At 39.2% G+C, this 49,606-nt stretch carries 48 protein-coding genes, 20 tRNA genes, 1 rRNA gene, 1 pseudogene and 1 riboswitch (1 of these 71 cut by a window edge); of the genes and pseudogenes, 20 read left to right on the forward strand and 50 right to left on the reverse strand.

Annotation, left to right across the window (positions count from 1 at the left end):
* Both MHB42_RS14320 and MHB42_RS14325 read right to left on the reverse strand, forming a co-directional pair.
* On the reverse strand, nucleotides 1-26 hold the beginning of the coding sequence (locus MHB42_RS14320; RefSeq protein ID WP_340807018.1) for an ArsR/SmtB family transcription factor. 322 nt of this gene lie to the left of the window's left edge; the window shows 26 of its 348 coding nt (coding positions 1-26); it begins with the start codon at nucleotides 24-26; the stop codon falls past the left edge of the window.
* A gap of 130 nt (nucleotides 27-156) precedes the next feature.
* Entirely contained in the window at nucleotides 157-1,335 is a 1,179-nt protein-coding gene (locus MHB42_RS14325) for an MDR family MFS transporter (protein ID WP_340807019.1), read from the reverse strand.
* 181 nt (nucleotides 1,336-1,516) lie between these two features.
* On the opposite strand from MHB42_RS14325, the gene MHB42_RS14330 reads away from it, so the two are divergent.
* Both MHB42_RS14330 and MHB42_RS14335 read left to right on the forward strand, forming a co-directional pair.
* Complete coding sequence (locus MHB42_RS14330) at nucleotides 1,517-2,473, forward strand: TIGR01212 family radical SAM protein (RefSeq protein WP_340807020.1); 957 nt, start codon at nucleotides 1,517-1,519, stop codon at nucleotides 2,471-2,473.
* A complete protein-coding gene (locus tag MHB42_RS14335) occupies nucleotides 2,470-3,060 on the forward strand; it encodes a class I SAM-dependent methyltransferase (RefSeq protein ID WP_340807021.1) in 591 nt (196 codons plus the stop codon). The genes MHB42_RS14330 and MHB42_RS14335 overlap by 4 nt, the downstream gene beginning before the upstream one ends.
* 80 nt (nucleotides 3,061-3,140) lie before the next feature.
* On the opposite strand, the gene MHB42_RS14340 is transcribed toward MHB42_RS14335, so the two are convergent.
* A complete protein-coding gene (locus tag MHB42_RS14340) occupies nucleotides 3,141-4,679 on the reverse strand; it encodes an alanine/glycine:cation symporter family protein (protein ID WP_340807023.1) in 1,539 nt (512 codons plus the stop codon).
* Nucleotides 4,680-4,819: 140 nt separating this feature from the next.
* Nucleotides 4,820-5,626 carry an alpha/beta hydrolase gene (locus MHB42_RS14345; RefSeq protein WP_340807024.1) on the reverse strand — a complete coding sequence of 269 codons (807 nt, stop codon included), beginning with the start codon at nucleotides 5,624-5,626 and terminating at the stop codon, nucleotides 4,820-4,822.
* Nucleotides 5,627-5,760: 134 nt separating this feature from the next.
* On the opposite strand from MHB42_RS14345, the gene MHB42_RS14350 reads away from it, so the two are divergent.
* Nucleotides 5,761-6,273, forward strand: coding sequence for a gamma carbonic anhydrase (locus MHB42_RS14350; protein ID WP_205445105.1), 513 nt, complete (start codon nucleotides 5,761-5,763; stop codon nucleotides 6,271-6,273).
* A gap of 331 nt (nucleotides 6,274-6,604) precedes the next feature.
* Here MHB42_RS14350 and metK read toward each other — a convergent pair whose 3' ends face one another.
* Nucleotides 6,605-7,804: a methionine adenosyltransferase gene (gene metK / locus MHB42_RS14355; RefSeq protein WP_340807027.1), complete on the reverse strand. Its 1,200-nt coding sequence runs from the start codon at nucleotides 7,802-7,804 to the stop codon at nucleotides 6,605-6,607.
* A gap of 281 nt (nucleotides 7,805-8,085) precedes the next feature.
* Nucleotides 8,086-8,204: riboswitch (SAM riboswitch) on the reverse strand.
* Nucleotides 8,205-8,633: 429 nt separating this feature from the next.
* On the opposite strand from metK, the gene pckA reads away from it, so the two are divergent.
* The gene (gene pckA / locus MHB42_RS14360) at nucleotides 8,634-10,220 is read left to right on the forward strand and encodes a phosphoenolpyruvate carboxykinase (ATP) (protein ID WP_340807028.1); all 1,587 of its coding nucleotides are present in this window, start codon (nucleotides 8,634-8,636) and stop codon (nucleotides 10,218-10,220) included.
* On the opposite strand, the gene MHB42_RS14365 is transcribed toward pckA, so the two are convergent.
* The 11 genes from MHB42_RS14365 to MHB42_RS14415 all read right to left on the reverse strand — a co-directional run bounded on the left by MHB42_RS14365 (nucleotide 10,221) and on the right by MHB42_RS14415 (nucleotide 19,829).
* A complete protein-coding gene (locus MHB42_RS14365) occupies nucleotides 10,221-10,385 on the reverse strand; it encodes a hypothetical protein (RefSeq protein WP_340807029.1) in 165 nt (54 codons plus the stop codon).
* Complete coding sequence (locus tag MHB42_RS14370) at nucleotides 10,367-11,143, reverse strand: alpha/beta hydrolase family protein (protein ID WP_340807031.1); 777 nt, start codon at nucleotides 11,141-11,143, stop codon at nucleotides 10,367-10,369. Before MHB42_RS14370 ends, MHB42_RS14365 begins: the two co-directional genes overlap by 19 nt.
* Entirely contained in the window at nucleotides 11,127-11,594 is a 468-nt protein-coding gene (locus tag MHB42_RS14375) for an NUDIX domain-containing protein (protein WP_340807032.1), read from the reverse strand. The genes MHB42_RS14370 and MHB42_RS14375 overlap by 17 nt, the downstream gene beginning before the upstream one ends.
* Nucleotides 11,595-11,885: 291 nt before the next feature.
* On the reverse strand, nucleotides 11,886-12,809 hold the full coding sequence (locus MHB42_RS14380; RefSeq protein WP_340807034.1) for an aminopeptidase: 924 nt from the start codon (nucleotides 12,807-12,809) through the stop codon (nucleotides 11,886-11,888).
* 11 nt (nucleotides 12,810-12,820) lie between these two features.
* Nucleotides 12,821-13,582 (reverse strand): IclR family transcriptional regulator, encoded by a 762-nt coding sequence (locus MHB42_RS14385; RefSeq protein ID WP_340807036.1) that lies wholly within the window; start codon nucleotides 13,580-13,582, stop codon nucleotides 12,821-12,823.
* 134 nt (nucleotides 13,583-13,716) lie between these two features.
* Nucleotides 13,717-14,985, reverse strand: a complete 1,269-nt coding sequence (locus tag MHB42_RS14390) for a M20 family metallopeptidase (RefSeq protein WP_340807038.1) — start codon at nucleotides 14,983-14,985, stop codon at nucleotides 13,717-13,719.
* Nucleotides 14,978-15,931, reverse strand: a complete 954-nt coding sequence (locus MHB42_RS14395; RefSeq protein ID WP_340807040.1) for a DUF1177 domain-containing protein — start codon at nucleotides 15,929-15,931, stop codon at nucleotides 14,978-14,980. Before MHB42_RS14395 ends, MHB42_RS14390 begins: the two co-directional genes overlap by 8 nt.
* Nucleotides 15,932-15,966: 35 nt before the next feature.
* Entirely contained in the window at nucleotides 15,967-16,974 is a 1,008-nt protein-coding gene (locus MHB42_RS14400; RefSeq protein ID WP_340807042.1) for an ABC transporter ATP-binding protein, read from the reverse strand.
* Complete coding sequence (locus tag MHB42_RS14405) at nucleotides 16,958-17,980, reverse strand: ABC transporter ATP-binding protein (RefSeq protein WP_340807044.1); 1,023 nt, start codon at nucleotides 17,978-17,980, stop codon at nucleotides 16,958-16,960. The genes MHB42_RS14400 and MHB42_RS14405 overlap by 17 nt, the downstream gene beginning before the upstream one ends.
* 17 nt (nucleotides 17,981-17,997) lie before the next feature.
* On the reverse strand, nucleotides 17,998-18,864 hold the full coding sequence (locus MHB42_RS14410; RefSeq protein WP_340807046.1) for an ABC transporter permease: 867 nt from the start codon (nucleotides 18,862-18,864) through the stop codon (nucleotides 17,998-18,000).
* Between the two features lie 2 nt (nucleotides 18,865-18,866).
* Entirely contained in the window at nucleotides 18,867-19,829 is a 963-nt protein-coding gene (locus tag MHB42_RS14415; RefSeq protein ID WP_340807047.1) for an ABC transporter permease, read from the reverse strand.
* A 217-nt stretch (nucleotides 19,830-20,046) separates the two neighbouring features.
* Here MHB42_RS14415 and MHB42_RS14420 point away from each other — a divergent pair, with 217 nt between their 5' ends.
* From MHB42_RS14420 to MHB42_RS14435, 4 genes are all read left to right on the forward strand, one after another.
* Nucleotides 20,047-21,654, forward strand: coding sequence for an ABC transporter substrate-binding protein (locus tag MHB42_RS14420; RefSeq protein ID WP_340807048.1), 1,608 nt, complete (start codon nucleotides 20,047-20,049; stop codon nucleotides 21,652-21,654).
* 63 nt (nucleotides 21,655-21,717) lie between these two features.
* Complete coding sequence (locus tag MHB42_RS14425) at nucleotides 21,718-22,788, forward strand: amidohydrolase family protein (RefSeq protein WP_340807050.1); 1,071 nt, start codon at nucleotides 21,718-21,720, stop codon at nucleotides 22,786-22,788.
* Entirely contained in the window at nucleotides 22,785-23,927 is a 1,143-nt protein-coding gene (locus MHB42_RS14430; RefSeq protein WP_340807052.1) for an amidohydrolase family protein, read from the forward strand. Before MHB42_RS14425 ends, MHB42_RS14430 begins: the two co-directional genes overlap by 4 nt.
* A 5-nt stretch (nucleotides 23,928-23,932) precedes the next feature.
* On the forward strand, nucleotides 23,933-24,604 hold the full coding sequence (locus MHB42_RS14435; protein ID WP_340807054.1) for an AroM family protein: 672 nt from the start codon (nucleotides 23,933-23,935) through the stop codon (nucleotides 24,602-24,604).
* Nucleotides 24,605-24,645: 41 nt separating this feature from the next.
* On the opposite strand, the gene MHB42_RS14440 is transcribed toward MHB42_RS14435, so the two are convergent.
* A complete protein-coding gene (locus tag MHB42_RS14440; protein WP_340807056.1) occupies nucleotides 24,646-24,963 on the reverse strand; it encodes a transposase in 318 nt (105 codons plus the stop codon).
* A 139-nt stretch (nucleotides 24,964-25,102) separates the two neighbouring features.
* Between MHB42_RS14440 and ytzI the strand changes: the two genes are divergently transcribed.
* The 4 genes from ytzI (at nucleotide 25,103) to MHB42_RS14460 (ending at nucleotide 26,959) form a co-directional block, all read left to right on the forward strand.
* Nucleotides 25,103-25,249 (forward strand): YtzI protein, encoded by a 147-nt coding sequence (ytzI, locus tag MHB42_RS14445; RefSeq protein ID WP_340807057.1) that lies wholly within the window; start codon nucleotides 25,103-25,105, stop codon nucleotides 25,247-25,249.
* 139 nt (nucleotides 25,250-25,388) lie between these two features.
* Complete coding sequence (locus tag MHB42_RS14450; protein ID WP_340807058.1) at nucleotides 25,389-25,535, forward strand: hypothetical protein; 147 nt, start codon at nucleotides 25,389-25,391, stop codon at nucleotides 25,533-25,535.
* Nucleotides 25,532-25,765, forward strand: a complete 234-nt coding sequence (yidD, locus tag MHB42_RS14455) for a membrane protein insertion efficiency factor YidD (RefSeq protein WP_340807060.1) — start codon at nucleotides 25,532-25,534, stop codon at nucleotides 25,763-25,765. The genes MHB42_RS14450 and yidD overlap by 4 nt, the downstream gene beginning before the upstream one ends.
* A 108-nt stretch (nucleotides 25,766-25,873) precedes the next feature.
* On the forward strand, nucleotides 25,874-26,959 hold the full coding sequence (locus MHB42_RS14460; RefSeq protein ID WP_340807061.1) for a metal ABC transporter solute-binding protein, Zn/Mn family: 1,086 nt from the start codon (nucleotides 25,874-25,876) through the stop codon (nucleotides 26,957-26,959).
* 29 nt (nucleotides 26,960-26,988) lie between these two features.
* On the opposite strand, the gene MHB42_RS14465 is transcribed toward MHB42_RS14460, so the two are convergent.
* Entirely contained in the window at nucleotides 26,989-28,092 is a 1,104-nt protein-coding gene (locus tag MHB42_RS14465) for a transglutaminase domain-containing protein (protein ID WP_340807062.1), read from the reverse strand.
* 414 nt (nucleotides 28,093-28,506) lie between these two features.
* Here MHB42_RS14465 and MHB42_RS14470 point away from each other — a divergent pair, with 414 nt between their 5' ends.
* The gene (locus MHB42_RS14470; RefSeq protein WP_340805685.1) at nucleotides 28,507-29,961 is read left to right on the forward strand and encodes an IS1182 family transposase; all 1,455 of its coding nucleotides are present in this window, start codon (nucleotides 28,507-28,509) and stop codon (nucleotides 29,959-29,961) included.
* A 130-nt stretch (nucleotides 29,962-30,091) separates the two neighbouring features.
* Here the strand turns inward: MHB42_RS14470 and MHB42_RS14475 are convergent, their stop codons facing one another.
* The 5 genes from MHB42_RS14475 to MHB42_RS14495 form a co-directional block, all read right to left on the reverse strand.
* Nucleotides 30,092-31,516 (reverse strand): o-succinylbenzoate--CoA ligase, encoded by a 1,425-nt coding sequence (locus MHB42_RS14475; RefSeq protein WP_340808608.1) that lies wholly within the window; start codon nucleotides 31,514-31,516, stop codon nucleotides 30,092-30,094.
* A gap of 196 nt (nucleotides 31,517-31,712) precedes the next feature.
* The gene (menB, locus tag MHB42_RS14480) at nucleotides 31,713-32,531 is read right to left on the reverse strand and encodes a 1,4-dihydroxy-2-naphthoyl-CoA synthase (RefSeq protein ID WP_274794182.1); all 819 of its coding nucleotides are present in this window, start codon (nucleotides 32,529-32,531) and stop codon (nucleotides 31,713-31,715) included.
* A gap of 45 nt (nucleotides 32,532-32,576) precedes the next feature.
* A complete protein-coding gene (menH, locus tag MHB42_RS14485) occupies nucleotides 32,577-33,377 on the reverse strand; it encodes a 2-succinyl-6-hydroxy-2,4-cyclohexadiene-1-carboxylate synthase (protein WP_340807065.1) in 801 nt (266 codons plus the stop codon).
* Entirely contained in the window at nucleotides 33,374-35,089 is a 1,716-nt protein-coding gene (menD, locus tag MHB42_RS14490; RefSeq protein WP_340807067.1) for a 2-succinyl-5-enolpyruvyl-6-hydroxy-3-cyclohexene-1-carboxylic-acid synthase, read from the reverse strand. The genes menH and menD overlap by 4 nt, the downstream gene beginning before the upstream one ends.
* On the reverse strand, nucleotides 35,082-36,467 hold the full coding sequence (locus tag MHB42_RS14495; RefSeq protein WP_340807069.1) for an isochorismate synthase: 1,386 nt from the start codon (nucleotides 36,465-36,467) through the stop codon (nucleotides 35,082-35,084). The genes menD and MHB42_RS14495 overlap by 8 nt, the downstream gene beginning before the upstream one ends.
* A 224-nt stretch (nucleotides 36,468-36,691) precedes the next feature.
* Here MHB42_RS14495 and MHB42_RS14500 point away from each other — a divergent pair, with 224 nt between their 5' ends.
* On the forward strand, nucleotides 36,692-37,612 hold the full coding sequence (locus MHB42_RS14500) for a 1,4-dihydroxy-2-naphthoate polyprenyltransferase (protein WP_340807071.1): 921 nt from the start codon (nucleotides 36,692-36,694) through the stop codon (nucleotides 37,610-37,612).
* 14 nt (nucleotides 37,613-37,626) lie between these two features.
* On the opposite strand, the gene MHB42_RS14505 is transcribed toward MHB42_RS14500, so the two are convergent.
* The 3 genes from MHB42_RS14505 to MHB42_RS14515 all read right to left on the reverse strand — a co-directional run bounded on the left by MHB42_RS14505 (nucleotide 37,627) and on the right by MHB42_RS14515 (nucleotide 39,887).
* Nucleotides 37,627-38,553: a dipeptidase gene (locus MHB42_RS14505; RefSeq protein ID WP_340807073.1), complete on the reverse strand. Its 927-nt coding sequence runs from the start codon at nucleotides 38,551-38,553 to the stop codon at nucleotides 37,627-37,629.
* Nucleotides 38,554-38,600: 47 nt separating this feature from the next.
* Nucleotides 38,601-39,050, reverse strand: coding sequence for a TraR/DksA C4-type zinc finger protein (locus tag MHB42_RS14510; protein ID WP_340807074.1), 450 nt, complete (start codon nucleotides 39,048-39,050; stop codon nucleotides 38,601-38,603).
* Nucleotides 39,051-39,125: 75 nt separating this feature from the next.
* Nucleotides 39,126-39,887 carry a MerR family transcriptional regulator gene (locus MHB42_RS14515; RefSeq protein ID WP_340807076.1) on the reverse strand — a complete coding sequence of 254 codons (762 nt, stop codon included), beginning with the start codon at nucleotides 39,885-39,887 and terminating at the stop codon, nucleotides 39,126-39,128.
* 165 nt (nucleotides 39,888-40,052) lie between these two features.
* Here MHB42_RS14515 and MHB42_RS14520 point away from each other — a divergent pair, with 165 nt between their 5' ends.
* The gene (locus tag MHB42_RS14520; protein WP_340807078.1) at nucleotides 40,053-40,208 is read left to right on the forward strand and encodes a double zinc ribbon domain-containing protein; all 156 of its coding nucleotides are present in this window, start codon (nucleotides 40,053-40,055) and stop codon (nucleotides 40,206-40,208) included.
* Between the two features lie 167 nt (nucleotides 40,209-40,375).
* Here the strand turns inward: MHB42_RS14520 and MHB42_RS14525 are convergent, their stop codons facing one another.
* Nucleotides 40,376-40,504: a hypothetical protein gene (locus MHB42_RS14525; RefSeq protein ID WP_340807080.1), complete on the reverse strand. Its 129-nt coding sequence runs from the start codon at nucleotides 40,502-40,504 to the stop codon at nucleotides 40,376-40,378.
* Nucleotides 40,505-40,617: 113 nt separating this feature from the next.
* On the opposite strand from MHB42_RS14525, the gene MHB42_RS14530 reads away from it, so the two are divergent.
* Complete coding sequence (locus MHB42_RS14530; protein WP_340807081.1) at nucleotides 40,618-40,977, forward strand: TcaA NTF2-like domain-containing protein; 360 nt, start codon at nucleotides 40,618-40,620, stop codon at nucleotides 40,975-40,977.
* 151 nt (nucleotides 40,978-41,128) lie between these two features.
* Here MHB42_RS14530 and MHB42_RS14535 read toward each other — a convergent pair.
* The 22 genes from MHB42_RS14535 to MHB42_RS14640 form a co-directional block, all read right to left on the reverse strand.
* Nucleotides 41,129-41,200 (reverse strand) — tRNA-Glu (locus MHB42_RS14535).
* 2 nt (nucleotides 41,201-41,202) lie between these two features.
* Nucleotides 41,203-41,293, reverse strand: a tRNA-Ser gene (locus MHB42_RS14540).
* Nucleotides 41,294-41,296: 3 nt separating this feature from the next.
* A tRNA-Asn gene (locus MHB42_RS14545) sits at nucleotides 41,297-41,373 on the reverse strand.
* A 4-nt stretch (nucleotides 41,374-41,377) separates the two neighbouring features.
* Nucleotides 41,378-41,454: transfer RNA gene (locus MHB42_RS14550), tRNA-Ile, on the reverse strand.
* A gap of 4 nt (nucleotides 41,455-41,458) precedes the next feature.
* Nucleotides 41,459-41,532 (reverse strand) — tRNA-Gly (locus MHB42_RS14555).
* A 5-nt stretch (nucleotides 41,533-41,537) separates the two neighbouring features.
* Nucleotides 41,538-41,613 (reverse strand) — tRNA-Phe (locus MHB42_RS14560).
* Between the two features lie 15 nt (nucleotides 41,614-41,628).
* Nucleotides 41,629-41,704, reverse strand: a tRNA-Asp gene (locus MHB42_RS14565).
* A 26-nt stretch (nucleotides 41,705-41,730) separates the two neighbouring features.
* Nucleotides 41,731-41,805 (reverse strand) — tRNA-Met (locus tag MHB42_RS14570).
* A 53-nt stretch (nucleotides 41,806-41,858) separates the two neighbouring features.
* Nucleotides 41,859-41,951: transfer RNA gene (locus MHB42_RS14575), tRNA-Ser, on the reverse strand.
* A gap of 15 nt (nucleotides 41,952-41,966) precedes the next feature.
* A tRNA-Ile gene (locus MHB42_RS14580) sits at nucleotides 41,967-42,043 on the reverse strand.
* Nucleotides 42,044-42,050: 7 nt separating this feature from the next.
* Nucleotides 42,051-42,124 (reverse strand) — tRNA-Met (locus MHB42_RS14585).
* Between the two features lie 27 nt (nucleotides 42,125-42,151).
* Nucleotides 42,152-42,227, reverse strand: a tRNA-Ala gene (locus tag MHB42_RS14590).
* Nucleotides 42,228-42,243: 16 nt separating this feature from the next.
* Nucleotides 42,244-42,320, reverse strand: a tRNA-Pro gene (locus MHB42_RS14595).
* Between the two features lie 10 nt (nucleotides 42,321-42,330).
* Nucleotides 42,331-42,407: transfer RNA gene (locus MHB42_RS14600), tRNA-Arg, on the reverse strand.
* Nucleotides 42,408-42,416: 9 nt separating this feature from the next.
* A tRNA-Leu gene (locus tag MHB42_RS14605) sits at nucleotides 42,417-42,505 on the reverse strand.
* Nucleotides 42,506-42,510: 5 nt separating this feature from the next.
* Nucleotides 42,511-42,585: transfer RNA gene (locus MHB42_RS14610), tRNA-Gly, on the reverse strand.
* 39 nt (nucleotides 42,586-42,624) lie between these two features.
* Nucleotides 42,625-42,709, reverse strand: a tRNA-Leu gene (locus tag MHB42_RS14615).
* Nucleotides 42,710-42,729: 20 nt separating this feature from the next.
* A tRNA-Lys gene (locus MHB42_RS14620) sits at nucleotides 42,730-42,805 on the reverse strand.
* A gap of 7 nt (nucleotides 42,806-42,812) precedes the next feature.
* Nucleotides 42,813-42,888: transfer RNA gene (locus MHB42_RS14625), tRNA-Thr, on the reverse strand.
* Between the two features lie 4 nt (nucleotides 42,889-42,892).
* A tRNA-Val gene (locus MHB42_RS14630) sits at nucleotides 42,893-42,968 on the reverse strand.
* A 10-nt stretch (nucleotides 42,969-42,978) separates the two neighbouring features.
* Nucleotides 42,979-43,094: ribosomal RNA gene (gene rrf / locus MHB42_RS14635) — 5S ribosomal RNA — on the reverse strand.
* Between the two features lie 386 nt (nucleotides 43,095-43,480).
* On the reverse strand, nucleotides 43,481-44,560 hold the full coding sequence (locus MHB42_RS14640) for a cysteine desulfurase family protein (protein WP_340807083.1): 1,080 nt from the start codon (nucleotides 44,558-44,560) through the stop codon (nucleotides 43,481-43,483).
* A 91-nt stretch (nucleotides 44,561-44,651) separates the two neighbouring features.
* On the opposite strand from MHB42_RS14640, the gene nadB reads away from it, so the two are divergent.
* The 4 genes and pseudogenes from nadB to MHB42_RS14660 form a co-directional block, all read left to right on the forward strand.
* Nucleotides 44,652-46,238 (forward strand): L-aspartate oxidase, encoded by a 1,587-nt coding sequence (nadB, locus tag MHB42_RS14645; RefSeq protein ID WP_340807085.1) that lies wholly within the window; start codon nucleotides 44,652-44,654, stop codon nucleotides 46,236-46,238.
* Nucleotides 46,195-47,055 (forward strand): carboxylating nicotinate-nucleotide diphosphorylase, encoded by an 861-nt coding sequence (nadC, locus tag MHB42_RS14650; protein ID WP_340807087.1) that lies wholly within the window; start codon nucleotides 46,195-46,197, stop codon nucleotides 47,053-47,055. The genes nadB and nadC overlap by 44 nt, the downstream gene beginning before the upstream one ends.
* Nucleotides 47,042-48,145, forward strand: coding sequence for a quinolinate synthase NadA (nadA, locus tag MHB42_RS14655; protein ID WP_340807089.1), 1,104 nt, complete (start codon nucleotides 47,042-47,044; stop codon nucleotides 48,143-48,145). The genes nadC and nadA overlap by 14 nt, the downstream gene beginning before the upstream one ends.
* A 128-nt stretch (nucleotides 48,146-48,273) precedes the next feature.
* Nucleotides 48,274-48,363: pseudogene (locus MHB42_RS14660) on the forward strand (glyoxalase/bleomycin resistance/extradiol dioxygenase family protein); the annotation flags it as partial.
* A gap of 22 nt (nucleotides 48,364-48,385) precedes the next feature.
* Here the strand turns inward: MHB42_RS14660 and MHB42_RS14665 are convergent.
* The gene (locus MHB42_RS14665) at nucleotides 48,386-49,513 is read right to left on the reverse strand and encodes an IS4 family transposase (RefSeq protein WP_340804000.1); all 1,128 of its coding nucleotides are present in this window, start codon (nucleotides 49,511-49,513) and stop codon (nucleotides 48,386-48,388) included.
* Between the last annotated feature and the right edge of the window lie 93 nt (nucleotides 49,514-49,606).

Genomic DNA, 49,606 nt, shown 5'->3' on the forward strand with positions numbered 1-49,606 from the left:
TTAAACTGTTGTAAGCCCTCTTCCACCAAAACCCCTCCATATAACTACATATTCAAACATTTGAATATGTATGATTGTACACTCGTTCCCATTTATTTTCAATAATAAAAAATAAGCAAAAAATGCGCATTTAAACGCTATTTTTTGCTTACTTTATTAATCTGTTATTATTTTTTCCTTTTTTAAAGGGTAATCATAAATAAGACACGGAATAATGGCAAATAACACAATGACTACTAATGTTAAAACAAGTGGAATCATACCAAATTGGTCTACCATAATACCACCAAATAACGGTCCAATCATGCGACCTACCGTTGTCGCACTATTTATAATTCCTTGATAGAAGCCTTGCCGTCCCTTTGGTGCAAGCTGATTGGCAATTGTGGGCAATGCTGGTGTATAAAACATTTCGCCAAATGTTAATACAACCATAGCTGCACCAAACATTTTAAAATCATTGGCAAAGGCAATAATGCCAAAGGATACAGCAATAAGAGTTATACCAAATACAAGCTGACGCTTTATATGATGCTCCCAACGCTTTACAAGTGGTGCAATAAGCGGTTGCCCTATAACAATTAACAGCCCATTAATCGTCCATAGTAAGCTATATTGCTTTAAACCTAACCCTAAATCCTGTGTATAGGATGAAATCGTGGCACTCCATTGCGAATAAGCTAGCCAGCATAAAACAGAGGATGCACTAATAATTAATAACGCATAGAACGGTGCTTTATTAATTATTCGTTTACTTTCACTCACAACATTTTTAGGGGCAATACTGCCTGCCTCTAAACGTTTAAATGTCATTAGTGCAATAGCAAAGAATAATATATACATCGCTAAATTCACTTTAAAAACATAGTCAAATTGATAATCCGCCACAATTCCTGCCAATGCAGGCCCTACTGCAACCCCAACATTTTGAGCCAAGTAGATAGCATTAAATGCCTTACGCCCTCCTTCTGGCCATGCAGTACCTGCTAATGCAAACATTGCTGGGAATACAATGCCTCCGCTAAAGCCAAGTATTGTTAAAAACCATATATAATGTGGCCAACCGTGCCAAATTGTTAAGCCAATTAAAGAGGCAATTGTTAAAAGTATGCCAAGCATAATAGATTTATAGCCGCCAATTCTATCAAATAAATAGCCACCTAATAGATTGCCCAATACACCAGCAGCCGAATTTAGCATTAAAATAAAGCCTGCCATTGCAAGGGATTTCCCTAAATAATCGTGTATATAAATGGCATTTAAAGGCCATAAAAATGAGTTGCCCGTTGTGTTCACAAGCATTCCAATTATTAAAAACCAAACACTCTTTGGCATAAAATGACCTCCATTATTTCGCTTCTCTAAATAGTTAGTTTATGCTGAAATAGTTAAAAGTACAAGAAAAATAAATTTGCCTTTTTTACAAGCATTTAATAGAAGTCTTTAGTATTGTAACCTTTCCTCATGACGGAACGACAAGCACATGATAGAATAAAGCACTAGAGGAGTGAGCTACATGACAGAAATCAATTTTCCTTTTCCTTCTGAGGGGAAAAGATACTATACATGGAATCGTTACTTGCGCGACCAATTTGGTCACAAAGTATTTAAAGTTGCATTAGATGCAGGCTTTGATTGTCCAAATCGTGACGGCACAGTTGCTTTTGGTGGTTGTACATTTTGCAGTGCAGCAGGCTCTGGTGATTTTGCAGGCAACAAAGTTGATCCAATTGATGTGCAATTTGCTGAAATTCGAGATAAAATGCATCAGAAATGGAAGGACGGCAAATATATGGCGTACTTTCAAGCCTATACAAATACACATGCCCCGCTACCTGTGTTAAAGGAGAAATTTGAGGCGGCTTTAGCACAAGAGGGTGTTGTTGGATTGTCCATTGCTACTCGTCCTGACTGTTTACCTGATGATGTTGTTGAATATTTAGCGGAATTAAACGAGCGCACATATTTATGGATTGAGCTTGGTCTTCAAACAGTCCATGAAAAAACAGCGAACCTTATTAATCGTGCACATGATTATGCAACCTATGTAGAAGGTGTTGACAAGCTGCGGAAGCATGGGATTCGTGTTTGCTCCCATATTATTAATGGTCTGCCTCTTGAAGATTATGACATGATGATGGAAACAGCGCGAGCAGTAGCTAAGCTAGATGTTCAAGGCATTAAAATCCATTTACTGCATTTATTAAAAGGCACACCAATGGTGAAACAATATGAAAAAGGCATGCTAGAATTTTTAGATCAGGATGTTTATACAAAGCTTGTAGCTGATCAATTAGAAATCCTGCCGCCTGATATGGTGATTCACCGTATTACAGGAGATGGACCGATTGATTTGATGATTGGACCGATGTGGAGCGTTAATAAGTGGGAAGTATTAAATGGCATTGATGCCGAGCTGGAACGCCGTGGTAGTTTTCAAGGAAAATTTTACAAAGCTGAGGTTGTGAAATGAAATTACAACGTGTTTTACAATATGCACAGCAGCTATTAATAGATAGTGTACAGGAGGGTGATACAGTTGTAGATGCCACTGCTGGCAATGGACATGATACACTGTTTTTAGCACAGCTTGTCGGAGATCATGGACAAGTTTATGCCTTCGATATTCAAAAGGAGGCAGTTGATACAACACTTCATCGCCTTTTAGACCACGGGTTAGAGCACCGTGCGCTTGTACTCAATAAAGGGCATGAGGAAGTCGCCAATTTTGTTCATAAGCCTATAGCTGCTGCTATTTTTAACCTTGGCTACTTGCCTGGTAGCAATCATCATATTATTACAAAGCCAACAACAACTATTCAAGCACTGCAAGATTTACTCAAGCTCTTAAAGGTTGGGGGCTTAATTGTACTTGTCATTTATCATGGGCATCCTGGTGGTAAAGAGGAACGAGATATGGTGATAGACTATGTTCGCCAGCTTCCACAAAAATATATTCATGTTTTAAAATATGAGTTTCTGAATCAGCAAAATGACCCACCATTTGTCATTGCTTTAGAAAAAATGAAAGATTATCCTATGCCTGAAATCGCTCAATGATTTCAGGCTTTTATTTTAGTAAATGCTATAAAAAAGCTATCTATTAGCATTGTAAACTAATAGATAGCTTTGTAGATTAACTATTTATTTTTACGTTTTTCACTATATTGAACCCAGAAATCTGCGCCTTTAATGCCTAGTTTACGAGGATCAAAGACAGGGTCTTTCCCTTCTTTTTTCTGTTTCTCATAATCTTTTAAAGCAATAATCGCTGGCTTCATGACAATTAAAATCCCGATAACATTCGTCCAAACCATTAAGCCAAGACCTACATCCCCCATAGCCCATGCTAAATCGGATGTACGGATTGTACCATAGAAAGCTGCTACTAAAATAGCAATCTTTGCAAGCCAAATACCTATTTTTTCAGCAGAGCCTGTCAATAAGTAAGCAACATTTGTTTCTGCAATATAGTAATAAGCCATAATGGTTGTAAAGGCAAAGAAGAATAATGCCACTGCTACGAATGGACCACCGAATCCTGGTAGTGCATCATCTACAGCGTATTGTGTATAAGCTGCACCCTCTTTAATCGTTTGTGCAAAGGAAATTTGTGCATCTCCTGAATACTCATCTTTACCAAACTCACCTGTGAAAATAGTTGGGTAAATTTCATATTCTTTTGCATCATGCTCCACGACAATTGCATCTGCTTTTTCATCATGGACATTGTACATCCCTGTAAATAAAATCATAAATGCTGTAGCTGAACAAACTAATAATGTATCAATATAGACAGAAGCCGCTTGTACAATCCCCTGTTTTGCAGGGTGCGATACTTCCGCAGCCGCCGCAGGGTGAGCCCCTGTACCTTGACCTGCTTCATTTGAATAAATACCACGTTTTACACCCCATGCAATAGCAGAACCAATAATCCCCCCAAAGATTTCTTGTGCACCAAATGCACTTGAGAAAATTAATCCAATAACTGCTGGAATTTCTGAAATATTCATTACAATAATAACAATTGCCATAAGTATGTAGGCAGCAGCCATAAATGGTACGATGATTTGTGCAGCGTTTGCAATTGATTTAACTCCACCAATAATAATAGCACCTAATAACACAACAATAATAACACCTGTAATCCAAGGCGCTAAACCAAAAGCATTTTCCACTGCTACTGAAATGGCGTTTGACTGTACACCAGGCATTAAGATTAACATCGCGATAACTGCTACAACCGCAAATAAAACCCCAAACCATTTTTGACCTGTCCCCTTTTCAAGATAAAAGGCTGGTCCACCGCGATATTCAGTTTCTTTTTCTTCCTTATAAATCTGTGCTAAGGTTGATTCTACGTAAGCCGTTGCTGCGCCAATAAACGCAATCGCCCACATCCAAAAAACAGCGCCGGGTCCACCCATTCCAATGGCTGTTGCCGTACCAGCAATATTACCCGTACCTACACGACCTGATAAAGCAATAGACATCGCCTGAAAGGATGAAATCCCTTTGTCTGATTTCTCTCCTCTAAACATTAAAACGAACATATCTTTAATATGTCTAACTTGTAGGAACTTGGTGATAACAGAGAAAAAAAGTCCGATCAATAAGATACCGTAAATAAACCAAGGTCCCCATAAAATACCATTCAATTTCTCAACAACAACTTCCATACTACTCCCCCAATTCAAATAATATTGTTTTGAATTATTATAGTATTACACTTTTCTGAAAATTGCAATATTATTCTCGAGTAACAATATTTAAGTAAGTATAGTAATAATAAGTATAGTAATAAATGGAGATTTGAAAATTACTCAATAATATAGCCAATTCTTCGAAGTCCGTTGTTAAGAAAATCACGAATATACATAAAAATTTCATCGCGCTCTACTTCATGAAATAAATTATGATAACAATTTTCCCATTCTTTAAACTGAAACTCTGAAAACTCTTGTTGATGAAGCCAATTGCGCGTTTGTCGCGTTTCCGTAATGACATCCCTTTCTCCCGTCATCATTAGAATAGGCATATTTGGGAACTCACCCTTTGGCATAAACACTAAATTCCGCATCATTTGCTGTAGCTCACGATACCATTTCACCGATACAACAGATACAAATGGTCGATCATCCTTCATTTCCTCTCTTCCTTCAACACTGCGCGTTAATTTTTCAAATGTAATTGGATGTGTTACCTTTATATTACCTGTTAAGGTACTTAAGCTTGTTAAAGTATTTGTTAGCTTTCCCGGTAGTAATTTTAATTGCAGCCAAGGCGATGTTAAAATAATACCTGCACATTCATACTGCTTTTTATGCATTGTATGAAGAATTAATGTTGCTCCAAGTCCATGCCCAATTAAAAAGGTCGGTAAATTATATGAAAAAGCATTCTCAATCAAATTTCTTGTATACTTATTGTACAATTTAAACTCTTCATCATGGACACGACCAAATCCTGTATTTACCCCATGATTAGGCAAATCTCCCATGACTATGTGGAAGCCTTCCATTCTTAGTTTCTCTATAAGCCATGCATACCATCGGTGATTTTCATAAGCACCATGAAGAATAGCAATCACAGCCTTTGCTTGTCCATCAGCTTCCCATTTCCACATTCACATAGTCCTCCTAAAAAATAATTACACAATGATTATATCGACATCCATAGCACATTTTAATTTTATATTTTCATAAAGATGCGTATTTGATACGATAATACTACATCATAGAAAGAAAAGAGGCGATTTTCATGATTTATCCATTTAAAGATAAAATGCCAAAGATTGATCCATCTGTTTTTATTGCTGATTACGCAACAGTTACTGGTGATGTAACCATTGGTGCTGAAACAACTATTTGGTTTAATACAGTTATTCGAGGCGATGTATCTCCTACCATTATTGGCAAACGTGTAAGCATTCAAGACCTATGCTGTCTGCACCAAAGTCCAAAGTATCCATTAATTATTGAGGACGAGGTAACAGTAGGTCATCAAGTGACTTTACATAGCTGTACAATTCGAAAAAATGCCTTGATTGGCATGGGCTCTATTATATTAGACGGGGCAGAGATTGGAGAGGGTGCATTTATCGGAGCTGGAAGCCTAGTACCTCCTGGTAAAGTCATTCCCCCAAATAGCTTAGCATTAGGTCGTCCAGCAAAAGTTGTACGCGAATTAAATGCTGAGGATAAAGAAGATATGGAACGCATCGTACGCGAATATGCCGAAAAAGGCCAGTATTATAAATCGCTTCAAAAATAGACTATTAAAAAAATAGCTCAGCTATTAAAAGCTGGGATACAGTGAGTTTAATCCTTAAAAAGCGCGAGAAATCAATGGTTACATTGATTTCTTGCGCTTCTTTCAGCTATCCCAGCTTTTCTATCACATAGTATATCATTATAATATTTAAATCACTTTATCGCTTTAGCTCAATAGTTTAACAAGAAGAGCTTGTGCGAGGAATCCTTGATAGCACGAAAGCTTTTATCTTTGTTTAAACTTCTACTAAAAAGCGGAAGCACAGGTATTGATCATGATAGAATTCTGCTATATTTGCTGCTGCACGTTCGATTCAAAAGTATTGATCAAATTAAGATAAACGTGCTTTTTCTCGTAATGCATCTGCTTTGTCTGTTTGCTCCCATGGTACATCTAAATCTGTACGGCCAAAGTGACCATATGCTGCAGTTTGTTTGTAAATTGGACGACGAAGGTCAAGCATTTTAATAATACCTGCTGGACGTAGATCAAATAGCTCACGCACCCATTCAACAATATAGCTTTCCTTCACCTTTCCTGTACCAAATGTATCGACAGCAATAGAAACAGGCTGAGCAACACCAATTGCATAAGCAAGCTGTACTTCAGCACGCTCTGCTAATCCTGCTGCTACAATATTTTTTGCTACATAGCGAGCTGCATAGGCTGCTGAACGATCTACCTTTGTTGCATCTTTCCCAGAGAATGCACCACCACCATGACGTGCATAGCCACCGTATGTATCTACGATGATTTTACGTCCTGTTAAGCCAGCATCTCCCTTAGGTCCACCAATCACGAAACGACCAGTTGGGTTGATGAAATATTTTGTGTTCGCATCTAATAATTCACTTGGTACAACTGGTGCAATCACAAATTCTTTTAAATCTGCTTGAATTTGCTCTAATGTTACCTCTTCATCATGCTGTGTTGAAATAACAATTGTATCAACTCGTACAGGTATATTATGCTCATCGTACTCTACTGTTACTTGTGTTTTACCATCAGGACGTAAATAAGCAAGCTCACCTGATTTACGCACTGCTGTTAAACGGCGTGCTAATTTATGAGCTAGGCTAATTGGTAATGGCATTAGCTCGGGTGTTTCATTACATGCATAACCAAACATTAAGCCTTGGTCACCTGCTCCGATTGCTTCAATATCGGCATCTGTCATCGAGCCTTCACGTGCCTCTAAAGCTTGGTCAACACCTTGTGCAATATCAGGTGATTGTTCACCAATTGCTACAAGCACCGCTAAATTTTCAGCATCAAAGCCATATTTACCACGTGTATAGCCAATTTCCGCTACAGTATCACGAACAATACCTTTAATATCAACATACGTAGAGGTTGTAATTTCTCCTGCTACTAATACTAAGCCTGTTGTAACGGTTGTTTCACATGCTACACGTGCATTTGGGTCTTCTGTCAAAATGGCATCTAAAATAGCATCCGAGATTTGGTCGCAAATTTTATCGGGATGCCCCTCTGTCACACTTTCTGATGTAAACAGTCGACGGTTTGTCATTTGGTTTTCCTCCTATTACTCTTACGAAAAGTAGTTGTGTATGAATACGGTACTCATTACCCATGTCAAGCCCGCTCTTAAGGATCGAACTCCAAGCCGTTGTTGTGTTGTTTTTATCGAAAACAGCTACTGCTTTTAACACGAGGATTTTGAAAGATCCGTCATTATAATAAGGAAAGAACTATATACATTGCTCTTTACATTGATTTTTAACAATAAAAAAAATCCTTTTCTCACGTTGTTTTACATGAGGAAAGGACTAATGACTTCGTAACCTTTCACTCTTATCGTTCAAGGGAATGTCCCTTGCATCAGGTTGGCACCAACGCATGTCGTGAAATGTTTCATGCAGGTTGCCGGGTTTCACAGGGCCTGACCCTCCACCAGCTCGGGATAAGAGTATCCGTTCAATAACCCATGTTACTGAAAAGGTTGACTATTGTCAAATATTTTCTAATCCTTGACGATTGTTTCACATTTTTGACGCAATAGCACTTCAAAAAATACAGTACAACAAGAATATTATTATTGTAAAACCTTTTATACATGGATGATGATGTAAATAAAAGCAAATTCATCCCTACAACATCCCATGCTTGTTGTGGTAACATATGTGTGACGCTATTTTCAAGCGCATTTGTAGTAGGATTGAAGGGATTCTACTCGAAAAACGTTATTTTTTGTCAGTTTGTTGAAAAATAATAAAAACTCGAAAATAATTTCTTAATTAGTATAGATTATTTAAGTAATTGTGTTATACTATTTTTGAAATTAAGAAAAAATCCCTCAGAATCAAGGGAATATTATAAAAAAGGATGGTATTTAATCGATGAATTCAGTAGAAATTACAAACGAACTGAAGGAATTATTAAACGGCGGAAATGTTCAAGTTCAACTTTCAGTACCACAGTTAGCAGAAAAAGCTACAGCTCGTGGTGAAGCAGTATTAACAGTAGATGGCGCAGTTCGTGCAGAAACTGGCAAATACACTGGTCGTTCACCTAAAGATAAATATACAGTAGAAGAAGAAAGCATAAAAGATCAAATTGACTGGGGAAAAGTCAATCAACCGATTTCTTCTGAAGTGTTCGATAACTTATATATTAAAGTTATAAAATATTTAAAAGAACGTGACGAATTATTTGTATTCAAAGGCTTCGCAGGTGCTGACAAAGATTCACAATTAAGTATTCAAGTTATTAATGAATATGCTTGGCACAATCTTTTCGCTCATCAATTATTTATCCGTCCAACTGAAGAAGAATTAGCTTCTCATGTTGCAGAGTTCACTGTTATCTCAGCTCCTAACTTTAAAGCAGACCCTGCCGTTGATGGTACAGCTTCAGAAACATTTATTATCGTATCACTTGAAAAGAAAGTGATTTTAATTGGTGGTACTGAATATGCTGGTGAGATGAAAAAATCTATTTTCGGTATTATGAACTACTTATTACCACAACAAGGCATCCTTTCTATGCATTGCTCAGCGAATGTTGGAGAAGCTGGTGATGTAGCATTATTCTTCGGTCTATCTGGTACTGGTAAAACAACATTATCTGCTGATCCAGAACGCAAATTAATCGGTGACGATGAGCATGGCTGGTCTGATAATGGTGTCTTCAACATTGAAGGTGGTTGCTATGCGAAAACAATCAATCTTTCTGCTGAAAAAGAACCAGAAATCTACAATGCCATTCGTTTCGGCTCAGTGTTAGAAAATGTAGTTGTTGATCCAGAAACACGTATTTGTGACTACGATGATGGTTCATTAACAGAAAATACACGTGTAGCTTATCCAATCCAATACATTGATAATATTGTTGACCCATCTGTTGCAGGTCATCCAAAAACAATTATTTTCTTAACAGCAGATGCATTTGGTGTTTTACCACCAATCAGTAAATTAACAAAAGAACAAGCAATGTACCACTTCTTAAGCGGCTTCACATCAAAGCTTGCAGGTACAGAGCGTGGTGTAACAGAGCCAGAACCAGTATTTTCTACTTGCTTCGGTTCACCATTCCTTCCACTTCCAGCAACTGTGTATGCTGAAATGTTAGGAGAAAAAATTGATAAGCACGGTGCACAAGTATACCTTGTAAACACAGGCTGGACTGGTGGCGAATATGGCACTGGTAGCCGTATGAAACTTTCTTATACACGTGCAATGGTACGTGCTGCCATTGATGGTAAATTAGTAGATGTTGAAACAACGCAAGATGCTGTGTTTGGTTTACATATCCCAACAGCTATTGAAGGTGTTCCATCAAACGTATTAAATCCACGTGAAGCTTGGGCAGATCAAGCTGCATATGATGCAAAAGCTGCTGAACTTGCAGGTCTATTCAATGAAAACTTCAAGAAATTCTCAAATGTTTCTGAAGCAATCACAAAACTTGGTGGCCCATTACAATAATCAATAGACTACAGATAAAGAGGCTATCTGGAATGGTGTTACCTTTCCAGATAGCCTCTTTTTTAATACTAAGTATTTGTTAAAAACCTGTGTTCCTGCGGTGGTTACAAAGGGGGCGTTTTCGATATAGTTTTTCAAATGCCTCTTTATTGTTGCTTCATCCATTGACATAGAGCACGAACTGTTTCTCGATTTTTGGCGGGTGGATATTGATGGGCATAATCCCGTTCATACCATGTTTCATACGTTTTATGAGCATCCTCTAAGAAAAACGCAAGCTGTCTAGCATGCTCAATATCAACATTTTCGTCACGATAGCCATGAATAATTAAAACAGGTGCTGTAATATGTGCTACCTCAAATAATGGCGTTCTAGCATCATAGGCTTCTGGTACACGATTAGGTGTGCCACCAATCACACGCTTCATCATACGGCGCATATCTGTCCGTTCCCAATAAGTAGCTGTTGCATCCGAAACACCAGCCCATGTCACAACAGAGGTAATATCTTTACGTAAGATGGCTGTCCAAAGTGCCATAATTCCTCCACGTGAAAAGCCAAAAACATGTATATGGTCATTGCAAAATTGTTTCAATACATCTACTGCATAAATAGCATCATAACGATCTGCGCCTGCAAACTCGTCTCGTCCTTCCCCACCTCGATTGCCACGGTAATACGGTGCAAAAACAATAAACCCCTGTGCTGCAAATTGGGCAATACGTGATGGTCTTACCATCCCAATGCCTTGCATGCCTCCTCTTAAATATAAAAAGCCATCATATGTACCTTCTGCCTTTGGTTCAGCCAATAACCCTTTCACACGCAAGCCCTGTGATAAATATGTAATTTCAAATAAGCGTATGGCTGGATTTGGTGAAGGATAGGCACGCTTAGCAACGATTTCACCATTGTTTGTCACGATATTTCAACTCCTCCAGCATTTTTTTCATTCCCTCATCCTTCATATGAAAGCTTAGATTTGGATGATTCATAAATTCTTCATCAGATAACCAAAGCATCCCTGATGTTTCTAAATCAAATTCAATTTGCTCTTGTCCTGCAAATTGTGCAGTAAAAACTGTTTTACAAAATAACACCTTATCATGGACAGCATATTCTGCAAACCATTGAAGATTTTTCACATGGACACCTGTTTCTTCAAATACCTCTCGAATCGCTGCTTCCTCTAATGTTTCTCCTTCTTCTACTTTCCCACCTGGCACCTCTACACCACGATGCTTATGAATGGTACAGAGCCATTTCTGTTCATGCTTTAAAAAAACAAGCACATGCTTAGGCTCTACCTCAAACTCACCTCTTGAAAAGCTTAAATCTACTTGTAGACCATGTAAATCTGTAAATGTTAGCATATCTTTTCCCTCACGTTCACGCTTCTGTGCTTCTATTTTATGGACAGTGCCGATTCCTCATTCCTGCTTTTATAATATTGGAGATAAATCAATGGCACTGCTCTCATTTATCTATACTAACTATAGTGTAACCATACAAAGATAATCAATTATTAATTCGCACATGCAAAAAGCGTGCTTCATATAGAGAAGACACGCTACAGGCTATAGATACATTCTCAAAATGTTGAGTTTGTTTACAATCTTGTTCTTTTGCAACTCATAAACCACTTCTATCTAAATACGCTCTTTTTAGATTACTTGTTGTTCATCGAAATAGACAGACGGGCTTTTTACAACACAATCAATATGAACATCTGCTGCATTTGCTCCACCAAAAGGTACATTACTGCCAAATGCTATATGAATCGTACCATATACTTTCTCGTCCTCTAGGACATTGCCACATAGAATGGCACTTTTGTTGGCTCCGATACCAAACTCCGCGATAATTCTGCCATTCCCTTCACCAAGTAGCTCAAGTAATCGTGAACCATCAGCACCAATTGCCTCTTCTAGGCGACCATTACGTATTTTTAGCAATAGCGGCTCCTTTAACACACCAATATTGGCAATCGAGCCATCTACTAAAAGCTCTCCATTTGCAGAGGTTTCTATTGGCGCAATATAAGATTCCCCAGAAGGAATATTTCCATATTCACCTGCTTGGTGAATAACGCCTGTAGAACGAATTCCGAAACGATTTTCTACACTAAATGTTAGCTCATGCCCAGCCTTCACAATACGAACATTCTTTGCCTTATCAAGTGAATGAACATATTTTTCTACTAGCTCTTCTATCTCTTGGGCATCTGCATGTAGTGCACCTTGCTCAAGCATCTGAAGTGTCACACCAGGCATTGTTGCTACACGCCCGCCATTTTCACAGGCATTTTTGCGTGCATTTGTATGTGTTAATGAGTGGGAGGTAATACAAAGTGTCACATCAGCATTCGCCATCAGTGATGAAACAGCAGGAATAGGCTCCTGTCCAGATTTTTCAAGTAGCGGCATCACCGTTAACATCGTATGCTCTGTAATTGTTCGCCCAGCGTTATAAAAGATTTTTGCAATATCCTGTTTATAAATATCTGTCAAAATTAACAGTGTTTCTGAAGATTGAACATTCAAATTGCCTTTTAAAATATTAAGTGCAATGTCTTGTAAATGCTGCATAATAAAGCTCCTTAATTAAAATTCAAATGATATCTACGAATAATTCCTTCTATTTCATTTCTAGCTTCTGTTAAAGGTTCTAAAACTTCTGGTACACGCTGCTCTGTAAATCGGTAGATCGGTCCAGAAACAGTAATAGAAGCCACAACCTGCTCCTCACTATTAAATATAGGCATGGCAAGTGCTAATACATCCACAGAATACTCACTATTACTAAGTGCGTAGCCACAATTACGAATCTTTTCAAGCTCAGCGCGTATAGCATTTGCATCTGTCATCGTATTATTAGTATAAGCCGTTAAAGGCTTGTCAATAACCTTTGAGATTTGCTCCTCACTTAAGAAGGCAAGCATTGAACGATAGGAAGCGCCTACATAAAGCGGTGAACGACTTCCTCTTGAAACAGTGAATTTTACTTTATTAACAGGCTCTGCTTTTAATAATGTTAACGCTTCCAGCCCATTTAAAACTGTTAAAATTGCCGTTTCACCCGTTGTATCTTTTAGCTTTTCAAGAGCAGGCATACATAGCTGATCAATATTTAATGAATCATACATATTCATACCAATCTCCCATAGCGCAATACCAAGAGAATATTTTTTAGTAATAGGGTCCTTTGTAATAAACCCATTATTTTCAAATGTTTCAAGAATACGATATAAATTTGTATGATTCATATTCATCGCTGTTGCTAGCTCTCGCCCACCCCATGTAGGCTTTTCCTTTGTAAACATTTTTAAAACAGCAATCGATAAATTTAGCGTCTTTAGCATATCTCTCATCCTTTTGATCTATTTATCTGTACAAACGGCTGCAAATCTCTCTCTTAAAGGGGGAAATAATTGAAAGATTAGCAGCCGTCAGCACCTGATATCACTTTATCAAAAGTAAGAGAGTAGCTAATCTCTTACTTTTGATATAGGAAATCAACAGCAGCAGTAATATATACTTTTGCACAGCGTATGATATCCTCAACACGCACTTTTTCGTTATAGCCATGAATACTTGGTAAATAGGCTGGACCATATTGTAAAACAGGAATATCATACTGTCTAAAATGCCTTGCATCACTGCTTGCCCATTGCATAACACCGTAAGCCTCTTGTCCAGTTACAAATGAAATATTTTCCACAATTGATTGACAGACTGGGTCCTCAGCAGGTGTATAATTGGCTACACTCTTAAAGCCAAAACGTTGGATCGAGTAATCAATTTCCAAGGCATCTAGTTTATTTTTCAAGATTTCTGTTACTTCCTCTTGTGTAACACCGAATGGTAGGCGACAATCGACCTGCACCTTACAATAATCTGGAATAACGTTAGACTTCGTTCCTCCCTCAATTGTACCAATATTTACAGTAATTTTCTCTAAAACTTCTTGATATTTCAAGCGATCTTTTTCCACTTCACGCATGTATTTTTTTGATACTTCAATAAGCGGCTGCACTTCTTCAGGAATTGTAATAGCTATATCCCATAGTGTACGAATTTCCTGAATAGCACGAATAGCATCGACAATAGCATTACGTCCAGCCAATGGGGACAGGCTTCCATGTCCTGGTTCCCCACGTACCTCTAGTTCAAACCAATATGATCCCTTTTGCCCAATTGTTGGATTTAATGGGGAAGAAGGCTCTGCGATTAGGCAACCATCACCCTTTACTAGCTTTCGCTCTAATAGCCAAGGAACACCAAATTCGCCACCTGTTTCTTCATCAGGTACAATGGCTAAAGTTAATTTTCCTGGTAATTCAATATTTAATTTCTTTAGCAGCTTTGTAGCAAAAATAATCCCTGCTAAGCCAGCCTTCATATCACTCGCACCACGTCCAAGCATCCAGCCATCCTTCACCTCGCCAGAGAATGGGTCAAAATCCCATTTTGCTAAATCTCCAACAGGCACAACATCTGTATGTCCACAATAAACAAGTTCTTTACCAGCATCATTACCAATAGAAGCTACTAAATTAAACATTTTATCCGCAGCTTCATATTTTTCATACGTGATGCCTACTTCGCTTAAATAGTTTTCAATAAAAGCTGTAATTTCAGTTGTATCCCCTGGAGGATTAACACTTGGAATTTGAATTAACCTTGAACAAAATTCAATTAATTCATCTTGATGTTGTTCAACTGCGTCGATTAATTGCTCTTTCAGTGCTTGCAAATCATTCATGTGCCTGTACCTCATTTCCTTTTGTTTGTAAGTGGCTCATGCTGCCATATAATTTTTTCATATGTGTAAATTGCTGTTCATCAAAGAATGTGCATTTGTTAGCACCATACGTTTTAGCTACTTCTAAAACAAATCGAACAACACTTTCTACATCTGTTACATGTGTCGCACCTGTTGCACAGCCAGCTACTACAGATTCTGTTGTAATGGCAACACCAACAACAGGACTTGTTGTTGCAACAGCTGGTTGTAAAATACTATTAATATGGAATAAACCATTACCATATGGTGTAATGTCTTGCATCGTGATTGGCAGGACAACTGGAGAAATGCCAGCAGATTGTGTATATACGTGCAATAAATCATCACTAATTTTTAATATGTAACCTTCTTTGACAGTTGGCGTTATCGCAAATCCTTTATGGTTACATACTTGATTGCCCTTCGTTGTATCGATGGATAAAATGGCATCCATTGTTTCATCCACTTCATTTTCATTCATAACACTAATATCTACTGGCGAGTTCATAAATGGTACTGGCTCATGTGGCAAAGTCGGCGCTGTTGGACAAATATGTGTCGTAAAAATAACATCGCCCTCTAATTGATCGCCTTTTAATGCCATATCAAGTGCTTTAGCAGCGCCAGCCATACATGCTAATGCACCATCACCATCCGATACAAAGCCTGTCATTTCAGGGCGCGCTCCAATACCGCCTAAGCGACCAATAATCCCTAATGTTGGCGCATTGCCCCCTGAAGATTTCCCGTTCTTTCCTTTTAGAAGTACGCGGACAAAATCCGTTGAGCCACTTTCACCTTGAATCGTTTTTACCTCTATATTTGCTGCCGGATCAATATTGTGTAAATACTCCTTGATAGCCTCACCGTTCACATAGATACTATCCATTAACTCGTATAATTCCATAACATGCTTCAATGACATAATTAGTTCGCTCCTTTTTCTGCTTCAATAATTTGTTAAGGTGTTGGTACTTCTTGCTGTATTGCTTCAAATAAATGACAGGAAACTTGATGTGTAGCTGTCACTGTATCAAGCGTTGGTTGCATGGTTGCACATTTCTCCATAGCAAAACGACAACGTTTATGGAATGCACAGCCGCTTGGTGGATTTACTGGACTTGGTACATCACCAGATAAAATAATGCGTTCCTTTGCATCAAAAGGATTTTCCTTTGGAATAGCTGATAATAAGGCTTGTGTATATGGATGTTGCGGATTTTCATAGATCTCCTTGTATGTGCCAATTTCCACAATTTTCCCTAAATACATAACAGCAATTCGATCACACATATAATTTACAACATTCAAATCATGTGAAATAAAAATATAGGTTAAGCCAAATTCTTTCTGTAAATCTTTTAATAAATTAATAACTTGTGCTTGCACAGATACATCTAGTGCTGAAACAGGCTCATCACAAACAACAATATCTGGATTAAGCGCAAGGGCACGTGCAATATTAATACGCTGTCTTTGTCCTCCTGAAAACTCATGTGGATGGCGCTTTGCATGGTAAGCACTTAAGCCTACTGTTTCAAGCAATTCAATGACACGCTTTTTCCGTGATGCTTCATCACCAATACCATGAATAACGAGTGGCTCAGCAACTAAGTATTCAATTGTTTTACGAGGATCAAGTGACGCATAAGGATTTTGGAATACCATTTGAATGGATTTTCGAGCAGAGCGAATATCCTTTGTATTTAAGCTTGCTAAATCCGTTCCCTTAAACTCCACGACTCCCTCTGTAGGTAATATTAATTGGTTAATTAAACGGGCAACCGTTGATTTACCACAGCCTGATTCACCTACAATACCAAGTGTTTCTCCCTTATATAAGTCAAAGCTTACCCCATCTACCGCCTTGACAAATTGTGTTGATTTTTTAAAAGGAATGGAACTTTTAATAGGAAAATGCTTTTTTAAATTACTTACCTTTAAAATAGGGTCATTGTGCTGTTGCATTAAAAATTCCCTCCTTCCGTGCGACAATTTGTTCTTTTGATTGTAAGTGGCAAGCAACAAAATGATTATCTTGTACTTCTACTAGGTCAGGTGCTTTACTACGGCAAATATCTGTTGCCAATGGACAGCGAGAAGAAAAATGACAACCGCTATGTGGCATTGTTAAATCTGGTGGGCTACCTGGAATAGCTGGCAATCTCTGCTGCTCCTGTGTGCCCATTGTAATTTGAGATTCTAGCAAGCCCCATGTATATGGATGTAGCGGTTTTTCATAGAGCTGTCGAGTTGTTGTGGACTCTACTGTTCGCCCTGCATACATCACATTGACTTTGTCACATAGCTCCCAAACGACACCTAAATCATGGGTAATCATAATAATGGCTGTGTCATGCTCCTGCTGCAATTTTTTCATCAAATCAAGAATTTGAGCCTGTACAGTTACATCCAGTGCCGTTGTTGGCTCATCGGCAATCAGTAACTTTGGATTACAGGCAAGGGCAATGGCAATCATAACACGCTGACGCATCCCTCCTGAAAATTCATGTGGATACATTTTTAAACGCTTTTCTGGCTCAGGAATACCCACCATTTTTAACATATCTACAGCCTTTGCAGCTGCATCTTTCTTTGAAATCGTTTCATGCGCTCGAATTACTTCTATAATTTGATTGCCCACTGTTAGTACAGGATTTAAGCTTGTAATAGGATCTTGGAAAATCATGGACATGTCATTGCCTCGTACATTGCGCATATCCTTTTCCGAGATTGCCAATAAATCGCGTCCATTAAATTGAATTTTGCCATCCGTTATTTTTCCGGGCGGAGATGGAATTAAACGCATAAGAGCCGTGGCTGTCACACTTTTTCCAGAACCTGACTCCCCAACAATTCCTAGTGTTTCCTTCTTATTTAATTGTAAATTTACTCCATTAACAGCTTTCATTGTAGAGCCGCCACTTTTAAATTCTACTGTCAAGTTTTCTACATCTAGTAAACGTTCAGTCATGACTCCACCTCCTTCCATTAAACTTTCATCTTCGGATCTAATGCATCACGCAGCCCATCCCCTAACAGGTTAATACCAAGCACTGTTAATAAAATACAAATACCTGAAAATGTCGCCATTTGGGGGTTTAATACTAAAAAGTCTTTCCCATCCTTTAAAATACTGCCCCATGAAGATGTTGGTGGCTGTACCCCTAATCCTAAAAAGCTAAGGGCGGCTTCTGAAATAATAGCGCCTGCTGTACTCATCGTCCCATAAACAATTAATGGAGCTAAACAGTTTGGTAATATATGACTAAAAATAATTCTGGCATGTGTAGCACCTAAAGAATGTGTTACTTCGATAAATTCTTCCTCTTTAACACTTAGCACCTGTCCTCGAACAAGCCTTGCAAACCCCGGAATATTAGCAATACCAATCGCTACTATCACGTTTACTAGCCCTTGTCCTAAGACTGTCATTAATGTAATCGCTAGTAAAATAAATGGAAATGCGAAAAGACCATCCATCGTACGCATAATAATGGAATCAATACGTCCACCAAAATAGCCTGCAACAAGTCCTAGTAATGTGCCGAATACTGCACCAAACAGCACTGCCGCAATCCCTACAATCATTGATATTCTTGTGCCGTAAACTAAACGACTAAACAAATCACGACCATAGTTATCCGTTCCAAGTAAATGCCCTTCCGTATTCATAGGTAAAAATGATTTACCAACAATCATTTCATTCGGTGGATGGGTAGCAATCAATGGTGCAAAAATAGCTACAATTGACATTAGCGTTACAATGATCAGTCCAATTGACGCTAATTTATTTTTCAGCAACTTACGCAACAATGTATTTCTTTTTTTTGTTTCATTGACAATTGCTTGAGTCATTGTTATTTTTTCCCCCCATCCGATTCTAAATTAACTTTAGGATTAACAACTTTATAAAGCACATCGACTACTAGATTAATGAGCACAAAAATAAAGGCAATGAAAATAACTGTACCTTGGACGACTACAAAGTCACGTTTATCAATGGCATCTACAATTAATCGACCCATCCCAGGCCAACTAAAAATGGTTTCTGTTAAAACCGCTCCGCCCAGTAAATTAGAAATCTGCATACCAAGCACCGTTAAAATAGGTGTTAGTGCATTTTTAAAGGCATGCTTACCAATTACTAAATATTCTTTAATCCCTTTCGAGCGAGCTGTTTTAATATAATCTTGTGAAATTACCTCAAGCATACTTGAACGTGTAATACGTGCAAATGTCGCCATGGGAATTGTTGCTAACGCAAAAGCCGGTAAAATCAAATGCTTTAAATATGGCCAAAGCCCATCGCTTATATTGCCCATTCCCGTGGCAGGAAACCAACCAAGATTCACACTAAAGAATAATACAAGCATAATCCCCAGCCAGAAAATTGGCATTGATACCCCAACCAATGACACAAGCATAACAATATAATCAATAATGGTATTTTGTTTTCTAGCTGCTAATATACCTGCTGGAATCCCAATGACCACTGCTATTAGCAATGCAGCCAGCGCTAGTACAACCGTGTTTGGGAACCTTTCAAGAATCAACCCAATAACAGACTCACTATAAGAATAGGAATATCCTAAATTTAATTGTGCTAAATCTCCTACATATGAAATAAACTGCGAAAGCATTGACTTATTTAAGCCTAGTTCTTCTCTTAAATTTTCTACATCTTCTACACTCGCCTGTGGTCCCAGCATTACTGAAGCTGGGTCACCGGGAATCATGCGCGTAATAATAAATACAATGATTCCTACTACTAGCAGTGTTGGGATCAGGTTGACTAACCTTCTTAAAATAAATGAGCCCATCTTATCCAGACCTCCTTTTCATTATTAGAATCAGTGGTTCATATTGTGAATAACTATATACTACACCCCTCACTAATTGTTTGTAAATATATTTTTTCTGAATTTTTATAATTTTTTATTTACTTTCTGTTTACAAATGTGCTACGTTTATTTCGAACCTATCATTTTTGAATCAACGGTTCATATTGTGAAACAACTATTAAGGAGGCAAGCATGTATGAAGAAAATAAACGTAAAAAAATCTTTACTACTATTATTTTTAACTTTAATGATTGGGATTTTAGCTGCTTGTGGTGGGAACACAGAGAAAGATAGTTCATCAGATAATAAAGATGGAGAAGCAACTGCTAGTGAGGGTGGCACATTAAATATTGGTCTTTCAGCCAATGCCAAAACATTTGACCCGATTAAATATACAGGCGTTTATGAATCACAGGTAATGCGTCAAATGGCTGATACATTAGTGGTATATAACAAAGACCTATCTGATATTATTCCTTCATTAGCAACAGAGTGGAAAGTGTCAGACGATATGTTAGTTTATACATTTAAGCTACGTGAAGGTGTAAAATTCCAAAAAGGTGAATACCAAGACGGTCGTGAAATGACAGCTGAGGATGTGAAATATTCTTTAGAGCGCTCTGCAAAAGAATCTGCTATGAATCGTTTAAGTGGTGTAACAGAGGTAAAAGTGCTATCAGATTATGAAGTAGAAATTCACTTAGCTTCACCCAATGCTGCTCTACTTGCTATGTTAACGGATGCAGGAAATATTATTATTCCAAAAGAAGAGGTTGAAGGCTGGGGCGATAATTTTTCTGAGCATTTCGTGGGCACTGGACCATTCCAATTAACAGAATGGAAAAAAGACCAGGAAGTAAAACTAGTGCGCAATGAAAATTACTGGGGCGACAAGCCTCATGTTGATAATGTAACAATGAAGTTTATCTCAGACCAAAATATGATGACAAATGCATTACGTTCTGGCGATATTGATATCGCAATGGATGTTAAAGGTCAAAACCGAGAAATTATTAACCAAGATAGCAATCTTGAGCTTTTAACAAATCCAGGTTTATCTATTGTTTATCTTGATCTGAACAATAAGATAGGTCCAACTGCCGATAAACGTGTGCGTGAAGCTATTTATATGGCAACAAATGTCGAGGAAATTATTTCTGGCGTTAACCAATGGGGTGGCGGTGATGTTTCTTACTTACCATTACCACCAGGTTCATGGGGATATGATGAAGCGTTAATTGATTTAGTACCAAAATATAATCCTGAGGAAGCAAAAAAATTACTAGCTGAAGCTGGCTATGCTGATGGCTTTAAAACGGAAATCTTTGTATCAGAGGCACGTGTTCCTTATGCGACAATTTTCCAAAGCCAATTAAAAGAAAACTTAAATATTGATGTTGAGATTAAAGTGCTTGAATGGGGTACTTACAGTGACACTGTTGCCAAAGGGAATGCACCAATGAATATTGGTGGTTGGACATGGTATCCAGACCCATACTTCTTCCTATATCAATTATTCCACACAAATCAAATTGGCGCTTTAGGCAATGGTAAAGGCTACAGCAATCCTGAGGTTGATAAATTATTAGAGCAGGCAGTATCTGAAACAGTTGTACAAGAAGAACGTGCAAAACTATACCAAGAAGCATTAAAGCTAATTTTAGCAGATGTTCCACGTATTGAATTAGAAGCAACACAAACGGTTGCAGGTGTGAACAAAAAAGTACAAGGCTTTGAAGTTTCTGCCGATAACTCCATCCAAATTGTTCATCCAAACGGTACGAATGTATCCATTTCTAAATAATTAAACTTGAAAAGTGGAGATATGTATCTCCGCTTTTCTCTTCATAAGGAGAGATTGAATCCGATGACTCGCTATATAAATGGACTTGTTTTTAACACTGACACTCGTAACTTCGACCAACAATCATTTCAAGTGCAAGGACAATTTTTCGAGCAATCTTCCAATACCGCTGACACGGAAATCAATTTAGATGGCTATTATATTACCCCGGGCTTTATTGACAGTTGCTCACAAATTGGTTTAGCAGAAATAGGTATTCGCTGGGAAGGTGATGATAGCTATGAATCTGATGCACATTTACAATATTCTGTCGTTGATGGTATCTACCCTTTTGATGCAGCATTTCACAAAGCCATCTCACATGGGGTGACAGCATCTCATATTGTGCCCTCCCCTAAAAGCCTGATTGGGGCAAAAACAGCAATTATCCATCATACACATCCAACGGTTGATGAAATGGTTATCTCACAAGATGTTGCCTATGCATTCTCCATCGGACATCAAGCAAAAAGTACATTTTTTGCTGAAAAGAGCAAGCCATTAACACGTATGGGCATCGCTAATATTTTAAGAGAAACATTGCAGCGTATTCAACAGCAAGAACCAGCCATCCAAAAAGTTATGATTCGTGCACATAAAGCAGTGGATATTGAATTTATTGGTCGACTTCAGCAAGAATTTAACGAAGCTTTTGATTTTCATATTATTCATGGCACTGAACTACCGCTTCTGCAGGAAGCAGCTTTCCCAACGGTTATTGCTGGTCCAACATTCCGCTATATCGAGCATAATGAAATGATGGCACTTTCGCCAAAGCTTTATCGCCAGCTATCACAGCTCAATATTCCGTTTGTTTTTTGTACAGACCACCCTACTAGCAGTACATCACATCTTACACTAGAAGGCTGTTTAGCCGTAAGAGAAGGAATGACACGTTCAGATGTTCTTTATGCATTAACAGCAGGAGCTGCTAACTTTCTTGGTATTGCCCATAAAACAGGGGCTATTCGCAATGGGCTTTATGCTGATTTTGTTATATGGGATAAGCATCCACTAGAGTTAGATGCACAGGTTATCGCTACTTTTATTAAAGGGAAAAAAGTTTATGCACGGGAAGAAGGTATAGCACAATGATTATTTATCACCATGCAAAATTTCTCACAGTCAATGAACAGAATGATATTTTTGAGCAGCTATGGGTGCAAAACGGTCGTATTGTTTATATAGGTCCAGCTAAAGAAATTCCTGCTGATGCAACAACAGTAGATTTACAGGGGGCTTATGTGACACCAGGGCTAATTGATATCCATGCACATGTTGGCACATGGGCTGAGGTAACAGAAGAGATTAATGATGCAAATGAATATAGTGAGCCCTTTACACCGCTTATGCATGCTTTAGATAGTGTAGATATTCGTCACTTTTCCTTTCAGCACGCACTGGAAGGTGGCGTCACAACTGTGCAAACAGGACCAGGCAGTGCCAATGTTATTGGAGGCATTTGGAGCATCCTTAAAACAGCAGGTCCAACCCTTGACTCACGTGTTTTAGTAGAGCGTAGTGGCTTAAAGGGGGCTTTAGGAGAAAATCCTAAAAACGTCTTTGGCAATCAATATAAACGCAAGCCTATGACACGTATGGCAATTGCTCAGCTTTTACGTGATGGCTTCCAACGTGCCAATCAGCTTCAGCCGCAGGAACAAGATGAGCAGATCAAACATAATACAGAGCTACGCCCATTTATTGAGGTGCTACGAGGTGATATGCCTTTGCGCCTTCATTGCCATCGGGCAGATGATATTATGACCGCTATTAGAATCGCTAAAGAATTTGATGTTCAGCTCCATTTAGAGCATTGTACAGAAGGTCACCTAATCATTGATGCAGTAAAAAATAGTGGATTTCATGCAACACTTGGTCCCTATATGTTAACACCCTCAAAATACGAAACACGCAATTCTACACCAGCAATTGCAGCTATGTTTAAGGAGCATCAGATTCCATTTGCTATTATGACTGATCATCCTTTTGTGCCAATTCAATATTTAAAATATTGTGCCACTGAAGCCATTCGCTATGGCTTAGATCACGATACAGCTTTAAAAAGTATTACAATCAATGCAGCTAAGCTTGTTCAACTCGATCATCGAATTGGTAGCCTTGAGGAAGGCAAAGATGCGGATTTTGTTGTTTGGTCACATCCTATTTTTGAAACAGAGGCGAAGGTTTTACAAACATATGTAAATGGACAAAAATATTACGAAGCGGAGTGAGTATAGTGGAAAACTCAAAAATTGCTGTTGTAACAATTGGTCAAGCACCTCGTAAAGATATGGCAAACGATATTCAGCAATTAAGAGAGGCAGGCTTACATGTCGATGAATTCGGTGTACTTGATTTACTCTCTTCTGCTGAAATTGCTGCACTTGCACCGTCACATAAAGATACAGATGTGTTAGTCACACTTCTTGCAAATGGTCAGCAAGTGAAGCTAAGCAAACAAAAGCTTATGCCTTATATTCATAAACGCATTGATGATTTACAGGAATTCACATGGGTTTTATTAATGTGCACAGGCGATTTTGCCAATAAGCTAACCTTTAAAAATCTATTATTGCCTGATCGTATGATGACAAATTTAGTAAAGGGCTTACATACAGAATTAACACTTGGCTTAATCGGCCCTGAACCTGAGCAGCAGCTAACAGTAGCTGAGAAATGGCAAAAAGCACAATTTAATGTGCTTTTCTCAGCTAGCTCACCCTACCGTTTTAATGACCAAGATTTATTGGCAAAGGCACAGCAACTAGAATCCCAAGGAAGCGATTTACTTATTCTTGATTGCATGGGTTACTCCACAACAATGAAAAATAAAATCAAAGATAAGCTTTCTATACCAATTATTGTTCCAAGGGAAGCTGTATTTACAATTTTAAAAGCAATTTGTTAATGCTAAAAAGGTCGCTGTTTATTCAGTGATCTTTTAGCATGCTAGACACGTTTATTGAAATAAGGTAATTGCTCAACAAATGCTTTTGTATCATCATCTCCATACTCATGAACAAGTGCATAAATCTTCATTAAACGTCGATCAATTTCATCATTTTCTTGATCTAGATGATATTGTATATAGGGTAGTTGTGCACGCCATGCATTCGAAATTTCTAGTAGCTGCATTTGCTGAAAAATTTTTTCAAAAACATCTAATCCTTGTCGATCAATATTTAGCTCAAAATTCCAAGGCCCTGCATATGGATTTGTATAATAGGTTCTATTGGCAAGTGAAAAATATACACGGTGACGCTCCATCTTGACGATTCACTCCTTTTTCCATAGTATGGAGGAAAAGCAGTGATTTTATTCGCTGGAATGTCAAACTTCCTTCACACTTAAGAACAGTGAATCATTTATAATATAAATACTAAACTTAATAAACGGAGTGGATGCTATGAGTTTAACTGCGCTCTTAATCGTTGCGATTATTATCGTTATTTTTATTACTATGGCAACAATTATTAGTGTCAACCGTGCATATGCCTTTCAACATACGATTGATGAAAAACCAAAAAACAACTATCAGCAAGATGAGAACTAGTTATTATCTTGGTTTAGCAAATTCTTTTTGTATCGAAAGCGAAGCGTCAGCGGCTGATGTTTTATGTACCAAAAGCATTAGCGACAGGTACAATTACGCGCTGGGGCATAATTGATTTAATGAATTTGGAGTGAAAGCAATGGGTGTGCCATTACCAATTATTATAATGATTGCCATGATGATGCTAATGTTTGCTGTAGCAGCAATTATTATTTACAAGAAAAATAAACATATTTTTGCTCAAACCGTTGATGCAAAGCCTAAACAAGAGGATGAGCAAAGATGAAATATCCTTTTATTTGGCTTATTCAATTTTATAGAAAGTTTATCTCACCAATGACCCCGCCTACTTGTCGCTTCCATCCTACATGCTCCTCCTATGGGCTTGAGGCATTTCAAAAACATGGAGCGTTCAAGGGCTTTTTATTAACAATAATACGGGTATTCAAATGTCATCCATTTCATGCTGGTGGCTTTGATCCTGTGCCAGAAAAATGGCCTTCGAAAAAAAATTAATTTTCGAAGGTCATTTTTTCTTGTGCTTTTTAAAATTGTGCGTTATTATAGTAACTGTTCCAAAAAGCAAACCGTAATCATTACTATTTAAAGGAGATATTTAATTAGATGAAAAAAGTATATTTAGTATTTCTAGTTGCAGTTCTTGCTGTATTTACTGCTGCCTGCGGTGATAAAGCTTCAACTTCCCAACAATCTGATAGCAAGGCCAAAGATACTGGGAGTGATAAGTTAGCCATTTATACAACAGTCTATCCTTTAAGCTATTTTGCAGAGCGCATTGGCGGAGATTTTGTTGATGTATCTTCTATTTATCCTGCTGGAGCAAATGAGCATACCTTTGAGCCAACTCAAAAGGATATGATGAAACTAGCGGATGCAGAAATCTTTTTCTATATTGGCTTAGGGCTTGAAGGCTTTGTGGAAAATGCGAAAAAAACATTAGCAAATGAGGATGTTACAATGGTAGCAACGGCTGACCAAGTAGCAGAGGAAAAATTAGCCATAAGCACTGGTCATGTACATCCAGAAGATGAAGAGCATGACCATGAGGCGGAAGCACATGAGCATGAAGGTCACGACCATGAGGTAGAAGCACACGAGCATGAAGAGCACGACCATGAGGCGGAAGCGCATGAGCATGAAGGTCACGACCATGACCATGGCGATATTGACCCACATGTTTGGCTATCACCCACAATTAGCCAAGATTTAGCACTTGCTATTAAAAATACACTTGTTGAAAAAATGCCTGAACAGGAAGCTACATTTAACTCAAATTATGAAGCATTAGTGAAAGAGTTACAGGATTTAGATAGTGACTTTAAAGCGATGGCTGATGGTGCACAAGATAAAACATTCTTTGTATCTCATGCTGCATTTGGTTATATTGCGGGTCAATACGGCTTAACACAAGTACCAATTGCAGGATTAAATTCTCAGGATGAGCCATCTCAAAAGGAATTAACAAAAATTGTTGATAAAGCAAATGAATTGCATATTCACTATATTTTATTTGAGCAAAATGTTTCTTCTAAATTAGCGGAGGTTATTCAAAAAGAAGTTGGAGCTGAATCACTAGTTTTGCATAATTTAAGTGTCCTAACAGCTGATGATGAAAAAAATAATGAAACATACTTTACGCTAATGGAGAAAAATATTCAAACATTAGAAAAAGCTCTAAACACTCATTAATAGCACAAGGAAGGAGGTGTCCCAAATATTCACTGGGGCACCTCCTTTCGTATGACGTATTTTTCTTGCGGCATACGTTTCTCCACTCGATCAATAGATGTAGACGAGCTTGTTTTTAGTACAATATTTGTGGATAGCATTTCTGTAAAAATGACAAAGCTTTCTGTATGCAGTAGTACCCATTCATCCATCGTGAACGCTTCTTGCTCACTTTGTTTTGAAGCCACAAGCTTTGTTGGCTGCTGAATAGCTAGCTTATGTTCATTTATAGCAGATAATCCTAAATTGTGTGGAAAGCTAAATTGCCCATTTTGCGTTTTTGTCATTTGCTGCATTTCTCTATATTTTTCACTTGTCGCAGCAGGGAATTTCATATAATCCCATATATGATCTTGTGATAGCTGACGATCTGATTGTAAAAAATATTGATAGCGAACCTCTCCCTTGTGATCAGGCAGCGGGTCATCCCATGTAACATCAATATGATACCAAGCATGATCAAGCTTCACTAATACCCATGCGTGTAACTGTTCACCTGCTTTGCCAGGTACATAGCGCACCTCAAAGCCCAGCATTTCTAGCATTCGGTACAGCACTAAAGCATATGCCTGACAGACGCCCTTATTTTCTGTTAGTAATGTATAAGGGGAATATTGACTTCCTTCTGTTTCTTTGGAGTATTCCGTGGATAAAACAATAAAATCATGTGCAGCCTGTAATTTTTCTAGATCATTAAATCCATGCATAGGTGCAATAATCGTTGCCAATGTTTGCTCTACAAATGCTGCCTCTGCTTGCGACATATGATACGTAAATGTAAAGTCAATGACAATATTATTATTAGTTCCATTATACTTCCATTTAAAGCTAGAGATATTCGCATAAATATAATCATTTTGAATAGCAGCTTTCGTGATTTCTGTTAGTTCATCTTTAATAGTAGCTACATCACCTGTATAGCGAATAGAAAATTCGGTTGAGAACTGCATAACCTCTTGGAAAATAAGAGCTTGTAATGTTCCTATTGAATCAGCAGTTGCTAGATTATTTTTTTCATAATTTGCAAATACTTGCACATGACTCATTTGTAGAACAAATAATATAATGACAACATTATATATATATTTCCTCATCTGAGTCATTCTCCTTTACTAATAGTTTATGCCTCTCTTTTTTTTATTATGTTAAGGAAAGAAAAATTTCATACTAGTTTTTGCAAATAATAAAAGAAGCCTCCATTGTTAGGAGGGCACTGAAAAAGTCCCTCAGGCACAAGTGAGAGAGTACAGGAACGAATATTCGTTCCTGTACTCTCTTTTTCTTCGATGCCGTTGATTTCCATTGCGGCGGACGCGTTTCGCGGGCACGGCTCCAGCCTTCTCCCTCGCTTTGCTCAGTCCGGGTGCTTCCGCTCGTGCTGTTCCCGCAGAAGTCGCCGCCTCCATTCCAATCAACTGGGACCACTTTCATCACTAGAAGGGTTTTCCTCTCGTATAATCTCACAAATTTCCTGTATAATTAAAGGACTAATAAAAGGTGGTGCGACCATGATTTCTAAACAGGAAACATTCAATTTAAGCCCGTACATGGCGTTGTACGATTTAATTATTCCAAAGGACAATATGCTTCGCCAAATCAATGAACTTGTGGATTTCTCATTTATTCTAGACGAACTAAAATCGAAATACTGTTTAGTTAATGGCCGTAACGCGATTCCACCGATTCGCATGTTTAAATATTTACTGTTAAAAGCGATTCATGACCTGTCGGATGCCGACCTTATCGAACGTTCAAAATTCGATATGTCCTTTAAATATTTTTTAGATATGGCACCAGAAGAGGAAGTGATCGACCCCAGTTCCCTGACAAAATTCCGTCGACTCCGTCTTCAAGATATGAATTTATTAGATTTACTGATTCAGAAAACTGTTGAAATTGCTTTAGAGAAAGGACTACTCCTTAGTAAAATGGTGATTGTCGACGCTACCCATACAAAAGCGCGATATAACCAGAAAACGCCCAAAGAATTTTTACAGGAAAAATCCAAAAATGTACGTAAAGCCGTGTATCAACTAGACGAAAACATGGTCGGAAAATTCCCTGAGAAGCCTGCGTCAAATGAAGTCACAGAAGAATTAGATTACTGTCGTCAAGTAGTTGAAGCAGTCGAAACACAATCAAAGGTTGCACAAATCCCGGCTGTGAAAGAAAAATTAAATGTTTTAAAAGAAGTGATAGATGATTATGAGAATCATTTAAGCTATTCAAATGATCCGGATGCACGTGTTGGCCATAAGTCAGCAGATTCTTCTTTCTTTGGTTTTAAAACGCATATTGCGATGAGTGATGAACGTATTATTACAGCAGCGGTTGTGACGACGGGTGAAAAAAGTGATGGGCACTATTTACAAGAGTTGGTAGAGAAAAGTAGAACTGCCGGCATGGAAATTGACACGGTGATTGGTGATGCCGCCTATTCCTGGAAAGAGAATTTAGTGTATGCAAAATCGGAGCAGTTTCAGTTAATTTCAAAGTTAAATCCAGTAATCACAAATGGCAGCGGACAACGGAAAATTGAATTTGATTATAACAAGGATGCGGGTATGTTTGTTTGTCCAGCGGGGCACATGGCAACTCACAAAAGACGTACGGGCAGGAAAACCCTGAATCAAAGTTTAACGTTTCATTTTGATATTGAAAAATGTAAAGTTTGCCCGATGCGAGAGGGCTGTTATAAGGAAGGGGCGAAAAGTAAAACGTATAGTGTAACGATTCAATCCGATACACATCAAGAACAAGCAGCATTCCAGGAAACAGCCGAATTCAAAGCACTTGCCAGCAAACGCTATAAAATCGAAGCGAAAAATAGTGAATTAAAGAACCCACACGGCTTTAAAACAGCAAAATCGGCGGGTTTATTTGGCATGGAAATTCAAGGAGCCACGACGATCTTTGCGGTCAATCTGAAACGGATACTCAAACTACTGAGTGAAAAAGAGTAGGAAAAAAGAAAGAAATAAGGCACCTTCCATTCAAAAACGAATGGAAAGTGCCTTATTTTTGTTTGAAAAACTAATTCATCGTAAAAAATGTAAGTTTTTCAGTGCCCTCATTGTTAGAAGGCTTCTTTTATTATTGTACTAATTTTCGTCTTACTAGCTTATTAGCTCCGTTGCGTGGTAGGCTATCTGTTACGATAATTTCTTGTGGCACTTTATATTTAGCAAGCTTTCGTAAGCAAAATACGTGTAATTGCTCTATAGACACCTGCTCCTTTAGTACAACAAATGCAATAGGGACTTGCCCCCATTTATCATCATGTCTTCCGCAAACACCCGCTTCTTGAACAGCAGGATGTGTCAGCAGAACATTTTCAATTTCAGCAGGGTAAATATTTTCCCCACCCGAAATAATTAAATCTGCTCTGCGGTCAATCACAAATAAATAACCATCTTTATCAATATACCCAATATCCCCTGTATGCAGCCAGCCATCAATCGTTGCGCTTTTTTGTGCAAAGCGTCCGATATAGCCGGGTGTCACATGTGGGCCACGAATACAAATTTCCCCTTCACCAAAGGCATTGGGCTCAGCAATTTGAATTTGATTGAAAAATAATGGCTTTCCTGCAGAGCCTAACTTGCGCATTGCATCTTCGCTTGCCAACGTAGCAGTTTGTGAGGAGGTTTCTGTCATACCATATGTTTGGGCAACTGCTAGATTTAAGGCATGTGCCCTTGTTAAATAATCAATAGGCACAGGTCCCCCTCCTGCTAGCATTAGCTTAAATTGCGGTGAGGCTTTCGCATTGCGCTGCTCTAACATATGTAAAATTCTTTCCAATGTTACAGCAACAACTGACATATGTGTAACATCCCCGTCTATAATATTTTGTGCAATGGCTTCTACATCAAATTGATCATACAAATAAATTTGATTGCCATATAGCAATGAGCGTACTAATATCGAAAATCCACTAATATGGAATAACGGCACTGCACAGAGCCAAACATCATGAGGCTGTAGCCCAATATTAAGGACAGAGGCGGTTGCACTAGCCTGATGATTGCCAACTGTTTGACGAACCCCTTTTGGAAAACCCGTTGTACCTGATGTATACATAATGGTTGTTGTTTGATGGATTGGCCATTCCTTAGCAATATTAAGAGGTTCTTCCATGCCCTCTGCAATTGTTGAAAAGACATGATATGCTGTTTCAGAAGGTAATTTTGCAACATCCTCATCCGCAATTAATACCACCACTGCCTCAGAATCCTCTAGCTGATATGCCAGCTCATCCTGCGATAGTCGTCGATTGAGCATCACCATTTCACACTGTAAATGCATACAGGCATAGAGTATTACCACAAGGTCTGGCTTACTCGGCCCCATAATCGCGATACGATCCCCTTGTTGAATACCAAGTGCTGCTAATTGACGAGCTCGCTTTAGTGATACATTATTTAATTGCTGAAATGTCCAGCTTTGTTCTTTATACTTCAATGCTGTACGATGTGGCGTTAAATAAGCTCGCTGTAAAATCCAATTTGGATACATAGTTGTCACTCCAATCATCCTATATCTTATCGCTTTCCTCTATTCCTTGTCCATCCATCGGTTTTATGTGGCTATCCTTTATTTTGGTGGCTCTATCTGTCACTTTTATAGGTCTATCCATCACTTTCGCAGTTCTATCCGCCTCCGCATATAAAAAAAGCCCGTATCTCTCAAAAGATACGAGCTGTTTGTTACATCAAGGGAATCTTGGGAATTGACCGAAGTCAGGTTGACGTTTTTCTTTGAAGGCATCGCGACCTTCTTTTGCTTCATCTGTTGTGTAGTAAAGAAGTGTTGCGTCGCCAGCCATTTGTTGAAGACCTGCTAAGCCATCTGTATCTGCATTCATCGCTGCTTTTAAGAAGCGTAGAGCAGTTGGTGACATTTGTAGCATTTCTTCACACCATTGAACCGTTTCATCTTCCAGTTGCTCATAAGGTACAACTGTATTGACTAAGCCCATATCAAGTGCTTGCTGTGCATCGTATTGACGGCAAAGATACCAAATTTCACGTGCCTTTTTATGTCCAATAATACGAGCAAGATAGCCTGAGCCATAACCAGCATCGAATGAGCCTACTTTTGGTCCAGTTTGTCCAAAGCGAGCATTATCAGCAGCAATTGTTAAGTCACAAACAACATGTAAAACATGTCCTCCGCCAATTGCATAGCCTGCTACCATTGCCACTACAGGCTTTGGAATTACACGGATTAAACGTTGTAAATCTAGAACGTTTAGACGCGGGATTTCATCTTCTCCTACGTAGCCACCATGTCCGCGAACTTTTTGGTCGCCGCCTGAGCAGAAAGCATGCTCACCTTCGCCTGTTAAAATAATTACACCGATATTTTTGTCATCACGTGCGCGTGAGAATGCATCAATCATTTCCATCACTGTTTTTGGGCGGAATGCGTTGCGCACTTCTGGACGGTTAATCGTAATTTTTGCGATACCGTTATAGAACTCATACTTAATATCTTCATAAGTATGTAATGTAGTCCATTGACGTGTCATTGAATTGCCTCCTATATTAAGAAATTCGTTATAAAGCGAGGAATACTACGTTAAATACTCCTCTACTATTGTAGCAAACTCAGCGGGATTTTCCACATGAATTGCATGTCCCGCATGATTTACGGTTATATGTGTGCCATTCTTTAATAACGCTTTCATTTCTTGTGCGATTTTACAAAATTTCTTATCCAATGCTCCTGTTAAAAGAAGGACAGGGATGACTAGCTGCTCCAGCCGCTCCCAATTTGAAGGTTGGACACCTGTGCCAATACCTCTTAAGCTTCCTGCCAATCCTTCCGCCTTCTGTGACAGCCTTTCTGCTCGCACAGCTTCTCGTACACTTTTAGGGAGCTGCTGCTGTGTTGCAAAAAGCGGGATATTTTCCCACGCATTGACAAATGATTCGATACCATTTGCTATAATTTTTTGGGCGAGTGCCTCATCCTGCTCACAACGCTCAGCTCGTTCTGCTGCCGTGCGTAGTCCTGGTGAAGCACTTTCTAAAATAAGCTTATCAATACGCTCTGGATATGACATAGCATAGGACAAGGCAATTCTGCCCCCCATTGAATAGCCTAATAGCGTAAATTTCTCTAACTGAAGCTGACAGCATATTTCTTCTAAATCCTGTACTTGCTCCTCCATTGAAAAACGCTGCACGTGCGCTGGTACGGCTGTTCGTCCATGCCCAATTAAATCAATTGCCACCACTCGTACATTTGGCAACGCTTGCGCTAAATAATGCCATGTTGCTGTACTTCCTGTAAAGCCGTGCAAAGCAACTAATGTAGAAGGGGCATCCTTATTCCATATCTCAATATGCGTTTCGAGTCCTCGAATCATCATGCTTTTAGCTCCGTATTAATACGCTGCCACAGCTCTCGGTGTGCCTTGACATTTTCTGCTCGGTCCGTAAAAATTTCGATTAAACGTAAAGGCTGCTTTCTCACCGTTGAAAATTTTTCTGATAGCTCATCTATCGTATCCACGCGTATATAATCCATATCATACATCTTGGCAATATCATGGAATGTCAATGCAGTTGGTGTACCAAATAAATCCTCATAATGTGCCTCGACTGTTGACTGTGGTAAATAAGAGAAAATACCCCCACCATCGTTATTTAACACAATAATCGTTATATGACATGACTGATACCTAGATGCAATTAAGCCGTTGATATCATGTAAAAAGGCTAAATCGCCAATCAATAAATACGTTTCTCTATCATTCGCTTGACTAAAGCCTAAAGCTGTTGACACAACACCATCAATTCCATTTGCCCCACGGTTTGCAAAAATACGTAAATCCTTTGGTGTGGGCAGTAAAAATGTATCTATATCACGTATTGGCATACTGCTGCTAACAAAAATATCGCTGCCATCAGGAATCATCTTTAGCAACCGACTCACAATTGCCCCTTCATCCTTTGCTACTTCTGAATGCTGCTCAATATACATGGTAGCCAGTGCATGAGCCTTTTGCCATTTGACAAGATAAGCCTCATCAAACGCTGTGTTTGAAGGCGTTAATTGTGTTAGCCACTGTCCGATATTGGCGTGAATAAAATGTGTAGACACACCTGTAGCATCTCTAAACATCGCATCCTCATCAATAATAATATAAGCATTTGGCTGTGATTTTGTAATAAATTGCATGATAAATTTTGACACAGGCTGTGCCCCTAAGCGCAATACTGTGTCAGGCTGGACAAGTGCTTGAAAATCCTCGCTTTTCATAATAGCATCATAGGTCGCCATAATATATGGTAAACAATCCTCTGGGATGGCTGCACGCATATTTGATAAGCTTTCAACAATCACTGGCCATTTTAACTGGCGTACAAATTCCCATACAACGGATAAATCTGTGCCGAGGGGTAATTCACCAATAATAAGAAAACCTTTTTTCGTTGCTTGTAAAATAGCCGAAAGCTGCTGCTGTGCAGCAGTTGTTGGGATTAATTGTCCTATATGGCTATGCTTGAATGTTGCTGGTGGTAGCTCACTGTAAAAATCAATTAATAGCGGCTCACGGAACGGTACATTAATATGTACTGGCCCAAATGGTGCACTTGTTGCAATCGCTACCGCACGCGCAAGATGATGCTCTATAAAGGGCAATGTTGGTGCCGCACCATCTGCTAGCGGGAAATCCACACTCCATTTTACATGTGTGCCATATAAATTGGGCTGATGAATTGCCTGTGGTGCGCCTACTTCTCGTAATTCATGCGGGCGATCAGCCGTTATGATAATTAACGGCACACGTGCATAGCTTGCCTCTACAATTGCAGGAAAATAGTTTGCCGCTGCTGTACCAGATGTACATAATAAAACAACAGGCTTTGCAGTAGCCTTCGCTAACCCTAATGCAAAGAAAGCTGCAGAACGTTCATCTACCTGTCGATACATCGTTAGTTGCTTTGCTGAAGCAAATGCATAAGCAAGTGGTGTTGAGCGTGAGCCAGGACTAATGACAACGTTTTCTACACCAGTCTGGACTAATGATGCCACCATTGTATATACATAGTCACTTAAAATTTGTCGTTCACTCATGTAATTGTCCTCCTAACGCACGAAGCATTGGACGGAATTTCACTAATGTTTCTTCATATTCAGATTGTGGCTCTGAATCTGCTACTATACCGCCACCAGCATATAAATACGCTTTATCTTGCAATAGCGCAGCTGAACGAATAGCCACTGCAAATTCACCATTGCCCTCTGCATCCATCCAGCCAATCGGCCCCGCATACAGCCCACGATTCATCGGCTCATATTTACGTATAGCCGCTAGTGCTTCTTGACGTGGTACACCGCCTAAGGCTGGTGTTGGATGCAATGATTTTGTAAGCTGTAGTATCGTTGCTTCTTGATTTAACTGACCTTCAACAGGTGTGTATAGATGTTGAATATCTCGTATTTTTAGTAAACGTGGTCGATCTGGAATCGTCATATTTACACAATTTTTGCGGAATGTATCTGCAATCATATCAACCACATATTGATGCTCGCCATCATTTTTAGGGTCATTTAATAAGCTTTGCCCGTAGGCTTCATCTTCCTCCGCTGTCTTTCCTCGCTTAATCGAGCCAGCTATACAAGATGAAAAGGCACGCCTATCCTCCACTTTTACAAGACGCTCAGGCGATGCACCAAAGAACAATAAATTGTGACGTTCTAAGCCAAATAAATAGCTTTCTGGCTGCTCATGAATAATTTGTGAGAGCACTTGTGGCGCGGATACAGGCTCTTTAAATTGCAATGCCAGTGATCGTGCAATGACAACTTTCCCTGCCTTTTTTTGCTTAATTAATGCTGTTACTTGGTCAATGGAAGCTAAATATGGGTCCTTATATGGCTCGAAATAACTTATAATTTCAGGCTTTGAATACGTTTTCACTTCTTTAACCTGTGCCGCGTGAATTAAATGATCTCGCTCCTTACGCAATGCTTCAAGCTGTTCTTCACCCTGTTGCTCCTGTGTTAGAAGATGAATGCTGACATAGGATTTATCATCACGTATTACTAGTTGAAAGGTTGCTAATGCAAAATAAGCTTCTGGAAAGCCCGTCCACTCTCCATCAACATTATTCTGTGGGTCAAATGTAAAACCGCCAAATAAAATAGGATGTAGCTCACGTTGCTGTTTGAAACAATTTTTCGTTAAGCTTTTCCATTCTGCTTCTACAGCATCAAAACGTTCATCTTTTGCATTGTTTTGAATGGTATGGGCATGTCCAAGTCCCACTAAAGTCATTGTTTTTTCTCTATTTTGCCAATAAAATCGTTCACCTTTATAACATTCCTCGCCTGCTGCATAAAATGCCAATGCAGATAAGCGGCTTACCTCAATTGTTTCCATATAAAAATGAAGGTTTCGGCCCAAAGAGTCCACTTCTACCTCTGTGGCTTGGTACCACTTCTGTTGCATGAAAATTACCTCCGTTGTTGCAATGTACATTATCAATTGCTTGGCAACTCTATGATTCGTACCGTTGCCTATCGCTTATTTTTTACTTTCAGTTCATAAATGCATGTTCTATTGTATCACTTTTTTTCATGAAACAGTATGTAATAAGCTGTGAACCTACCCATTTTCTCAATCTTCGTTTAAAATAAGAAGAGTCGACAACATTTGAAGGAGAGAAAGACCTTATGACCAAAGTCATTGAAGCTGATAGGGGGTTGAAAGTTTGGTGGCATTTAACACGTCCACATACTTTAACCGCTTCATTTGTTCCCGTATTCCTAGGAACAGCAATTGCCTTAGCAATTGAACAAGAAACAATTGATTTTGGACTATTTTTTGCTATGCTCATTGCAAGTATGCTTATCCAAGCAGCAACGAATATGTTCAATGAATATTATGATTACAAATTGGGATTAGATAACGAGCACTCTGTTGGAATTGGCGGGACGATTGTTCGGCATGGTGTACAGCCAAAAACGATTATGATGATTGCATTAAGCTTTTATGCCATTGCGATGCTTCTTGGTATTTATATATGTGCCTCAACATCCTGGTGGCTAGCAGCCGTTGGACTTGCTTGTATGCTTATCGGCTATTTATATACAGGTGGTCCATATCCAATTGCCTACTCACCGTTTGGCGAAATTATTTCAGGAGCCGTTATGGGCATGGGGATTGTGCTGATTGCCTTCTATATTCAAACGCTTACAATAACGCTAGATGCTGTTTTGCTTTCTGTACCAAGTATGATTCTAGTTGGCGCTATTATGTTATCGAATAATATACGCGATATTGTTGGGGATACAGAGGGTGGACGCAAAACGCTCGCGATTTTGGTAGGACGTGATAGTGCTATTTCTATCTTATCAGGCTTTTTTATCGTTTCCTATTTATGGGTAATTGCGCTTGTAGCCATCGACGGTATTACATTTTGGGCGCTTATTATCTTCTTAAGCGTGCCAAAGCCATTGCGCGCTATTCAAATTTTCCGAGATAAAAAAGAAGCCAAAGAAGTGATGCCTGCGATGAAATATACAGCGCAAACCAATACAATCTTTGGCTTCCTATTAGGAATTGGTTTATTAATTCATTATTTCTTTTATTAACAGATGCAGCAGCCTTAATGGGTTGCTGTTTTTTTTACATAACGTTTAAAATTATGACTAGTAATCCCTAGTACCTCTTCCTCTGAAAAGCGTGCTCGTAATGCCGCTACTAAATTTTGTGCCTCTCCTGCATGTGCTAAACCATCGACAGTCACATCAATGCCATCAAAATCAGAGCCTAACCCTATATGCTCAACACCTACTAGATTTGCTAAATGCTCTACATGATTTACTAAATGCTCTAGTGTTGCATCCTTACCAATAAACGGTGGATAGTAAACAACATGGATATGACCACCATGTTGAACAAGAGCCTTTACCTGTGCATCTGTTAAATTACGCGGATGGTCACATAGGGCACGTGCATTACTATGACTTGCAATAATATGCTTCGCTAGTGGTAACACGTCCCAAAAGCTTTGCTCGTTAAGATGTGAAACGTCAATGATGATATCACGTTTATTGAGTAATTGAATAACTTCTTTCCCAAATGGTTTTAAACCAAGACTTGCATCCTGTTCAGCTCCATGAGCAAGAGCATTTTCTTCATTCCATGTTAATCCTACTAATTTTACACCAACATCTAAAATGGCGATGAGCTTAGTTAAATCCTCACCAATTGCACCACAGCCCTCTAAGCTTAAAATAGCGCCTATTTCATGTGGTGCTAATTGCTCTAGCTGTGCCCAATCTGTAATATGCACCATGCCCTCTGTTTGTAATACATGGCTATGAAATGCCTCAATTTGGCGTACCACCTCAAGAAATTGCTGCTGTTGCGGTATTTTTGGATTAATAAAAATAGCAAATACCTGAACCTCTATCTGCCCTAATTGTAGTCTTTTATGATTCGTATCTAGCCGTGTATCACCTGCAAAGTTGGCTGTTTCAAGTGTTGTTAATTTTAACAGAGCATCACAGTGTAAATCGATAATCTTCATCCTCTCACCTCTACAGCTATTATACTGTTTTTGTGAGCGAAAGCTTCCTAAATTTTATCTTGCGGTGTATCTGAAGAGCCAAATTCCTCAAGCTCTATAAAGTCATTTGATTTAGGTGTTGAAGCTAGCAAATCCTCTTCCACTGGTCGTAGCTGTTCTTCTTTTTTCTCTGCATGCTCCACACAGGTCAATGCTTTTGGCATAGCCTCTAAACGTCCTGTAGGAATTTCCTCACCACAGACAACACATGTCCCATATGTTCCATCCTTCATTGCTTGTAATGCTTGTTTAATTTCCTCTGCGTCATCACTGCGATGCTCATCAATAGCCATTTCCGTCAACTGATCTGTTAAATCGCTAGCATTATCTGCTGGATGATTATCATAATTAGATAGCTCTGTTGTTTGTGGTCGTTCGGATTCATCTAGTCGCTGTTCAATTTCTTGTAATTCTTGCTCCAATTGTCTTTTCAATTTTTGCATTACTTGTTGATTCACAAAAATCTCCTCCTTATGCTTTCATGTTTTCCGAATTTACGCTTTCTAAAACATGTCAGCATAAGGAAGCGTTTGTTACTTACTTGTGTAGGCTATAATAGCATCATGTAAAAACTGTACTGCTCCTGTTGTACCACGCTCATTATAGTATGCTGCAAAACGTTCATCTGCTATATACATTTGTGCAAGCCCTGCATGTGCTTCTTTCGAATATTCCTTCCATGTAAAGCTTAGCCACCTTTTATGCAGCTCAGCTACTTCCATAGCAATATCACTTGTCGCATCACCAAGCTCCATCGCCTCTGTTAAACGTTCAAACATTTGCTGCTCTAGCTGTTGCATTTCTTGATATTGCTGCTCAGTCATATTCATAAGCTTAGCATTCGAAGCATCCACTGTTTCATCGCCATATTTTTCACGTATTTCTTGACCATATTGCTTTTCATTATCTGCGATTAACTTTTCTTTAAAGCCTTTAAATTTTTCTTCATTTGACATTGGTCGTTCCTCCTCGATAGATTGTATTGTTTTTTCCACTGTTTGTAAGATTTCTTCAAGCTGTTTCTTGCGTTTTTGCAATGCTACTTGATGTGCTTTCAGTGCCTCAAAGTGCTGAAAATTAGGTGCTTGAATAATATCCTGAATCGTCGATAGCTTCATATCCAGTGCTCTATAAAATAAAATTTGCTGTAACATATCGACTTCAACCTGACTGTAAAAACGATAGCCTGCCTCATTTGTTCTTGCTGGCTTTAGTAACCCAATTTCATCATAATAGCGCAGTGTTCTTGTACTCACACCTGACAAATTCGCAAGCTCCTGAATGGTATATTCCATGTTGTCACCTCCACTAATGCTACTGTAAACGTTGACGCAACGTTAAAGTCAATAAAATAATTTAATCTAATCATAATTTTTTTAGTTATATCATTCCACAACTACCTATAAAATTATATTTACAAGCCGATATAACTAGCAAAATTTTCACAGGAGTATGATAGGATGAAATGTCCAAATTGTCAGCATGAAAACGCTATGGACGGCAAGTTTTGCACAGACTGTGGTCGCAAACTTACTAATTCATCATTACGCAAGCAAGGTATTCCTACATGGGCAATTATCGTATTATCAGTCTGCTTTATTGCAACATGTGCCTAGCTATTAAGACACTGAACCATTAGGTATTGAAACGTCTGAATCCCCAATAGACTTAAAGGTCATTGCATTTGGTAGCCACAAGGCTTTGAAAATTCGGCTTCTATTGGCTACATACTAGGCAATAAACGTGATATGGAACTTGAAAATTTTATATATAAGCATATCTATCAGGTAGATGTACACATTGATAAAGGTAGTAGCAGCAGCCCATTGGTTGATGTCAATACAGGCAATGTAATAGGCATTAACTCTCTGTTATACACAACTGGAACAAGCACTAATTTCGCCTTCTCCATTCCTCTTTATAGCATTTGAGGGATGGGCTGCTAAGCCTCTTACTGCTAATGAGGTTCATGCTGTTGCGAATGTCTATGTAAATGATCGAGAAGCTCCAATTGAAGAGGACACAATGAACGAAACGGATGCCCTATTAGCAGGGCAATTCGTGCAAGCATTCCGGCTTTATTATGAAATGGCACTCAATGAAGGTGATTTTTACTGGATTGCCGATAGCCTTACAGAGGAATATGTGAATGACATTGCATACCAAGATCATTATTTCTTTTTTGCAGGCAATGAGATACTAGATGTTCAATATTCAAATGGTCAATACTATATAGAAATAAATAGAATATTTGATTTCTACGATGCACAAGATAACTATCAATTCTATGATCGCTATAAGATCTATACGGTGATTACGGTGCATATAAAATTGCAAATATTAAAATTCACTACTTTCAATGTAATCAAAAAGTGCAGCGAATGACTCTAAACTCATCCACTGCACTGTTAGATGCTATCCGTCGATTTAGCGTCACTTTCACGCTTCTATCCGTCTAGTAGAGGCGGCTATCCAGCTCTCGACTATTTTGAACAAAAAAATGCAGTAGATGAACGTTCATCTACTGCATTTTGTATGACCCGTACGGGATTCGAACCCGTGTTACCGCCGTGAAAGGGCGGTGTCTTAACCACTTGACCAACGGGCCCATGGCGGAGAAGGAGGGATTTGAACCCTCGCGCCGGTTACCCGACCTACACCCTTAGCAGGGGCGCCTCTTCAGCCTCTTGAGTACTTCCCCTTTTGGCTCCGAAGGCAGGACTCGAACCTGCGACAACCTGATTAACAGTCAGGTGCTACTACCAACTGAGCTACTTCGGAATATTGGTGGGCCTAAATGGACTCGAACCATCGACCTCACGCTTATCAGGCGTGCGCTCTAACCAGCTGAGCTATAGGCCCTCTCTGGAGCGGGTGATGGGAATCGAACCCACGACATCAGCTTGGAAGGCTGAGGTTTTACCATTAAACTACACCCGCATACATGGTGGGTCAGGACGGAATCGAACCGCCGACACTTAGAGCTTCAATCTAATGCTCTACCAACTGAGCTACTGACCCACATGTTAAAATAAATGGCGGTCCCGACCGGGATCGAACCGGCGATCTCCTGCGTGACAGGCAGGCATGTTAACCGCTACACCACGGGACCATTTGATTGCTTTCATCCATAAAAATTGGTTGCGGGGGCCGGATTTGAACCAACGACCTTCGGGTTATGAGCCCGACGAGCTACCACTGCTCCACCCCGCGATAATTATATACTGTTTCGAGTTTTTCAAGCACCATTTATCAAAATTTAAAACTGGAGGAGGTAGAGGGATTCGAACCCCCGCGCGGTGTTACCCGCCTGTCGGTTTTCAAGACCGATCCCTTCAGCCAGACTTGGGTATACCTCCGTAACAATATATAAATGGTGGACCTTGCAGGACTCGAACCTGCGACCGGACGGTTATGAGCCGTCTGCTCTAACCAACTGAGCTAAAGGTCCTTTAAGATGGCGGCAGAGGGGATCGAACCCCCGACCTTACGGGTATGAACCGTACGCTCTAGCCAGCTGAGCTACGCCGCCAGGATCTTTATACTGGTTATTAAATCATGGTGGAGCCTAGCGGGATCGAACCGCTGACCTCCTGCGTGCAAGGCAGGCGCTCTCCCAGCTGAGCTAAGGCCCCATAATTTTTTTGGAAATGGTCGGGAAGACAGGATTCGAACCTGCGACCCCTTGGTCCCAAACCAAGTGCTCTACCAAGCTGAGCTACTTCCCGTACATTTTATTGGCGCGCCCGACAGGAGTCGAACCCATAACCTTCTGATCCGTAGTCAGACGCTCTATCCAATTGAGCTACGGGCGCATATAAAAATGGTGCCGAGGACCGGAATCGAACCGGTACGGTAGTCACCTACCGCAGGATTTTAAGTCCTGTGCGTCTGCCAGTTCCGCCACCCCGGCACATTTGGAGCGGAAGACGAGGTTCGAACTCGCGACCCCCACCTTGGCAAGGTGGTGTTCTACCACTGAACTACTTCCGCATGTGCTTACGTTTTTTAAAATCTGGTATATATAAAGAATGGTGCGGGTGAAGGGAGTCGAACCCCCACGCCTTGCGGCGCTAGATCCTAAGTCTAGTGCGTCTGCCAATTCCGCCACACCCGCTTAATGGTTGGTATTCAAAATGGTGAGCCATGAAGGACTCGAACCTTCGACCCTCTGATTAAAAGTCAGATGCTCTACCAACTGAGCTAATGGCTCAAAAAAATGGTGCCGGCTGTAGGAGTCGAACCCACGACCTACTGATTACAAGTCAGTTGCTCTACCAACTGAGCTAAGCCGGCAACATGGTGGAGGATGACGGGCTCGAACCGCCGACCCCCTGCTTGTAAGGCAGGTGCTCTCCCAGCTGAGCTAATCCTCCTGGGTAATATGCCTAGCGACGTCCTACTCTCGCAGGGGGAAGCCCCCAACTACCATCGGCGCGAAAGAGCTTAACTTCCGTGTTCGGGATGGGAACGGGTGTGACCTCTTTGCCATTATCACTAGACTTTTACTATGTATCTTGTTTTGAAGCTGTTACCATGTCCTTCAAGACAAGAATTATTGTATAACGTTTTTTAATATTATGCAACACTTTTTTTATAAAAAAAGAAATTATTACTTTTTAAAGATATTTTTGTTAAGTAAGAGAAAATATTGCCCTGCAACACATTATAGCAATTGTTAATTCAAAAGAAAACAATTATTTTATAATATCAAGCATGTTGATTATAGAAATATATACTATAAACAGGCATGTTTTGTAGGAAAGAGGAACGACTTCAGCCAAAATAAATTAGTTGAAGCTATAGTTCCCCCTCAACGAAAATTAACAGTTTCGTAGATATTATCTGTAAAATAAAGGATAATCATTACGCATCTTATAATCCATTGTTAAATAGCAACAAGAGCCTTTTGTAATGTTTCAATCTCCTCAAATGTTGTAGACGGGCCAAAAGATATTCTAAAAAATTGTCGTGCTACCTCACTAGTATAACCCATTGATAAAATTGCTTTTGTGCCAGATTCACTATGAATATCACATGCACTTCCTGTAGAAATACAGATACCTGCTTCATTTAACTTCAATAATACATATTGTCCTTCCACTTTCTCCATCATCACACCACAAATACTAGGTAATTGCTGATGACATTCTATAAGCTGACAGTTTTTTGGTAAGTTGCTTGTGAAAAATTTTCTTAACGCCTTATAGTGCTGCCAGTCATACTGATAGTCTTCAATCGCTGTCGCAAAAGCAACAATTGCTGGTGTATCAATGGTCCCTCCTCTTAAGCCTCGCTCATGTGTAACGCCTGGTGCTAGTGCAGGAACACGAATTACTGGATTTATGTAAACAGCACCACAGCCTTTTGGTCCACCAATTTTATGAGCCGAAATGGTAAGAGCATCTGCACCAGTTGGTAATACTTGCTTTCTAAAGGATTGGACACAGTCAATATGACAGAAGATATGAGATGCTTTTGCTATCTCTATTATTTCTTCCACGGGCTGAATTACACCAATTTCAGAATTTATATGCTGAATCGTTATTAATGCTGTATCCTCTCGAATGGCTTGCTGTAACTGCTGTAAATCAATACAGCCATCTTTTTGTAATGGTAATTTAGTAACAATAAAGCCCATCTCCTCTAATGTATTTAATGCTGCATGCACAGAAGTATGCTCAGCCTGTGATGAAATAATATGCTTCCCTTTTGTGGAGGCTAATGCTAAGGACAAAATAGCTAGTATATTTCCCTCTGTTCCGCTTCCTGTAAAGATAATACCGTCACGATGAATACCAAGCGCATTGGCTACCACTTTCCTTGATTGCTCCACAAAATAATGAGCCTGCCCTCCTACATCATGCAAACTTGCACTATTGCCGTAATAACGCTGTGCAACCTCCATATAGGCAGCGAGAGCTTTTTCTGTCATCGGTGATGTTGCCGCATAATCCATATAAATCATTGTATTCTTCCTCTCTTATTGATCAGGTCTTGTTTTCTTCTTTATTTTATGTAAAGATATGTGTCAAGACAACTGTAAAGAAGGTATAGCTATGGATGTAATAACAGACGTTGTTATTATTGGCAGCGGTATTGCTGCACTTCAAGCCGCCACATTGCTTGAAAAGCATTTCCAAGTAGAGATTGTGACAAAGTCAGAGGTACATGTTAGTAGCTCTTATCGTGCACAAGGCGGTGTTGCTGCTGTTATCAGTGAAAAAGATCATATTGAATATCATATTGCGGATACATTGAAGGCAGGAGAATATCATCATGAGCAAGGGCATGTAGAAGCACTAATAAAAGATGGTGTGAAAATAATCGATAGTTATCTAAAAGCAGGGCTACCAATTGATCGACATAGCAATGGGAAGCCTGCGCTAGGCTTAGAAGGAGCCCATAGCCATCATCGTATTTTACATGCAGGTGGTGATCGCACTGGTCAAATTTTGATTGATTACTTGCTTCATAAGCTATCACCTAAAACAAAGATTCATTGTTATGAAATGGCTTATGAGCTTTTACTGAATACAGATGGTGACTGTATAGGTGTGTTGACAAAGGGACAACACGGTAACAAGCGTTACTTTGCTCATCATATTATTCTAGCAACAGGCGGTGCAGGCGCTCTCTATGCAAGCACATCGAATTATCCAACAAGTACAGGAGATGGCATTGCTCTAGCCTTTCGTGCAGGTGCTGCCATTAGCGATATGGAATTTATGCAATTTCATCCAAGCTTGCTATGGTGTGAAAATAAAGCGAGAGGATTAGTTTCTGAAGCTGTGCGAGGCGCTGGCGGTGTCTTTGTGGATGCACAGCGTCAGCCCATTATGAAAGGCTTACATGAACAGCTTGACTTAGCGCCAAGACATATTACTGCATTGGCACTTTATCAAAAGCGTGCCGCTGGTGAGGAAACGTTTATTGATATTGCTAGCATTAATAATTTTAGAACGAGATTTCCAACGATTGCGCAGCTCTGTGATGACCATCATATTGATTTACAGAATGGGTTAATCCCTGTAGCACCAGGAAGTCACTTTTTAATGGGTGGTGTTATCGCTGATGATAAAGGACGAACTACAATAACTAACTTATATGCAGTTGGTGAAGTCGCTTGTACTGGTGTCCATGGTGCGAATCGTTTAGCCAGCAATTCCTTATTGGAAGGTATTACATTTGGGCAAAAAATGGCACAATTCATTATTCAAAAAGGCTGCCATCAAAGAAATTTTATGCTTGCCCAGCATGAATACTCTCATGCCTTACCACCTTTAATGAGTAAACAGCAATTACAGCAACAGATGATGCAATCTTTAGGCATTGTTCGAACGATGGATGATATGCAGTATTTAGCACAGCAATTGCCTTCCTTACCATCACTTCTCCATGTTCCTTTAAAGAAGTTGGAGCAAACAGAGCTGGAATTATTGATGATGCATATTGTTGCAACATTGATGGTGCAGGCTGCCATCGCAAGAACTGAAACACGGGGCGCCCATATTCGTACAGATACACCTAAAATGGAGGCACAGTGGGCAAATCGTTGGATTATTTTTTCACAAGGACAAATGAAAGTGAGGAACTCTTTGTATGAATATCATCAAACTCGAGGAAATGCTCAAGCAGTTTTTTAATGAAGATATTGGTGATGGGGATTTATCGAGTGAATTTATATTTTCAGCTAAGGAACAAGGAGCTTTTTCTTTTTATGCAAAAGAGCAAGGTATTTTTTGTGGCTCCCCCATTATTGAGCATGGCTTTCTTCTACTCGATCATTCAATGGAAATCCAGCTTTATAAACAGGATGGCGATAAAGTAGAGGCTGGTGATGTTCTCGCTGTTATTAAAGGGCCATTGCAGAAATTATTAATGGGTGAGCGCGTTATTTTAAACCTTATTCAACGTATGTCTGCTATTGCTACAGCTACCCATCAAGCTGTTCAAAAAACAAAAGGAACCAATGCGAAAATATGTGATACACGTAAAACGATTCCTGGTTTGCGTATGCTCGATAAATATGCTGTAAGAATCGGTGGTGCTTATAATCATCGTCATGGTCTATATGATGCAATTATGTTAAAAGATAATCATATTGCCTTTGCTGGTAGCATTACAAAAGCTGTTCAAGCGGCTCGTGCAAAAGTCGGTCATACTGTGAAAATCGAAGTTGAAATTGAAACAAAGGCACAGTTGGATGAAGCAATTACGGCAGGGGCAGATATTATTATGTTTGATAATCGTAGTCCCGAAGAAATACGTGCATGGCTCCCTGCTGTTCCCCCCTCAATTGCAACAGAAGCTTCAGGAGGTATTACATTGGAAAATTTACAGGCTTATGCGCAATCAGGTGTTCAGTGGATTTCACTTGGTTCATTAACACATTCCGTTCAAGCCTTCGATATTAGTGCACTTGTACAAATGAAAGGAGATCATTCCATTGTCTATTACTAGTTTATTACAACAAACGACATTACTACCTGAGCATTATCGAACATTATCTGTAAAGGAAATGGAATCTCGTATTTTAGCCATCAAAAAGAAATTAGGATATAAGCTATTTATTCCAGGTCATCATTATCAAAAGGATGAAGTCATTCAATTTGCTGATGCAACCGGTGATTCCCTCCAGCTAGCACAATTATCAGCAGCAAATAAAGAAGCTGAGCATATTGTATTTTGCGGTGTTCATTTTATGGCTGAAACTGCAGATATGCTAACAACAAAACAACAGCATGTTTATTTACCAGATATGCGAGCAGGCTGTTCGATGGCGGATATGGCAGATATTTATCAAACTGAACAAGCATGGCCGATTCTTCAACAGCTCTTTGGTGATACAATCATCCCATTAACATATGTAAACTCAACGGCTGCTATTAAAGCATTTACAGGCAAACATGGTGGTGCATGTGTAACGTCATCTAATGCAAAGGCACTTGTACAATGGGCTTTTACTCAGAAACAACGTATTTTCTTTTTACCTGACCAACATTTAGGAAGAAATACTGCCTATGATTTAGGCATTCCCCTTGAAAACATGGCTGTGTGGAACCCACATAGCAATAAGCTAGAAACAGAGCAGCCTCTTGAAGATATTCAAGTTATTTTATGGAAGGGGCATTGTTCTGTGCATGAAGGATTTACAGTTTATCATACAGAAATAGTTCGTCAGCAATATCCACATATGCGAATTATTGTTCATCCTGAATGCAGTCGTGAAGTGGTAGCAGCAGCTGATGATGCAGGCTCAACAAAATACATTATTGATACTATTAATCAAGCACCAAGCGGCACTGCTTGGGCAATAGGGACAGAGATGAACCTTGTTAACCGTATTATTAAACAGCATCCAGATAAACATATTATCTCGTTAAACGAAAACTTCTGCCCTTGCCTAACAATGAATCGAATCGACCTTCCACATTTGTTATGGTGTCTTGAAAGCATTGAACAGGGACAGCCACATAATCGTATCCAAGTGGATGAGCAAACGACAGCTGAAGCACTTAGTTCCCTAGAAAGAATGCTAGCTAGAAGATAAATTTTTAAAAGCAGAAATGTTGTGAAAGCAATGTTTCTGCCTTTTTTTATTTGCCTATATCGTTGGAATCAGTCCCAATTGACATAGTATTTAGCTCTATGCTACTGTCGAATTGGAGGTGATAAAAAATGACTTTTCAATCAAAAAATATTTTTATCAATTTACCAGTAAAAGATTTGAATAAATCCATCCATTTTTTTAAAGAGTTAGGTTTTGAACACGCGTGTTGATTAGCCAAAATCACGTAACACTTTTTTGATAAATCATCCGAGCTGATGATAAGATTTCTTCGACGTACGTTCGCCATTTCACCGGAAGCGCATGCCAAAGAAACAGGCGTGTAAAACCTGCGAATGACAAGGAGTCTACGTCTGATTTCAACTGAATGCGGCTGTGTAAAAACTTTAATAAAACATAGGCAATTAACGCGGCGAAAAGCTGACTAAATACCGCATTTTTAGTCGTGCCAAATAATACTGGCACATTTAAATTTTGTTTAATCCAGCGAAAGAAGGATTCGATTGCCCAACGTTCCTTATACATGCCTGCGATTTCTTCTGCGGATACATCGCGAAGATTCGTGACGACACGTACAATCGCACCTTCATAATCGGTAAACTCGACAATACGATGGCGTTTTTCGGTTTGTTTTTGTGCCGTACCTAGCGTACAAGTAAAGTCTGCGACGATATTTGAACCTTCCACAGCTGCTCGTTGTAACGATTTTTTACGGTTTAACTGAATATTCTCTTTTAAACGAATGACAAAATCCTGCTGCGTTTTTGCATATCGATCGACTTTATCAATTGAAAAATAAGCACGATCCGCCACTAAAATAAAACGCTTATCTTCTAATTGAACACCGATTGGACCATCATGCTTCAGCCCAGTTGTTTCAACGATTTGAAGAGGCATACCTGTTTCATTTGTAAAGCTGACGTGCAGTTTGATCCCTGAACGATTCCCGTGATAAAGCGCCCATGGTAAACGAGTTTTTCCGACCGTAATCGTTGTCGAATCAATTGCCAGAAGTTCTTTTTTTAACTTGAGAGAACGCCTTGCAGCTCGGTTTAATCGGCCGACAATTAATTCGAAAATACGCTTCACGATGAGGTAATTCAGTTCACCTAAACGTTTTGAAAGTGTCGAATAGTCCACTGATTTTAAGCCGTGTGCGGGTGCAACATCCGCAGCGTGGCGCATACTTTTCCATTCAAATGTAGCAGCACCAACCAAGTAGTCTAAAAGTGTCGCTACATTACATTTACGAGCCGTATCTTCAAACTGAAACTCAGCTAGAATCCCGTCCAGTTCTTCCTGTGAAATAAAGTTTTGAAGTAATGTGAAAATCGTGGTATTCTTAGCCATGAGAGATTCCTCCTCGTAAATGTTGGTGTGGTAACTTACATTTTACATGGAATCTCTCTTTTTTATTAGTTTTTTATAGGAAAATTTAGTTAA

Origin of the sequence: Lysinibacillus sp. FSL K6-0232, assembly GCF_038008325.1 — a bacterium.
Taxonomy (GTDB): Bacteria; Bacillota; Bacilli; order Bacillales_A; family Planococcaceae; genus Lysinibacillus.

Bases quoted from the DNA above. Each gene is read 5' to 3' on its own strand.
- MHB42_RS14380 (WP_340807034.1), bottom strand. From the start codon at position 12,809: ATGCAGCATTTACAAGACATTGCACTTAATATTTTAAAAGGCAATTTG.
- MHB42_RS14475 (WP_340808608.1), bottom strand. From the start codon at position 31,516: ATGTATCCAAATTGGATTTTACAGCGAGCTTATTTAACGCCACATCGT.
- menH (WP_340807065.1), bottom strand. From the start codon at position 33,377: ATGATGATTCGAGGACTCGAAACGCATATTGAGATATGGAATAAGGAT.
- menB (WP_274794182.1), bottom strand. From the start codon at position 32,531: ATGACACGTCAATGGACTACATTACATACTTATGAAGATATTAAGTAT.
- MHB42_RS14430 (WP_340807052.1), top strand. From the start codon at position 22,785: ATGATTATTTATCACCATGCAAAATTTCTCACAGTCAATGAACAGAAT.
- MHB42_RS14375 (WP_340807032.1), bottom strand. From the start codon at position 11,594: ATGCTAACATTTACAGATTTACATGGTCTACAAGTAGATTTAAGCTTT.
- yidD (WP_340807060.1), top strand. From the start codon at position 25,532: ATGAAATATCCTTTTATTTGGCTTATTCAATTTTATAGAAAGTTTATC.
- metK (WP_340807027.1), bottom strand. From the start codon at position 7,804: ATGACAAACCGTCGACTGTTTACATCAGAAAGTGTGACAGAGGGGCAT.
- menD (WP_340807067.1), bottom strand. From the start codon at position 35,089: ATGAGTGAACGACAAATTTTAAGTGACTATGTATATACAATGGTGGCA.
- MHB42_RS14500 (WP_340807071.1), top strand. From the start codon at position 36,692: ATGACCAAAGTCATTGAAGCTGATAGGGGGTTGAAAGTTTGGTGGCAT.
- MHB42_RS14465 (WP_340807062.1), bottom strand. From the start codon at position 28,092: ATGAGGAAATATATATATAATGTTGTCATTATATTATTTGTTCTACAA.
- MHB42_RS14415 (WP_340807047.1), bottom strand. From the start codon at position 19,829: ATGGGCTCATTTATTTTAAGAAGGTTAGTCAACCTGATCCCAACACTG.
- MHB42_RS14420 (WP_340807048.1), top strand. From the start codon at position 20,047: ATGAAGAAAATAAACGTAAAAAAATCTTTACTACTATTATTTTTAACT.
- MHB42_RS14405 (WP_340807044.1), bottom strand. From the start codon at position 17,980: ATGACTGAACGTTTACTAGATGTAGAAAACTTGACAGTAGAATTTAAA.
- MHB42_RS14335 (WP_340807021.1), top strand. From the start codon at position 2,470: ATGAAATTACAACGTGTTTTACAATATGCACAGCAGCTATTAATAGAT.
- pckA (WP_340807028.1), top strand. From the start codon at position 8,634: ATGAATTCAGTAGAAATTACAAACGAACTGAAGGAATTATTAAACGGC.
- MHB42_RS14495 (WP_340807069.1), bottom strand. From the start codon at position 36,467: ATGCAACAGAAGTGGTACCAAGCCACAGAGGTAGAAGTGGACTCTTTG.
- MHB42_RS14400 (WP_340807042.1), bottom strand. From the start codon at position 16,974: ATGCAACAGCACAATGACCCTATTTTAAAGGTAAGTAATTTAAAAAAG.
- MHB42_RS14665 (WP_340804000.1), bottom strand. From the start codon at position 49,513: ATGGCTAAGAATACCACGATTTTCACATTACTTCAAAACTTTATTTCA.
- MHB42_RS14425 (WP_340807050.1), top strand. From the start codon at position 21,718: ATGACTCGCTATATAAATGGACTTGTTTTTAACACTGACACTCGTAAC.
- MHB42_RS14395 (WP_340807040.1), bottom strand. From the start codon at position 15,931: ATGTCATTGAAGCATGTTATGGAATTATACGAGTTAATGGATAGTATC.
- MHB42_RS14640 (WP_340807083.1), bottom strand. From the start codon at position 44,560: ATGATTTATATGGATTATGCGGCAACATCACCGATGACAGAAAAAGCT.
- MHB42_RS14505 (WP_340807073.1), bottom strand. From the start codon at position 38,553: ATGAAGATTATCGATTTACACTGTGATGCTCTGTTAAAATTAACAACA.
- nadC (WP_340807087.1), top strand. From the start codon at position 46,195: ATGAATATCATCAAACTCGAGGAAATGCTCAAGCAGTTTTTTAATGAA.
- MHB42_RS14365 (WP_340807029.1), bottom strand. From the start codon at position 10,385: ATGGATGAAGCAACAATAAAGAGGCATTTGAAAAACTATATCGAAAAC.
- MHB42_RS14440 (WP_340807056.1), bottom strand. From the start codon at position 24,963: ATGGAGCGTCACCGTGTATATTTTTCACTTGCCAATAGAACCTATTAT.
- MHB42_RS14520 (WP_340807078.1), top strand. From the start codon at position 40,053: ATGAAATGTCCAAATTGTCAGCATGAAAACGCTATGGACGGCAAGTTT.
- MHB42_RS14330 (WP_340807020.1), top strand. From the start codon at position 1,517: ATGACAGAAATCAATTTTCCTTTTCCTTCTGAGGGGAAAAGATACTAT.
- MHB42_RS14515 (WP_340807076.1), bottom strand. From the start codon at position 39,887: ATGGAATATACCATTCAGGAGCTTGCGAATTTGTCAGGTGTGAGTACA.
- MHB42_RS14450 (WP_340807058.1), top strand. From the start codon at position 25,389: ATGGGTGTGCCATTACCAATTATTATAATGATTGCCATGATGATGCTA.
- ytzI (WP_340807057.1), top strand. From the start codon at position 25,103: ATGAGTTTAACTGCGCTCTTAATCGTTGCGATTATTATCGTTATTTTT.
- MHB42_RS14525 (WP_340807080.1), bottom strand. From the start codon at position 40,504: ATGGAGAAGGCGAAATTAGTGCTTGTTCCAGTTGTGTATAACAGAGAG.
- MHB42_RS14345 (WP_340807024.1), bottom strand. From the start codon at position 5,626: ATGTGGAAATGGGAAGCTGATGGACAAGCAAAGGCTGTGATTGCTATT.
- MHB42_RS14470 (WP_340805685.1), top strand. From the start codon at position 28,507: ATGATTTCTAAACAGGAAACATTCAATTTAAGCCCGTACATGGCGTTG.
- MHB42_RS14385 (WP_340807036.1), bottom strand. From the start codon at position 13,582: ATGCTAAAGACGCTAAATTTATCGATTGCTGTTTTAAAAATGTTTACA.
- MHB42_RS14410 (WP_340807046.1), bottom strand. From the start codon at position 18,864: ATGACTCAAGCAATTGTCAATGAAACAAAAAAAAGAAATACATTGTTG.
- MHB42_RS14350 (WP_205445105.1), top strand. From the start codon at position 5,761: ATGATTTATCCATTTAAAGATAAAATGCCAAAGATTGATCCATCTGTT.
- MHB42_RS14340 (WP_340807023.1), bottom strand. From the start codon at position 4,679: ATGGAAGTTGTTGTTGAGAAATTGAATGGTATTTTATGGGGACCTTGG.
- MHB42_RS14390 (WP_340807038.1), bottom strand. From the start codon at position 14,985: ATGAATGATTTGCAAGCACTGAAAGAGCAATTAATCGACGCAGTTGAA.
- MHB42_RS14530 (WP_340807081.1), top strand. From the start codon at position 40,618: ATGAACGAAACGGATGCCCTATTAGCAGGGCAATTCGTGCAAGCATTC.
- nadB (WP_340807085.1), top strand. From the start codon at position 44,652: ATGGATGTAATAACAGACGTTGTTATTATTGGCAGCGGTATTGCTGCA.
- MHB42_RS14460 (WP_340807061.1), top strand. From the start codon at position 25,874: ATGAAAAAAGTATATTTAGTATTTCTAGTTGCAGTTCTTGCTGTATTT.
- MHB42_RS14325 (WP_340807019.1), bottom strand. From the start codon at position 1,335: ATGCCAAAGAGTGTTTGGTTTTTAATAATTGGAATGCTTGTGAACACA.